Raw genomic sequence first — 54,041 nt, 5'->3', positions numbered from 1 at the left:
GCGTCTTCGAGGAAGTGGCCGAAGCGCAGGGTCCGCAACGGCTGCGCCCGCGCTGCGAGAACGGCCCGGTGGGCGATGGCGGGACCTGCAACAAGTCCAAGTTCATCGAAACCCTGCCCGGCGGCGTCTCCCACAGCATCCTGAACATCGACGATCAGGGGTCGGATCATACCTCGGTCTACGTGGTGCCCGAGGGACATTACTTCTTCATGGGTGACAACCGCGACAACTCGCTGGACAGCCGCGTGTCGAACCTGTCCGGGGGCGTCGGGTTCGTGCCATTCGAGAACCTGATCGGCCGGGCGGACCGGGTGATGTTCTCCTCTGCCGGACGGTCCATGCTGTTCTTCTGGACCTGGCGCAGCGATCGTTTCTTCAAGGCGGTTGACTGAGGCCCTGCGCATACCCCTCGGGGCGGCCCTGGCCGTCCTGATGCTGGCCGCTCAGCCCGCGCGGGCTGAGCGTTTCATCATACCATCTGGGAATATGAAGCCGACACTCTTGGTGGGCGACGTGATCAATACTGACGCCGTGGCGGGAGTGCCTGAGCGCGGCGCTGTGGTGATGTTTCGGCATCCGGTGACCCATGAGGCCCATGTTGCACGGCTGATCGGCCTGCCGGGGGAACGGGTCTGGATAAAGGATGGCATTCCCTATCTGAACGGCAATCCGGCCCTGCAGGAGCCTGTCGGGGACTTCGAAGAGGTCATGGAGGCGCAGAGGGCGCTGCGGCTTTTTCCACGTTGTGGCAATCGTCCGGTGGCCATCGGCGGGGTCTGTCTCAAGCAACGGCTTCGCGAGACTCTCCCCGATGGGCGGCACTACGACGTTCTGAACATTGCGGATCAAGGAATGGACAACACGGGTGAGTTCCGCATTCCTGATGGCCACGTGTTCGTAATGGGCGACAACCGGGATAACTCCAATGACAGCCGCGTGCCGCAGATCGCGGGCGGGCCGGGGCTTGTGCCGACAGACAAGGTGTTCGCGCGGGTCACGCGCATTCTCTACAATGCCGAGGGACATCTCGATCGGATCATGAAAGGCGTGGAATGAAGGTTTCTGCGGATCTCAAGGCTCTGGAAGAGCGGCTTGGCTATCGCTTTGAACGCCCGGACCTGTTGCGGCAGGCGGTGACGCATGGCTCCATGTCCGGTCCCGGACGGGATGATAATCAGCGGCTGGAATTCCTCGGGGACCGGGTTTTGGGCCTTGTCATGGCACAGGCGCTTCTGGAGCACGACATGTCGGCCAATGAGGGCCAGCTCGCCCCGCGCTTCAACGCGCTGGTGCGCAAGGAAGCCTGCGCTGACGTGGCGCGCGAGATCGACATCGGCGCGGCGTTGAAGCTGGGCCGCTCCGAGCAAAAGACCGGCGGACGGCGCAAGATGGCGCTGCTCGGCGATGCCATGGAGGCCGTGATTGCGGCGGTCTATCTCGATGGCGGGTTCGACGCCGCGCGGGCGCTGATTCTGCGGCTCTGGGGCAAACGGATCGACGAGGTCGAGGAAGACGCCAAGGACGCCAAGACCGCGTTGCAGGAATGGGCGCAGGGACGCGGCCTGCAACCGCCGCAATATGTCGAGATCGCCCGCAGCGGCCCGGATCACGCCCCAATCTTCACCATCGAGGTCCGGCTGCCAACGGGCGAGACCGCCGAGTCGACCGCCGGGAACAAGCGTCAGGCCGAGCAGTCAGCAGCCAAGGCGCTGCTCGACCGGCTCGGGTAACCCCCCTCCGGCTCATGCGAAGGCCTGAACCTTTGCCTCCGGCTGGCGGCCAAAGGCGGCGCGGGCCTTATCGAAGCGATCGGCAAAAGGGCTCGGGCGCGGAGCGCGGGCGGGTGCCGTCTGCTGCGGCTCTGCGGCGGAGCGGGCGGTGGCCTCGGGGCGCGGTTTGCGGGCCTTCTGGGGTTTGCGGCGCGGCTGCGGCTTGGCCTGTTCGGCCTTTGCCATTGCCTCTGCCTCTGCCCGGACGCGTTTGTGCAGCACGGTGATCTGGTCGAAGGCATCGTTGACCGCCATCAGCCGCCGCGTCGCCTCCAGCTCGGAACCGAACCAGACATCCGGGTGATAGGTTTTGACCAGTTTACGCCAGGCCGCGCGGATCGTTGCGAAATCATCGGTCGGCGAGACGCCGAGCCTCGTGTAGGGATTGTCGATTTGATCGCGGCGGGGCATGGGCGGCTCCAAAGGCACTTGATGCGTTGTTTCGTCCCGGTTCCAACGCCCTGCCCCCGCGAGACGTCCCGAACCCGTGAAATAAGGCATAACTTTGTCACGGATTTTACGGAAGCCACATTCTTGACAGAAAGTTAACGCGCGCGGCCTGTTCTCTGGCCTGGTTCCGCTGTAGCAGCAATCGGCAAGACGCGCGGAGGCAGCATGAGCGACAATCTGAGAGGCAGCCTTTGGATGATGCTGGCCATGTTGGGCTTTGGCATCGAGGACGCGTTCTTCAAGGCGGCAACCGGTACCGGCGGGGTGACCGCGGGGATGGGCACCGTGCAATTCGGTCTGATGGCGATGATGATCTATGCGATCTATGCCCGGCGGCAGGGCGTGCCGCTTTGGGATGCGGCCTATCTGCAGAAGGGATTGTTGATCCGGACAGGCTTCGAGATTTGCGGGCGTCTGTTCTTTGCTCTGAGCCTTGCCTATACGCCGCTGTCGACCACCTCCGCGATCCTGCAGGCGGCGCCGCTTGTGGTGATGCTGGCCGCCGGGCTGATCCTTGGCGAGAAGATCGGGCCACACCGATGGGCGGCGATGGCTGTGGGCTTTCTTGGCGTGCTGCTGATCATCCGCCCCTCCCCGTCCGGCATCGAGGCCAACGCTATTTTTGCGCTGCTCGGCATGATCGGCTTTGCCGGGCGCGACGTGGCCACACGCACCAGCCCGCCACACGTGCGGTCGGCGCAGCTTGGCGTTCTGGGCTTTGCCGTGGTGACCTTTGCCGGACTGGTCATTCTCGCGTTCGAGCCGGGCAAGCCCCAGCTCCCGACCGGACAGGCGGCGTTGCTGCTCTGTGGCACGGCGCTGGCGGGGATCGTCGGGTATACCGCGCTGACCTCCGCGATGCGCACCGGCGAGGTCTCTGTTGTTGCGCCGTTCCGGTATTCACGGCTGATCGTGGCGCTGATCCTTGCCTATGCGGTCTTTGGGGAACGGCCTGATACAATGACTTTGGCGGGGTCTGCGCTGATCGTCGTGGCAGGCACCTACTCGCTGATCCGGGACGGACGGCGCAGGCGGACATGAGCCGACAGGGCACGGCGAAGGCCCTTTGCGCCGGCGCGGAGTTTGCTGTAGAGGAAGCGCTTGACCCTGAGGATTCCCAATGACGACACGCGCCGGTTTCATCGCCCTGATCGGAGAGCCCAATGCGGGCAAATCCACCCTGACCAACCGGATGGTCGGGGCGAAAGTCTCCATCGTGACCCACAAGGTCCAGACCACCCGCGCCCGCATCCGCGGCGTGGCGATTGAAGGCGAGAGCCAGCTGGTGTTCGTCGACACGCCCGGCCTGTTTCAGCCCAAGCGGCGCCTTGACCGTGCCATGGTCGCGGCGGCCTGGGGTGGCGCTGCGGATGCGGATCTCGTGGTGCTGCTGATCGAAGCGCACCGCGGCATCTCCGAAGGCGTCAAACGCATTCTCGAAGGTCTGCACGAGATGCCCAAGGGCCGCAAGATTGCCCTTGCGATCAACAAGATCGACAAGGTTCAGCCCGACAAGCTGCTGTCGCTGACCGAGCAGATGAACGAGGCCTTCCCCTTCGTGAAGACCTTCATGATTTCTGCCGAAAAGGGGCGCGGCGTTCAGGATCTGCGCGCATGGCTCGCCGCCGAACTGCCCGAGGAGCCGTGGCTCTATCCCGAGGATCAGATCGCCGATCTGCCGCTGCGCATGATTGCCGCCGAAATCACCCGCGAAAAGCTGACCCTGCGCCTGCACCAGGAGCTGCCCTACCAGTTGACGGTCGAGACCGAAAGCTGGGAGGAACGCAAGGATGGCTCGGCCCGGATCGACCAGATCGTCTATGTCGCGCGCGATGGCCATAAGGGCATCATCCTCGGCAACAAGGGCGAGACGATCAAAGCCATCTCCAAGGCGGCGCGGGAGGAACTCGCGGAGTTTCTTGGCCGCAAGATCCATTTGTTCCTGCAGGTCAAGGTGCGGGCGAACTGGCTCGAAGAGAAAGAGCGCTATTCCGAGATGGGCCTCGATTTCCGCGACGGCAATGCCTGAACCCCGGCTTACTGCGCGGTTCTGGGTGGATGCCTACCTTGCGCGGCTGCGATTTGCGGATATTCCGGCCTTCGTTGTGGCCCATGGCGACGACACGGCTGGCGCGGTTCTGGTCAAACAATCGCCCCTCGACGGCAGCGCCACGGCCTTTATCCGCAGTTTCGATCTAATGAGCGGCGAACGCGTCTGGACCGAATTGGCCAGTGGGCCGGAGGCCGAAGTGGACGCCGCCATTGCGCGCCAGCGCGGGTTCGACCCGGATCTTTGGGTTATCGAGGTAGAGGATCGCCTCCGCCGGCATCTTCTGGATCAGGACGGGCTCGGCTGAGCCGGCGACCAATCCAGATCACACCCAGCCCGGACACCCAGAACAGCAGCGCCAGCGTCGGTATCCACATCAGCACCTTTGGCCAGCCGATCAGCGGCGGGTCGATAAAGAAATAGGGATGACGGCCGTCGATCTCGCCGCGCAACAGCGCGTAGGCCATATAGACACCCGGCCAGGCCAACCACCATGCCGCATGGGCATAGCGGAGGCGCGCGGTCTGGGCGAATCCGAGCCACCAGGCCGCCACGGCCAGCGGAATCGCGCTGTGCATGGCCTGATCGACATACCAGCGCAATCCGCTCAGATCACGCGCCAGCAAGACATGATAGACAATGGCCACAATCGCGGTCCACAGCGTGATCCCTGCGATCCAGGCTTGCCCAAGCCGCCCGGTCAGGGCGATTTTGGCAAAGAGGATGGCCACGAGAAGCGTGGTCAAAATCGTGAAGTAGCGGCCAATGCGCCATAGCTCGATCCATAGCGGTCGTTCCGGATGGCGCGTGAGGCCAACATTTACGTGGGTGATCAGCGCACAAAGCGCAGCAAAGGAAATCACGCCGGCGATCAGACGCGCTTGAAAAGAGTACTCTGGCATGACTGCAATCTTGGCCCCGAGACCGGCTTTGGCAAGTCACAACCTTGCCAGCGGTTCCCGCCCGGCCGATAGTCGCGGCATGGAATGGCGCGACACCGGAATCCTGCTCGGCACCCGCAAGCACGGCGAAAGTTCTCTGATTCTGGAGGTTTTCACCCCGGAGCGGGGGCGGCATTTCGGCGTGTTGAAAGGCGGCACATCGCGCAAGATGACGCCGCACCTGCAACCCGGGGCGCAACTGGACCTGACGTGGAAGGCGCGGCTGGAGGAGCACATGGGCGCCTTCTCTGCCGAACCGGAGCGCTCGCGCGCGCATCTGGCCATGGCGAACCGGGTGACGCTGGCCGGAATGAACGCGGTTCTGGCGCTCTTGTCGTTTGGCCTGCCGGAGCGGGAGGGGCATTTGCCGCTCTATCGCCGCACCGAAGCGCTGCTGGACCTGATGGCACAGCCGGATCTCTGGCCGCTGGCGTATCTGCGCTGGGAGCTGGCGCTGCTGGAGGAGTTGGGCTTTGGCCTTGATCTGACGCGTTGCGCGGCCACCGGCGCGCGCGAAGGTCTGATCTATGTCTCTCCAAAGAGCGGGCGCGCGGTGTCAGAGGGCGGCGCGGGGGATTGGGCCAACCGCATGTTGCCACTGCCGGAGGTCATGCTGGGGCGTGGGGCGGCCTCCGACGCTGAAATCGTGCTGGCGCTTGGTACCACCGGACATTTCCTTGAGCACCATCTCGCCGCCAGCCTTGGCGATGCCCCCCTGCCCGCTGCGCGGGCGGCGCTGATCGGCCTTCTGGCGCGACAAACGAAGCGGCATTGAAGAAAGGCTTTTCATGCCATCTTCCCCCGTCCCGCGATCCGGGCTAGGTAGGGTCAAATGATATGGACCCTGCCTAATATCCTCACGGTTTTGCGCCTGCTCGCCGCCCCCGGCGTTGCGGTAATGTTCCTGTATTTCCACCGCCCCTTCGCCGACTGGGCCGCGCTGCTGCTGTTCCTCAGTGCCTCGATCACCGATTGGTTCGACGGGCACCTTGCCCGCGCCTGGAAGCAGGAAACCAAGATGGGCACCATGCTCGATCCGATCGCGGACAAGGCGATGGTGGTCATCGCCCTGATGGTGATCGTAGGATATTCGTCGATGTCACCCTGGCTGGTGCTGCCCGCGACCTTCATCCTGTTCCGCGAAGTCTTTGTTTCCGGCCTGCGTGAGTACCTCGGTGACACCGCCGGGACGTTGAAAGTGACCAAACTCGCCAAGTGGAAGACCACCTTGCAGATGACAGCCATTGCCGTGCTGTTTGCCCAAGGTGTGTTCGAGCATTACCTTGGGATGAGCATTTTCGGTATGGACGAGACCATGGTGGGAGCTGTTCTGGACGGCGAGGTCGAGGATACGCTTGGTCTGCGCTGGAAATATGCCGGGATGCTGTGGACCGGGAATGTCGGGCTGGTGCTGCTTTGGATTGCCGCGGCGCTGACACTCGTCACCGGCTGGGATTACTTCCGCAAGGCCCAGCCCTTCCTGAAAGAGGAGCGCTGAGATGGATGTACTGTATTTTGCCTGGGTGCGCGAACGCATCGGCCTGCCGAAAGAGCGGATTGAGACGCAGGCGCAGACCGTGGCCGAGCTGGTGAGCGAACTCAAGAGCCGCGAAGAGCGCTATGAAGTGGCTTTCTCCGATCTATCGGCGCTGCGCGTGGCGGTGGATCAGGATCTGACCGATTTCGATGCCTCCATCGTCGGCGCGCGCGAGGTCGCCTTCTTTCCGCCGATGACCGGAGGCTGAGCCATGCGCGTGATCGTGCAGGACACGCCGTTCGATTTCGGACAAGAGGCCGAAGCCTTCGCCAGCGGACGCCATGACATGGGCGCGGTTGTGACCTTCACCGGCATCGTGCGCGATCTGGCCACCGGCGATCTCGACGCGATGGAAATCGAGCATTACCCGGGCATGACGCAGAAGGCGCTCGAAAAAATCGCGGCAGAGGCCTCCGAGCGCTGGAAGCTTGGCGATGTTCTGGTGATCCATCGCTATGGCCGGATGACGCCGGGCGACAAGATCATGATGGTCGCAACCGCAGCGCCGCACCGCAAGGATGCCTTCGATGCGGCGGAATTTCTGATGGACTACCTCAAGTCCCGTGCACCCTTCTGGAAGAAAGAGCACAGTGCTCAGGGGGCCGGATGGGTCGCCGCGAAGGACGAGGACGAGGCCGCGCTGGACCGCTGGTGAGGGCGCAGCAAAAACTTTCAAGGATTCATCGCGAATTTCATACAGGGAATTTGGCCCGGCTTGCTCCCCCGGCGCGTTGGTCATACTATTTGACCAATTCAGAGGTCCTCCATGCCATTTCGCCCCGTACAGCCCGAAAAGCTCTCGACAGCCGTGGTGCGCCAGATTGAGCAGCTGATCCTGCGCGGCATTTTGCGTCCCGGCGAGCGGCTCCCGGCGGAGCGGGCGCTCGCCGAGCAACTGGCCGTCTCCCGGCCAAGCCTGCGCGAAGCTGTCGCCGAGCTGCAGGCCCGCCGCCTGCTCACCAGCAAGGCAGGCGCCGGCATTTACGTGACGGAGGTCCTCGGCAGCGCCTTTTCCGAAGCGCTGATCCAGCTGTTCAAGGGGCATGACGAGGCGGTTTTCGACTACCTTTCGTTTCGGCGCGATATGGAGGGCCTGGCCGCCGAGCGCGCCGCGACCTACGGAACCGACGCCGATCTTGCGGTGATCCAGCAGCTTTTTGACAAAATGTGCGCCGCCCACGGAAAGCGCAATCCCGACGATGAGGCGCGGCTCGATGCCGACTTTCACCTCGCCATCATCGAGGCCAGCCACAATGTCATCATGCTGCACATGATGCGGTCAATGTATCAACTGCTGCGCGAGGGCGTTTTTTACAATCGCCGCATCATGTTCCGGCAGCGCACCACGCGAGAGGCACTTCTGGATCAGCACCGCAGCATCAACGACGCACTGCAGGCGCGGGATGCCCCCGGCGCACGGCAGGCCGTGGCGCAGCATCTGAGCTATGTGGAGGATGCCCTGTTCGCGGACCGAAAAGCCGAAGAGAATGAAGACGTCGCCCGCCAGCGACTCGAGCGAGAAAAAGCCCGGGGCTGACCCGGCACACCCCTGGAGGATACCCTATGGAAACGCGCGTTTGCCGCATCAAAGACGTTCACGACATCCAGGTCGAGACGATTCCTGTCGAATCCCCCGGCACCGGTGAGGTTATGGTTGCCGTCGGAGCGGGCGGGATCTGCGGCTCCGACCTGCACTATTTCCACGATTTCGGCTTTGGGCCGTATCGCATCCAGGGCTCGATGATCCTTGGCCATGAAGCCGCCGGAACGGTTATCGCGTTAGGCGAAGGCGTCGAGGGACTGGCCGTTGGCACCCGCGTGGCGATTAACCCTTCGCGTCCGTGCATGGTTTGCGACTACTGTCAGAAGGGGATGACGACCCACTGCCGCGACATGCGATTTCGGGGCTCTGCCATGCGGGTTCCGCATTACGAAGGGCTGTTCCGCGACAAGATCGTTGTGGAAGCCGAACAATGCGTTTCCGTCGGCGACGCCGAACTGAGCGCGGCGGCCTGCTCTGAGCCTTTGGCAGTGTGTCTTCACGCGCGCCATATGGCCGGGGATCTTCTGGGCCAGCGTGTGCTGGTGACGGGCGCCGGGCCGATTGGGGCGCTGTGTACCGCTGTCGCAGCACAGGCCGGTGCGGCGGAGATTGTGACGACGGATCTTCAGGACGTGCCCCTGGGCGTGGCCGAGCGCATGGGCGCCACAGAGGTCATCAACATGGGCCGGGACGCCGCCCGGATGGAACGGTTTTCTTCTGGCAAAGGCCATTTTGACGTGGTCTTCGAATGCTCCGGGGCGACCCCGGCGATCGTTTCGGCGATGGCCGCGATCCGCCCGCAGGGCCGCATCGTCCAGGTCGGCACCGGCGGACAGGCCGCAATTCCGCTCAGCTCGATCGTTGGCAAGGAACTGACATGGCAGGGCACGCAGCGCTTTCGGCATTTCGAATTCAACGAAGCGGTGCGCCTGATCCGAACCGGCGGAGTTGACGTAACCCACATGGTGACCGGTCAATTCCCGCTGGAAGACGCGATGCAGGCATTCGAAACCGCAGGCGACCGGGCCAGGGCGGTCAAAGTGCATCTCATGTTCGAAGGCGCCTGAGACCCGCGCGCCGAAGCGCTCTCAAGGCGATCTCTCCGACAGTGGACTGGCCGGGGAGATCAGCCCCATGTGTCAAGGGCCCGCCCCGGTCACCCGGCTTTGCGCAGATCCACGATCATCGCATCGATGTCGCCCCGGCGTTTGTCGAGCATCGCTCCGATCTCCGTCCGCTCGGTCAGCAGCATGTTCACCCCTTCAAGATAAAGGTTGTAGAACTTGCCGCTCTTTTGTCCGACGAAGAAGGTCACATCGAAAGGCGCTTCATTGCGCAGCGTCATGATCCCATTGACCTGAAACGCGTTTTTCACCGTCTGAGTGCCGGTTACCGCAATCGCGCCGCCGATGAACTCGCGGAAGCGCTTGCCATATTTGCGGGCGATATAGCCGGTAAACGCGTCGGTGAAGGCTTTCTTCTGAGACGCGCTGGCCCGGCGGCCATCCACGCCCAGCGCCGTGGCGGCGATGGTCGGAAGGTCCGCGTATTTCTTGAAGATGCGCTCGAACTCTTTGATCATGGCGCTCTCGGACTGACCGGAGGCAATCACTTTGTTGATGTCCGCGACCAGTTTGTCCACGAGCGACTCGGCCTGTGCCGACGTCGCCGCCATAGCCCCACCGGGCAGCACAGCGCTGGTTGTCAGGGCAGCAAGCCCGCCGAGGGTGAAGGCGCGGCGGCCAAAGTGCATGGGTCTCATTTAAAAACCTTCCGTATCAACAGCATCCGGATCGACAAAACTCGCGTCTTCCCCCGCATCTCCGCCAAGCTCGTAACGACGGTTTTGCAGGTAGATCAGCCGAAGCTGTGCATAGGAGTCGGCGCTTTCGTACATCAGCGAGTCGTAAGTGTCGGAGTAGGTAGCCCGCTGGCCAAGCTTGTCGAGATAGGTGGCCACGGTGCCGCTGTACTTCTCGGGCGCGGGGATCGTATAGCTCAGCGGATTGGTAAACAGATCGACCACGCGCCCCGCCGAGTCGCGCTCGGTCGACGGGCCAAGGATCGGCAATTCCTGATAGGCCCCTTCCGGAGCGCCCCAGACATAGAGCGTCTCGCCGAAATCGGTATCGTCTTCTTCGAGGCCAAGATCGGCGGCCACATCCGCCAGCCCGCCGAAGCCCAGCGTGGCATTGATCACGAACCGCACCGTGTTGGTTGTGGCCCGGCCCGGACGACCCTGCAGCACCTGATTTACGACATAACCGGGCGTGGCGAAGGTATCGGCAAAGTTCGAGATATTGCGCCGCACACCCTCCGGCACGCTCCGGACGTACGCCGCTCCGGCGCCATTGACCGAATTCTTGTCAAGCCGTTGATTGAAGGCATGAATTTTTCGGTTCGTCGCTTCGTGCGGATCGTGAATACCCTCTGGCGCTCCGCCGGGACCGGGCACCGAACAGGCGGCGACCATCATCAGGAGAAGACCAGTAAAAATCACACGGGCATAACGCATTTCAGGCAGCTTTCTTCAATTCTCTTGGGAAACCCCCCAAGGTTTCCTAAAAGCTTACATAAAATCTTTTCACGAGAGTCCCAACGGTGGCAATTCGTTTCAATGATCTTGTGACACAAAGGCGACATGACCCGAAAACCGCCCCACACACCACCGCAACCCCCTCAACGGACCAGAATAAGGCAGACTTCCGCTGATGCAGGCTGACACCTATCAAAAGGGCTTGGACGAATTGCGCGGTGTCCGGCGCCAAAGCCGGCCGTACTATTGGTTCGCCGCGATTTTCAGCTTTTTTGTCAATCTGTTGATGCTGACCGGGCCGCTTTACATGCTGCAGGTCTATGACCGGGTTCTGGGATCGCGGTCGGAGGCAACGTTGGTTGCCCTGTCGGTGTTGGTGGTCTTTCTTTACGCGATGATGGGCCTTCTCGATTACGTGCGGGGCCGGGTCATGGCGCGCGTGGCCGCGCGGTTTCAGGCCGCGCTCGACCTGCGTGTTTTTGATGCCGTCCTGCGCCGCTCTGCGGTTCAGAACGATGCGCTGGCGCAAAGCGGCGTGCGTGATCTGGAAACGGTACAGCGGTTCTTGGCGTCGCCCGTCACCATGAGCCTTTTCGACATGCCATGGTCGCCGGTTTTCATCGCTGCGATCATGATTTTCCATCCCTGGCTTGGATATCTCGCGCTCGCCGGTGGGGCTGTGTTGATTGTTGTGACCCTGATCAATCAGGTCACGACCCGCGCGCCGTCGCTGCGCACCAATATGGCGGTAATTCAGGCGGACCGCACCGCCGAACAGATCCGCTCCGAGGCGGAGATGGTCACGGCGCTCGGCATGCGGCGCGATGCATTCAAACGCTGGATCACAGCGCGGCGCGCCTCCTTGTCTGCGCAGATCGGCACTGCCGATCTGACCGGCACGTTTACCACCATCACCCGCACTTTCCGTCTTTTGCTACAGTCCGCGATGCTGGGTCTTGGGGCCTGGCTCGTCCTGCGCGGCGAGTTGACGCCGGGCGCGATGATCGCGGCCTCGATCCTGATGGGCCGGGCGCTGGCACCGATCGAATTGGCCATCGGACAATGGCAGCTTGTCCAGCAAGCGCGCAAGAGCTGGAAGAACCTTGCACAACTGCTCGGGGAAGTGCCGCCGGAAGCCCCGCGCACCGCCCTGCCCCGTCCCGCTGCCAAGCTTGAAACCCAAGCGTTGACCGTGGTTCCGCCGGGCGAGACACAGGCCTCCCTGCGCATGGTCAGCTTCACACTGCCCCCGGGCAAGGCGCTTGGCGTCATCGGCCCATCCGGCTCTGGCAAATCAACGCTGGCGCGGGCGGTTACCGGTGTCTGGCGCGCGGCGGGCGGTAAGATTCGTCTCGATGGCGCGACTCTGGATCAATACGGCGTGGACACCCTGGGCCAACATATCGGCTACCTGCCTCAGCGGGTCACGCTCTTCGACGGCACCATTGCGGAGAACATCGCCCGGCTGTCTCAAAACCCGGATTCGGAAAAGGTCGTCGCGGCCGCCCAGAAGGCCGATGCCCATGACATGATCCTGAAGCTGCCCAATGGCTATGATACGCAGGTCACCGCCGCGGGCGGACGGCTGTCCGGCGGGCAGATGCAGCGGATCGGGCTAGCGCGGGCGATGTATGGCGAGCCGGTGCTACTGGTGCTGGACGAGCCGAACTCCAACCTCGACAACGAGGGCTCAGAGGCGGTCAATCGCGCCATCCGCGCGTTCAAGGCCGAGGGAAAATCGGTGATGATCATGGCCCACCGCCCCGCCGCCATCAAGGAATGCGACCTGCTGCTGATGCTGGACGGCGGCAACAACGTCGCCTTTGGACCGCGTGACGAGGTCCTCAGGAAAGTCGTGCAAAACCATCAGCAGATCCAGCGCAGCGCCGGTCAGGGGGGCGTGCGATGAGCGATGACACGCCATTTCCGCTGCGCAGGCAGATGATTCTCGGGCTGCTGGCGTTGCTTGTGCTGGTGGGGGGCTTTGGCACATGGGCCGCGACCACGTCGATCTCCGGCGCTATCGTCGCACCCGGACAGATACAGGTCGATCAGAACCGGCAGGTCGTTCAGCATCCCGACGGCGGTGTCGTGGCCGACATTCTCGTGGACGAGGGTGATACGGTGGTGGCGGGTCAAAGCCTGCTGCGGCTGGATCCATCACGGATGCAATCGGAGCTGACCATCGTCGAAGGTCAGTATTACGAATTGGTGGCCCGCCGGGGGCGGCTGCAGGCAGAGCGGGATCAGGCGCAGGAAATCACTTTTGATCCGGCGCTGCTGGCGCGGGCGCGCGGTGACGCCGAGGTTGCGGACCTGGTCGAGGGCCAACGCAGGCTGTTCCGCGCCCGGGGCGAATCCATCGCCCGCCAGATAGAGCAATTGCGCAAACGCACCGATCAGATCGCAGATCAGGTGCGCGGCATCGACGCCCAGCAGGCCGCTTTGGGCGAACAACTGGCGTTGATCGGCGAAGAACTGAAAAATCAGCAGAAATTGCTGGCCGATGGGCTGACTCAAGCCAGCCGCGTTCTGTCTTTGCAGCGGGAGCAATCCCGACTGCTTGGCTCCGCGGGCGATCTGACTGCGCAAAAGGCGCAGGCCGAGGGTCGGATTACCGAGATCGACATCCAGATCCTGTCGCTCGAAACCCAACGCCGCGAAGAGGCCATCACCACGCTGCGCGATCTGCAATCGAACGAACGCGAATTGGCCGAGCAACGGCGCGCGCTGATCGAACGGCTCAGCCGGATGGAGATTACCGCTCCGGTGAGCGGCATCGTCTACGGCCTTACGGTTTTTGCACCGCGCTCTGTCATCCGCCCCGCCGATCCGGTGATGTACCTCGTGCCACAGGATCGGCCCCTGGTTATTTCGGTACGCGTGGAACCCATCCACATCGACCAGCTGTTCGTCGAACAGGACGTGGCGCTGCGTTTTGCCGCGCTGGATCAACGGACGACGCCGGAGCTGTTTGGGCGCGTGGTGCAGATCTCAGCGGACGCCTTTCAGGATGAAGCTTCGCGGCTGAGCTATTACCGCGCGGAAATTCAGCTCAATCCCGGAGAGATGGCCCGCCTGCCGGAGGGCACCGCGCTGATCCCCGGCATGCCGGTGGAGGCTTTCATCCGCACCGCCGACCGCACGCCGCTGGCCTATCTGATGAAACCTTTCACCGACTATTTCGCCAAAGCCTTCCGGGAGAGTTGAGCACCGCGCGCGCGCCGGTGCGGCCAGTGTGCGTATTTTTTCCAGGAAGACGCGCCAAGGTGTTTCCAATCCCGGGCGGGCGCTCTAGCGTCTGAGCAAAACCGGAGGATTTGCCATGAGCAACGCAATCGAAACCCGCCTGGCCGAGCTTGGTCTGACTCTACCCGACGCCCCGGCACCGGCGGCGAATTATGTGCCTTATGTGCTGACCGGGAACACGCTTTATGTCTCCGGCCAGATCAGCATGAAGGACGGCGCGCTTGTTTGCGGCAAGCTGGGCGATACCATGGACGTGGACGCCGGAGCGGCGGCGGCGCAAAGCTGCGCACTCAGCCTGCTCGCCCAGGTGCGCGCGGCCTGCGGCGGTGACTTGTCCAAGCTGAAGCGCGTGGTGAAGCTGACCGGCTTCGTCAACTCCACCGGCGACTTCACGGATCAGCCCAAGGTCATCAATGGCGCCTCTGACGCCTTTGTCGAGATCCTCGGAGACGCCGGGCGCCATGCGCGTTCTGCGGTGTCGGCGGCGTCGCTGCCGCTCGGCGTGGCGGTCGAGATCGAAGGCATCTTCGAGCTCGCCTGATGCCGGTTTTTCCACAGATATTCCTGGAACGGCCCATCGCCCATCGTGGATATCACGATGTCGCGGCGGGCCGCCCCGAGAACTCCCGGGCGGCTTTCGAGGCGGCGATTGCCGCGGGCTACGGCATTGAACTGGACCTTCAATTGTCCAAAGACGGTGTCCCGATGGTGTTTCATGACTACGATCTACAACGGTTGACCGGCGCGCGTGGGCCGGTGCAGCAGAAAACGGCGGCGGAGCTGGCCGCGATCCCCTTGTTGCATGGCGATGAGTGTATCCCGACCTTGCCTGATGTGCTTGCGCTTGTCGCAGGCCGCGCACCGCTGCTGATCGAGATCAAGGATCAGGATGGCGCGATGGGCGCTGGGATCGGCGCGCTGGAAGCGGCCACCGCGCAGGCGCTGGCGCATTATGATGGCCCGGTTGCCCTCATGTCCTTCAACCCGCATTCGGTGATTCGCATGGCCGGCCTCATGCCCGACACGCCGCGCGGGATCACCACCTGCACCTACCGGGCGGAGGACTGGCCGACCCTGCCGGAGGCGACGCGCGATCATCTGAGCGGCATTCCCGATTTCGACCGGGCCAGTGCCGATTTCATCTCGCATGACCATACGGATCTGACCACCCCGGTTGTCGCTGCCCTGAAAGCCAGGGGCGTACCGATTTTATGCTGGACGATCCGGACGCCGCAGGAAGAAGCGCAGGCAAGACTGATCGCGGACAATGTCACTTTTGAGGGTTACGTCGCTTGAACGGCTCCGGTCCGGCGCCAGATAGTGAGGCGATGACCGATTTAGACAAAGCCCCCCTGATCTCCGTCAACGTCCTGACCTCGCTGTCCGCGATCTCACCGGAAGACTGGGACAGCTGCGCCTGCCCGGAAGTGGCGGACGGCGGGCGCCCAAACGATCCATTTACCACCTACCGCTTTCTCAGGGCGCTGGAAGACAGCGGGTCGGTCGGCCCCGGGACTGGCTGGGAGCCGCGATATCTGAGCGTTGAGAAGGACGGAGCGCTGATCGCGGTGAGCCCGCTCTATGCCAAGGGACACAGTCAGGGCGAGTATATTTTCGACCATAACTGGGCGCACGCCTGGGAGCGTGCGGGCGGGCGTTATTATCCCAAACTGCAGATCGCCGTGCCCTTCACACCCGCCACCGGGCGGCGGTTTCTGACGAAACCCGGCGAGGATGCCACCGGGCTTGCGGCGCTGACTCAGGGGGCGATCGAGTTTGCGTCGCAAAACGACGTCTCGTCGTTGCACATCACGTTTTGCACCGAGGCCGAAGCCCTGGCCGGGGAGCAGATGGGCCTGCTGCGGCGCACCACGCAGCAATTCCATTGGGAGAATGACGGGTACGCGGATTTTGATGGGTTCCTCACCTCGCTGAGTTCGCGCAAACGCAAGACCATCCGCAAAGAGCGCCGCGTGGCCCAGGCGTTTGGTGGCACGATCCGGACACTGACGGGCGACGAGATCGAACCCGAGCATTGGGACGCATTCTGGCGGTTTTACCAGGACACCGGATCGCGGAAATGGGGCACGCCCTACCTGACACGCGCATTCTTCGAAATCGCGCATGAGACGCTGCGCGATGATATTGCTCTGGTTCTGTGCGAGCGCGACGGGGTTCCGGTGGCTGGCGCGCTGAATTTCATCGGGCGGGATGTGCTTTATGGTCGCTATTGGGGCTGTATCGAGGACTACCCCTGCCTGCATTTCGAGGCCTGTTATTATCAGGCCATCGACTTTGCCATCGCGCAGGGGATGTCGCGGGTCGAAGCCGGAGCGCAGGGCGAGCACAAGCTGGCGCGCGGATACCTGCCGAAGCAGACGCATTCGCTGCACTGGATATCGGACAAGGGGTTTTCCGACGCGGTTGCGCGCTATCTTGAAGAGGAACGGGCGGCAGTCGATGAGGATATCGAAATCCTGACTGCCTATGGCCCGTTTCGCAAGACGGTAGAGGAGGAGCAGCCATGACCGAAAAACTATCGGATACCGCAAGAAAAACGGTATTGGAGCCATTGTTGGAGACCGGCTGGAGCATGGTGGAGGGGCGCGACGCGATTCAAAAGACCTTCACGTTCGACGATTTCACCGAGGCCTTCGCCTGGATGACCCGGGCCGCGCTTTGGGCGGAGAAATGGGACCACCACCCCGAATGGTTCAACGTTTACAAGACCGTGGAGGTCACGCTCAGCACACATGACGTGGGTGGGCTGTCGTCTCTGGACGCCAAGCTGGCCCGCAAGCTCGACAGCCTGTAGGGCGGGGCTGTGCCCCGCACCTGCGCGTCAGTTCAGCAAGACGAAAACCGGGCCGGACGCCACCACAGCGTCCGGCCCGTTTTTTCTTCAGAGGGCCGCGAGCAGCGCTTCACCGCCGGAGGTCTCACAGACGCCGGGGTTCTCTTCGGCGTGCAGCACGGTGACTTTTCCGTCCTCGACCACCATCGCGTAACGCTTCGAACGGTCGATCAGCCCTGCGGGCGGTGCAGTGAAATCCATTCCCACCGCTTTGGTGAACTCGGCTTGCGGATCGCCCAGCATGGTGATGCCGGCCTTGGTTGCGCCGGTGCTCTCGCCCCAAGCCGCCATGACAAAGGGATCGTTGACCGAAAGACAGATCACCTCGTCCACGCCTTTCGCGGCGAAGGCATCGCGGGTGCGCATGAAGCTTGGCACATGCGCCGTGGTACAGGTGCCGGTGTAAGCGCCCGGCAAGGCGAAAATAACGACCTTGCGCCCCTTGGTCAGGCCATCGAGCGCGATTTGTTCGGGTCCCTCCGCGCCCATACGCGACAAAGTTGCCGAAGGCAGCGTATCACCGGTTTGAATCGTCATGGCTTTGATCTTCCTGCAATTGCGTTTTCCTGATCTGCGACTATAGGGTCCACACAGAAAAGGGAAAGCGGGAGAAGAAAAATGACGGGTGTCCTTGTTGTCGGAGGCGGACAGGCCGCTGCTTCTCTCGTCGCACGTTTGCGGTCCAAGGGATACGATGGCGCAGTGACCCTCTTGGGTGAGGAGCCTGCCCTGCCCTATCAGCGGCCCCCCCTGTCCAAGGCATATCTGCTTGGCGAGATGGAACTTGAGCGGCTCTACCTGCGCCCCGAGAGCTATTACGCAGATCAGTCGATCACCCTGCGTACCGGGGTGCGGGTCGATGGGATCGACCGCGCGGGCAAGACCGTGATGGCCGGTGACGAAAAGATTGCCTATGACGATCTGGTGCTGTGTACCGGGTCCACGCCGCGCCGTCTGCCTGCGGCCATTGGGGGCGCGCTGGAGGGCGTTTTCGAGGTGCGGACTTTGGCCGATGTCGACGCCATGGCCCCACGTTTCACGGCGGGCGCAAAGGTGCTGATCGTTGGCGGCGGCTATATCGGGCTGGAGGCGGCGGCGGTTGCGGCCAAGCTGGGTCTCACGGTCACCTTGGTCGAAGCGGCCGACCGGGTCTTGCAGCGCGTCGCCTCTGCGGAAACCTCGGCCTATTTCCGGGACCTGCACAAGAGCCACGGTGTCGACCTGCGCGAAGGCGTCGGACTTGCCCGTATCATGGGAGAGACCTCTGTCACCGGCGCGGAACTGGCCGATGGCACCATGCTCGACGTGGATTTCGTCATTGTCGGGGTGGGCATTCTGCCCGCCAGCGGACTGGCCGAGGGTGCGGGCCTCGACATCGACAACGGCATCAAGGTGGACGCGCAGGGGCGTACGTCCGATCCGCACATCTGGGCGGCGGGCGATTGCGCCAGCTTTCCGGGCCATGGCGCGCAAATGCGGCTCGAGTCGGTGGGGAATGCCATCGACATGGCGGAACTGGTCGCGGACAACATCATGGGCCAGGGCCGAAGCTATGAGGCCAAGCCCTGGTTCTGGTCCGATCAGTATGACGTCAAACTGCAAATCGCCGGGCTGAATACGGGGTATGATCAGGTCGTCGTGCGCGACGGCGGCGCGGGCGCCCTGTCGCATTGGTATTTCGCCGGAGCGCGCCTGCTGGCGCTGGATGCCATGAACGACAGCCGCGCATACATGGTTGGCAAACGCCTGATCGAGAGCGGCAAGAGCGCGCTGCCGGAGACCATCGCGGACCCGGATACGGATCTCAAGGCGTTGCTGAAGGCGTGAGGATCATCGCCGGAGAATTTCGCGGGCGCAGGTTGGCGGCAGTCGGCAAGGGCGATCCGGGGGCACATCTGCGCCCCACCACGGACCGGGTGCGCGAGGCGCTGTTCAACATGCTGGATGGCGGGCGCTTTGGAGCGCCGTTCGACGGCACGCGGGTGCTCGATCTGTTTGCCGGGACCGGCGCACTCGGCCTGGAGGCGCTGTCGCGCGGGGCCGATTTCGTGACCTTCGTCGAAAAGGGCCGCGCCGGGCAAAAGCTGATCCGGGAGAACCTGACCTTGCTCGGGTGTGCGGATCGGGCGCGGATGATCGGGGCCGACGCGCTGCGGCTGCCTGCGGCGGACGCCCCGGCGACCCTTGTTTTCCTCGATCCACCGTATGGCAAGGGATTGGGGGAGAAGGCGCTGGCCTCGGCGGCAGGCGCCGGTTGGATCTCGCCAGAGGCATTGATCGTCTGGGAAGAGAACACGCCGCAGATCGCTCCGGAAGGCCTCACGCTGCTGGAGCACCGCAAGTATGGCGACACGACCGTGACCCTGCTGTCGGCGGCGTAAAAGGGCGAACCGCTTGGCGCGCCCTTTGGATTTCGGAGGCAGGACGTGCGCTGCGACCCTCACCCCCGAGATGTCTGAGGTGAAAGCCGCTCAGCCTTCGGGTTGGCTGGCCGTCGCGGCCACCAGCCTGCGGACGTCTTCGACCAGTTGATCCGCCGGCAGGCCGCGCGCGTTCATTTCCTCGATCCATTCGGCAATGACTTCCTCGCCCTTGCTGCGAATTTCGGCGGTCGCCTCTTCCGAGAGCGTGGCAATCTCGTTGCCCGCCCCTGCCATAACGGCTTTGCCGTCAGCGTCGCCGGTGTCATGAGCCCGGCCCGCCCAAGCGCTCGTTTCCAACCCGGAGTTGGCGTCAATGATGGCGCGAAGGTCATCGGGCAGGCCTTCGTACACCTGCTTGTTCATCGCCCAGAGGAAGTAGAGATTGTAGAGCGACTTGTCCCCCGCGACATCCGTATGGCTGTCGGTCAGCTCGTCGAGTTTGAGCGAAGGGGACATCTCCCATGTGATCACACCGCCATCGACCACGCCCTTGGACAGCGCTTCGGGGAATTGCGGAACCGGCATGCCGATGGGCGTCGCGCCGAGTTTGTCGAGCAAAAGCGTCGCGGGGCGCGAGGGACCGCGCAGTTTCAGCCCTTGAAGATCGGTGGCCGTCTCGATCGCGGGGCCTTTCTTGTGCACAAGGCCGCGCCCATGCATATGCGCCGCAATCAGGTGGACATCCGCGAAGTCATCGACGAGGTGCTTTTGCGTGTACTCCCACGCGGCGCGTGACGCCTCCTCGGCGGATTTGGTGACCATGAACGGCAGTTCGAGCGCCTCTGCCTTGGGGAAGCGGCCCCCCTGATAGCCAGGAATAACCCAGCCGCCGTCGATCACACCATCAACGATCAGGTCGTATTGCTCCGGCGCGGAGCCGCCGAGCTGCATGAAGGGATAGATCTCGACCTTGATGCGGCCCTGCGACTCGGCTTCGACCTTTTCGGCCCAGGGTTCGATGAAATACTTTGGATTTGCCGAGTTCGGCGAAACGAAGTGCTGAAAACGCAGGGTGACCTCCTGCGCCATGGCCGCTGGGGCCATGAGACCGGCCATAAGCGCGAAGGCGGCGGTGCGGATCGGATTTGTCATCGGGGTCTCCTTTTTCATGGGACCGAGTGGTGCTGCGGTGCAGCGCGCCTGTTAGTTACGCAGGCGCGGACCTTGCTGCAAGTCACTCGCAAGAGGAATAGACCGGTATTTCGCGCCATAGGGTTGAGCGCAGGAAATTTTCTCCATTTTAGGGGAATTTTGGTCCGGATTTCCCCCAAGGCCGAACGGTGCTGGCATTTCGGCGCTGCAATGATACGGTCACATGCGAATATATGCATTCCGAAGGAGGAGCCATGACCGTCTTGAAACCAACCCGCCGCGAGATCCTGAGCATGGCAGCGGCCGCGCCCGCGCTGACCTTGCCGGTGGTGGCCCGCGCCGAGCTGACGGCCCCCGCCGCAGGCAACCCTTCACACTTCAGCTTCACGCTGGGCGAGGCAAAGCTGACCGTGGTGTCCGACGGGCGGCTGGAGGTTCCCGCAAACGGATTGGGGGTCAATGCCGATCCAGAGGCGGTGAAAGCGTTTCTGAGCGATTATTTCCTCTCGACCGAGACGAATTATTCACACACCAATCACATCGTGATCGAGCTGGGCGACGCGACGGTTCTGGTGGATGTCGGCTCCGGCTCGCGCTTCTTGCCGACCGCCGGGGAGCTGATGAAAAACCTGGAGAGCGCAGGGATCAGCCCGGCATCCATCACCCATGTTGTAATCACCCATGCGCATCCCGACCATATCTGGGGTGTCCGGGACGATTTTGACGAGGCAATCCTGCCGGATGCGGCGTATTTCCTTGGCCAGGTGGAGCGCGATTTCTGGATGCAGGACGGGCTCGCCGCGTCGATGCCGCCGGATATGCAACAGTTTGTCGTCGGGGCCGTCAATTCGATCAACGTGGAAGGCGCGGATTGGACGCTTCTGTCTCACGAACAGGAGGTCGCACCGGGCGTTCGCGTGATCGACACGCCGGGCCATACCCCTGGCCACCTTGCCGTGGTGGTCGAATCCGGTGGTCAGCAGCTGATCGCGCTGGGGGACTCAATGAACCACGCCTACATGAGCTTTGCGCAACCCGGCTGGTACAATAATTTTGACATGGACGGGGATCAGACCGTGACGACGCGCAAACGCCTTCTGGACATGGCGGCCACCGACAGAATGGCGGTGCTGGGCTATCACTTTCCGTTCCCCGGTGTCGGGCATGTGCGCAAGGCCGGCGACGCGTACCAGTTTGTCCCGGCGCTCTGGCAGTGGTGAGCGGCAAGTACATGGCGCGGATCAGGGGGGAGGCGATATCGCCTCCCTTTTTCAGTAGGTTGGGTGAAAGATGCCTGCTGGCGAGAGCGTGAAAATCTCAACGCCGTCGGCGGTGACACCGACCGAGTGCTCGAACTGCGCGGACAGCGACTTGTCCCGCGTCACAGCGGTCCAATCATCGGCGAGGACCTTGGTCTCGGGGCGGCCGAGATTGACCATGGGCTCGATCGTGAAGAACATGCCCTCTTCGAGCACCGGACCGGTGCCGGGACGCCCGTAGTGCAGCACATTCGGGGGCGCGTGGAAGACGCGGCCAAGGCCGTGGCCGCAAAAATCACGCACAACCGACATGCGGTTGGCCTCGACAAAGCTTTGAATCGCATGGCCGATGTCGCCGAACGTGTTGCCGGGCTTCACCGCGTCGATGCCGCGCATGAGGCTGTCATGAGTAACCTGGATCAGCCGCTCCGCCTTGCGCGGCAACTTGCCCGCGACGTACATGCGGGAGGTGTCACCGTACCAGCCATCGACGATCACGGTCACGTCGATGTTGAGAATATCGCCATCTTTCAGCGTTTTGCCGCCGGGAATACCGTGGCAGACCACGTGGTTCACCGAAATACAGCTGGCATGCTGATAGCCCTTGTAGCCGATGGTCGCCGAAACGGCACCGGCTTCTTCCACGCGGTTGCGGATGAAATCGTCAATGGCGCTCGTGCTCTGTCCGACGAAAACATGGGCTGACGCTTCATCGAGAATCTGCGCAGCCAGTGCCCCGGCCTTGTGCATCCCTGCAAAGTCCGCCTCTTGGTAAATCCGTATGCCATCGCGCGTCGTGCGCCCGCCGTGATCTATGTTCACGCCATGCTCCATCTCTTTATGCCTATACATTTAGCGGCTTTGGGCGGGATTTGCCAGCCTATGCGGCGACGCAGCATGAAACACGATGTTTTTGCGGAACAAACGGCACGTCCCGGGAGTAGAGTTGGAAATACCTACGGGAAAAGACCACGATGGACCAATTGCAGTCGCTGCTGAACACCGAAATCTACAACGGAAAATCCATTTCCGACCTATTGACGCTGGAGTTCATGGCTCAGCTTCTGGGAAATGTGGTCTCTGCGATCATCATCATCATACTGGGGTTCGTGATCGCCGGTTGGGTACGTCGGCGAATCCGCTCCATCGGGGAGAAGAACCCAAAACTGGACATCACGCTCTTTCATTTCCTCGGAAATACGGCGCGTTACATCGTCCTGATTTTTGCCACGCTCTTTGTTCTGAACACCTTCGGGGTGCAGACGACCTCGATCATCGCTGCGCTCGGTGCCGCCGGTCTGGCCATCGGTCTGGCGCTGCAGGGTACGCTGTCGAACGTAGCCGCCGGTGTCATGCTCATCGTGTTCCGACCGATTCGCATCGGAGATTTCGTCGAGGTCGCGGGAGAGATGGGCACGGTCAAGGATATCACGCTGAACACAACCGAGCTTGCCAGCCTGAGCAACGTTCAGGTCATCATCCCCAATTCCAACGTGTGGGGAAACACGATCGAAAATTACTCGGTCTATGATACCCGCCGCGCCGATTGGACATTCGGCGTCGGCTACGGCGTTAACCTTGCTCAGGCCGAGCGCGTCATTCGCGACACGATCACGGCGGACCCCCGAACCATGGCCGATCCCGAACCCTTCGTGCAGGTGAATAACCTCGGAGACAGCTCCGTCGATTTCCTTGCGCGCGCCTGGGTCAAGTCCGGCGATTACTTCCAGTATCAGGCGGACATGAAACGCGCCGTCAAGGAAGCATTGGACAAGGCTGGCGTAAACATTCCCTTCCCGACCCGGACACTGTTCATCGAGCGTGAAGACCAGGACGCGCCAGACGCAAAAGTCGATCCGATGCAGCCGGGGTCCGGTCTTGATGGGACCGATGACGAGGGCGGGCGCGACGTCGCCTGACGTCTTCGGACAGGGGTCTTTTCCTCCTCCGATCTTGCGCGTAAGGACCGGGGGCAAAGGAGCCGCCCCATGTCATTTGTCACCCTCGTTCGCCACGGTCAGGCCAATTCCAGCGCTCGCGACGAAGGCAGCTATGACCAGCTGAGCTCGCTTGGCTGGCAGCAGGCGGAATGGCTTGGCGGGTATTTTCGGCAGGCCGGAGAACGCTTTGCGCGGGTCTATTGCGGCACGCTGCGACGTCATGTCGAAACAGCGCAGGCCATCGCCCCGGATTGCGATATGGAGACCGTGCAGGACGCAAGGCTCAATGAGATGGCGTATTTCGACCTCGCCACGGCGCTCGAAACGCAGCACGGACTTGCCATGCCGCAGGATCGCGAAGGGTTCATCGCACATCTTCCCGTGCTTCTGACCCATTGGAAAGAGGACAAGATCGAAAATCCTCCGGAGCGGTTTTCCGATTTCGAAGCGCGTGTTGGCGACGCGATTGCGGAGATCGCGGCCGGCGAGGGTCGCGCCCTCGTGGTGACCTCCGGCGGCCTGATCGGCATGGCCATGCGCATCGTCATGCGGCTCGACGTGCCCGCCATGGCGCACGCCTGCCTTGCCATCGAGAACAGCTCGCTGCACCGGATTCAGACGCTGCCCACGGGTCTGGCGCTGACCCAGTTCAACGCCTTGCCGCATCTCGACACGCCCGAGCGCCAGCACGCCAGAAGCCACCTTTAACCCCGCGGGGGGCTGCGTTAGCCTGCGGCGAACTCTGAGAGGACCTGGCATGACACACCTGTGGATTCGCGCCGAAAGCCGCCCGAACGAAGAGCGCGTGGGGATCACGCCAGAGGGGGTCAAAGCCCTGAAAGACAAGGGCTTTCACGTCACCATCGAGCAGAGCGCGACGCGGGCGGTGCCGATGGCAGGCTTTGTCGAAGCGGGCGCCGAGACCGCGCCGGAAGGCACCTGGCCCGATGCGCCCCGCGATGCGATCATCTATGGCCTGAAAGAACTACCGGAAGACGGCACGCCCCTGCCCCACCGACACATCATGTTCGGCCACGCCTACAAGGGGCAGAGCAGCGGGGCGCGGTTGTTGAAGCGGTTCGCCGAAGGGGGCGGCACACTCTACGATCTGGAATACCTGCTCAATGAGGACGGGCGCCGCGTGGCCGCGTTTGGCTATTGGGCGGGCTATGCTGGCGCTGCGGTGTCGGTTCTGGCTTGGGCGGCGCAGGCGAAGGGCGGCGTTTGCCCGCCGGTAAACACATGGGCCAATTCGGAGGCCATGCTGGCTGATTTGCGGGCGGCTCTGGATGGCGACAAACCGTCGGGAGCGCTGGTGATCGGGGCCTTGGGCCGCGTTGGAACCGGTGCGACGGACCTTTGCAAATCCTTGGATATTTCCGTGACGCAATGGGACATGGCCGAGACGGCGCATGGCGGCCCGTTCCCGGAAGTGCTTGAGCACGCACTCTTTTTCAACTGCATTCTCGCTTCTCCGGGGTGCCCGGTGTTTGTGCCTGCCTCGGCGACGCAGGCCCCGCGCGCCCTGCGCGTGATCGGGGACATCGCCTGTGATCCGCAGTCGGATTTCTCGCCGGTGAAAGTGTACAACAAAGAAACTGACTGGCAGGCGCCGGTGGTGCGCGTGGCAGACGACCCGGTGCTGGACGTGATGGCGATCGACAACCTTCCGTCCCTGTTACCCCTTGAATCTTCACTGGATTTCGCCGGGCAGATGCTGCCCTGGCTGCAAACACTGGACCGGATCGACGCGGGCGTCTGGGGCCGGGCGAAAGCGATTTACGACGAACACAAACCGGAGGGCAAAGCATGACAATCCATTGGTGTGGCACAGGGCTGTCGACGGTGCCAGGGTTGCGGCGGCTGATCGAGGCGGGCCAGGATGTCTGCGTTTGGAACCGCACGGTCCCCAAGGCGCAGGAGGCCGTGGGTGATCTTACTGAAAACATTCACGCTTTTTCCCTTGAGGCGCTGAGCGGCGCGGTGAAGGCGGGCGATGTGGTCGTCTCCATGTTGCCGGGTGACTGGCATGTGTCGCTGGCCGAGATGGCAATCGAGAAAGGCGCGAATTTCGTCTCCTCCAGCTACATCTCGCCGGAGATGCGGGCGCTGGATGGCAAGGCGAAGGAGGCGGGCGTGCGGCTGGTCAACGAGATCGGCCTGGACCCGGGTATCGACCATTTGATGGCCCACCATCTTGTCGCGGACTACAAGGCGTCAAAAGCCTATGCTTCTGATAACACTGTAAGTTTTTTGAGCTATTGCGGCGGCGTCCCCAAGGTTCCGAACGCCTTCCGCTACAAGTTCAGCTGGGCTCCGGTGGGGGTTTTGAAGGCGCTGAAATCGCCGTCTCGGTCGATCAAGCACTTCTCTGAATTGAATGTTTCGCGGCCTTGGGATGCCTTGGGGCGGTATGATGCGCCTTTGGCGGTGCCGGAGACGTTCGAGGTCTATCCGAACCGCGACAGCCTGCCCTTTATGGAGGAGTATGGCTTTGAAAAGACTTGGAAAGTCCGGGATTTCGTGCGCGGCACCCTGCGGCTGAACGGCTGGGCGGAGGCTTGGAAGGATATCTTTGCCGAGGCGCCCGGGGCAAGCGATGAGAGATTGCAGGAAATCGCCGATAAGCTGTTGAAAGAAAACGCTTATGATGAAGGCGAGCCGGACCGCGTGGTGCTTTGCGTTGATCTCAACGTCGAGCGGGAGGGCGCGCCGGTCTGGCACAAGACCTATGTGATGGACGCCTGGGGCGATGCCCGTGGCACCGCCATGGCGCGGCTGGTCTCGGTTCCGGTTTCCCTTGCGATTCAATCGGTTATCAACCGTGAAATCCCGCCGGGCGTGAGCGCCGCACCCTCCGATCCGAAGCTGGTCGAACGTTATTTGGACGAGGTGCAGACCCTCGCGCAGCACCTGATGGTGGTGGACCACCTGGCGCGTTAACCTGCCAGATTTCGCACCCCCGTAAACGCAGCGCGCGGTCCGGTTAACGCCGGCCGCGCGGGGCGCGCCCCCCATATTTTGGGGGCCGGGCCGCCATCGCCCACAACGCTGTTACAATTGTTAACCCTTTCGCGGGCCCCATTAACCGGCAAATGGTACGATTCCCGGCGCGTTTTGTACCAAACGAAGAAACCGACTATAAGATAAACGGCCAATCCGGCCGCGCTGGCCATGACGTGGCGTCAGATCAGGTTAACCGGGCGCTTTTCCACGCGTCCGGGCCGCCCCGCTCACCAAAGCGGAGCCTGCGGGATGCGGCCGGTCTGTCCGCTGTGGCGATGGTTCGCCTCGGTGCGCGGCGCGATGCCCATGTCTTCGAGCCGGTCGTGGGGGAGATCGTCGAGTTTCACCGCGTCGCTCAACGCGCGGCGCTCGGCCCGAAACAGACGGAGCAAGCCGATGAGTGTCTGGCTCAGGGTGCTGCGGGTCAGGGTCAGGATGCCCTCCATGGGATGTCTCCGGGTTTATCGTTGCGATGTCTCCACTTTGCCGACCCACCGTCACAGCGGCATAAGTTCGCGGCTGCGTCCGCGCCCCTGCCATGCAGTACTTGCGTCAAAACATCATCATAGAGCGCAAAATCGACACATTCGCCAACGGGATGGCCATTGCCGCAGCTTGTTCTTCATCTCTCAGAACCGGTTCGCGCCGAGCTTGATGGTGCCGCACTGGACGGGCTCAGTCGCCGGGCGCAGGGGCTCTTGGCCTATCTCGCCTGACAACCCGGACTTCGGGCGGAGCGCGGCGCGGTGGCGGATCTGCTGTGGTCGGACCGGAGCGAGGCGCGGGCGCGCGGGCGTCCTTGCGGCAGGAGTTGTCCTTGCTGCGTAAATCGCTGGGCGATGTGATCGCGGCGGACCGCGATACCGCATTTCTGGGTCCATGATCCGGCGGAAAACCGGCGGGCGCTGGCGCTGCTTGATGCGGCGGTGGCGAAGGACCCGGAGTGGCCCCTAAGGCGCATTGGGCCTATCGGATGCTGTTTGCTACGCTGTGGATGGCGGGCGAACGGGACCGGGCCATCGAAGCCGGGCAAAAGTGGCTGGAGGCGCATCCCGGGCTTTCGGCGGGTACGCTTGTTGAAGGCCTGCCCTCGTGGGAGCACGATCCGGAGTATTTGCAGGTGTTCCGCGACTTCGAGACGCTGATCCCCCGCAAAAACCGGGGCGGGCGGCTCGGCGTAGGCGCCGCCCTAGACCGGCAGTTTCGGCGCCGGTTTGTCGAGCACCAGATCCGCATCGGAGAATCGGAAGGGCGCGCGCACGCCGGGGATGCCATCGGGTGCGATCTGCAGCCCGCGCGCCATGACCTGCGGATCGGCGAAGACCTCGGACATGTCGTTGATCGGCCCGGCGGGAATGCCGCGGCTTTCGCAACCTGCGAGCAGATCGGCCTTGGTCCAGGTGCGGGTGGCGGTCATGAGCCGGTCGATCATCGCCTCGCGGTTCTGCACGCGGTCGGCATTGGCGCGGTAGGCCGGATCGGTGGCCATGTCATCGAGGCCAAGCAGGGCGCAGAGGCGCTGATACTGGGCATCGTTGCCGGTGGCGATGATGATGAAGCCGTCCGAACAGTCAAATACCTGATAGGGCGTGAGGTTGGGGTGGTAGTTGCCGGTGCGCCCCGGCGGGGTGCCGGTGGAGAGGTAGTTCATCCCCTGGTTGGCGGTCGCGGAGACGGCGCAATCCAGCAGCGCCATGTCAACGTGCTGGCCCCGGCCCGTGCGCGCGCGTTGGTGCAGCGCGGCGAGGATGCCGGTGACGGAATAAAGCCCGGTGAAGAGATCCGTGACGGCGACGCCCGCGCGCTGCGGCTGGCCGTCGGGATCGCCGGTGATCGACATCAGGCCGGACATGCCCTGAATGATGTAATCGTAACCGGCACGGTGGGCATAGGGACCGTCCTGCCCGAAGCCGGTGATGGAGCAGTAGATCAGGCGGGGATTGACGGCGGCGAGGCTGTCATAGTCGAGCCCGTATTTCCTCAGACCGCCGACCTTGAAGTTTTCGATCAGGATGTCGGCATCGGCGATGAGCGCGCGCATCCGCGCCTGCCCGTCCCCGGAGGTCAGATCGACCACCTCGGAGCGTTTGCCGCGATTGCAGGAGTGGAAGTAGGCAGCGGAGCGGTCGCCGTCATGCTCGATGAAGGGCGGGCCCCAGTGGCGGGTGTCGTCGCCCTGCGCCGCCTCGATCTTGAGCACGTCCGCGCCAAGGTCCGCGAGCGTCTGGCCAGCCCAGGGGCCAGCCAGAATGCGCGCGAGTTCAATGACTTTCAGGCCTTCCAGCGGGCCGCGCGGGGCGGCCTTTTGCGTGCTCATTCGCCGAGTTTCTCGTCGAGAATGGCGGAGAAATCGGCGTAGCTCATGTTCGAGTACTTCTCGCCATTGATCACGAAGGTCGGGGTCGAGGTGATTTCATGGGCGGTGGCGTTGGCCTGATACCAGCTGACGAGGCTCTGCAGCTTTTCAGCATCGTTCATGCAGACATCAAGGTCGTCCTTGCTGATCCCTGCGAGGCGACCGATCTTGCGCAGCTCGTCGGCGATGGCGGCGTCGCCCCCGGCGCGCACCCACTCGGCCTGACCTTTGAACATCAGGTCGGTGATGCCGAAGAATTTCGATTCGCCGCCGCAGCGGGCAATCAGCGAGGCCCACATGCCATATTTGTCGAAGTAGACTTCGCGGAAGGTGAACTTGGCCTTGCCGGTGTCGACGTAGTTCTTCTTGAGCTGCGGGATCAGGTTGGCATGCGCATTGGCACAGTGCGGACACGTGAAGGAGGCATATTCGATGATCTCGATCGGGGCATCGGCCTCGCCCATGGTCATTTCGGTGATGCCGTATTCAGCAGATGTGCCGGAGGCGTCGCCCACGGTTTCGGCCTGTGCCGCCATGGCGTTCACGTTGCCGGACTGCGTGGTCCACCAGTAGCCGCCAGCGGCAAGGGCAATCAGGACAGCGACAATGGCTATGATGCGGTTCATTCGGAGCCTCTTTCGTATTTCGTACAGGACCGTAGGGACGGTGTTGCGAACCGCACTCAGCGGCGTTCGCTCTTGGATAGGACGTTTGCCCCCAGACGTTCAAGCGCTGCGCGCAGACCCGCGTCGCCGATCTCGGTCGTGGCGGTGCGGGCGCGGGTGACTTGTTCCGGCGAAGGCTTTGGCTTTTCGGTCGGTTTTGGCCGGTGGTTGAAATCCGCCTGCCCCTCTGCAAAGCCGACGGCGGCGGTCTGTGTGATGCGCACGCGGGTGACGGCATTATAGCCGTAGACCGCATTGATCCGGGCGCGGATCTGTTCTTTCTGCATCTCCAGCATGGGCGCCATGGCCCCCGTGGTCAGCAGGGTAAGCGTCGCCCCAAACCCTTGCCTTCCATAAGAAATCTCTACGGGGCGCGACATGGCGGCGGCCTCCGGCCCGGCGATCTCCGCCCAGTGGGTGAGCACGCGCGACTGGGCAAAGCCCCGGCTTTCCGAGGCCTGGCGGATGTTGCCTTGCAAAAGCTTTGCCGTGTGGGCAAAGCCGAAGGTGGATGTCTTGCGTCTGGTCATGGTTTGACTCTCCCGGCAGAGGCCTATTGTAGTGCCGCGCGGGGGGCGCGTCAGCCCCGGAATTTACGCTTCCTTAAGGAGATCAAACTTGCGTGAGAGCGCCCGTCCTGCGGACTTGCTTGAGTGGTACGACCGCCATGCGCGCAGCCTGCCCTGGCGCGTGCCGCCCGCCGCGCGTGCCGCAGGTGTGCTGCCCGACCCGTATCGCGTCTGGCTGTCGGAGGTCATGTTGCAGCAGACCACCGTGGCCGCCGTGAAGTCCTATTTCGAGGCGTTCACCGCGCGGTGGCCAAGGGTCGAGGATCTGGCCAACGCCGAGGATGGCGATGTCATGGCGGCCTGGGCGGGCCTTGGGTACTATGCGCGGGCGCGCAACCTGCTGAAATGCGCGCGGGCGGTGCGGGACGAGCATGGCGGGGTGTTTCCGGCGGATCATGCGGCGCTTCTGGCCCTGCCCGGCATCGGGCGCTACACGGCGGCGGCGGTTTCGGCGATTGCCTTTGACTTGCCCGAAGTGGTGGTCGACGGCAACGTCGAGCGGGTCATGGCGCGGTTGTTCGATGAACACACGCCATTGCCGGGCGCGAAGGGCGTATTGACCGAATATGCGGCGGGTCTGACCCCCAAGGCGCGTCCCGGCGATTATGCGCAGGCGGTCATGGACCTCGGGGCGACGATCTGCACACCGAAGCGGCCTGCCTGTGGGCTGTGCCCGTGGCGGCGCTCCTGTGCGGCCTGGGAGGCCGGAACGGCGGCGGAACTTCCGAAGAAGGCACCGAAGAAGAAAAAGCCGGTGCGGTTCGGCATTGCCTATCTGGCGCGGCGGGTCGATGGGGCGGTGCTGCTGGAGCGGCGGCCGGACAGCGGACTGCTCGGCGGGATGCTGGGCTGGCCGGGGTCCGAGTGGATCGAAGGCACGCCCGACGAGGCCGCGCCGATTCGGGCGGAATGGAAGACGGTGGATGGCGAGGCGCGGCACACGTTCACGCACTTCCATCTGCGGCTGGTGGTGAAAACCGCGCTGGTGCCGATGGACCGGCAGCCGGAGCGCGGGGAGTTCGTCGAACAGGACGCGTTTTCGCCGGGCGATCTGCCGACCGTGATGCGCAAGGCCTTCGATCTGTCGCGGTAAGCGCGGGTGTTCTGCGCTGACGCGCCTTGTCCCCCGCCTCTCTGACAACGCTTGCAAACGCGCCGCGCTTCCAGCAAAACCCCGTGAAACAGCCTATCCGAAGGGTAAACCCATGCGCCTGTCCCGTTACTTCCTGCCGGTTCTCAAGGAAACGCCCGCCGAGGCGCAGATCGTCAGCCACCGCTACATGCTGCGCGCCGGCATGATCAAGCAGGCGAGCGCGGGGATCTATTCCTGGCTGCCTCTGGGCTACAAGGTCCTGAAGAACATCGAGACGATCGTGCACGAAGAGCAGCAGCGCGCGGGTCATATCCCGCTTCTGATGCCGACGCTGCAATCCGCCGACCTGTGGCGCGAGAGCGGGCGCTATGACGCCTATGGCGAGGAGATGCTGCGCATCACCGACCGCCACGGGCGTGACATGCTCTATGGTCCCACGAACGAAGAGCTGATCACCGATATTTTCCGCTCGAACGTGTCGTCCTACAAGGACCTGCCGCTGACGCTGTATCACATCCAGTGGAAATTCCGCGATGAGATCCGCCCGCGTTTCGGCGTGATGCGGGGCCGCGAGTTTCTGATGAAAGACGGCTACAATTTCGATCTGACAAAGGAAGACGCGCTGCACGCTTACAACCGCCACCTGGTCAGCTATCTGCGGACCTATGAGCGCATGGGCCTGCAGGCGATTCCGATGCGCGCCGACGGCGGGCCGATCGGCGGCGATTACACCCATGAATTCCTTGTGCTGGCCGAAACCGGCGAGAGCGAGGTGTTCTATGACAGCGAGATCACCGATCTGAAGTTTGGCGATCGCCAGATTGATTACGATTCGGTGGAGCAGTGTCAGGCGGTTCTGGAAGAGTTCACCTCGCGCTATGCGCGGACGGATGAGACCCACGACGCGGCGGTCTTTGACAAAGTGCCCGAAGCGCGCCGCCGCACGGCGCGGGGCATCGAGGTCGGGCAGATCTTCTACTTCGGCACGAAGTATTCGGAGGCCATGGGCGCGCTGGTTCAGGATTCCGAGGGCAACAAGGTGCCGGTACACATGGGCTCGCACGGGATCGGCGTGTCGCGTCTTCTGGGGGCGATCATCGAAGCCTCGCACGACGAAAAGGGCATCATCTGGCCCGAGGGCGTGACGCCGTTCCACTGCGGGATCGTCAACCTCAAACAGGGCGATGAGGCCGCCGACGAGGCCTGCGAGGCGCTTTACACATCGCTGACGGCGCTGGGTCTTGAGCCGCTGTATGACGACCGGAAAGAGCGCGCGGGCGGCAAGTTCGCGACCATGGACCTGATCGGCCTGCCGTGGCGGATCACCGTCGGGCCGCGTGGCCTGAAGAACGGTGTGGTCGAGCTGACCTGCCGCCGCACCGGGGAGAGCGAAGAGCTGCCGCCGGTGGATGCGGTGGCCAGGATCGCCAAGATCTATGGCAGGGTCGTGCTCTGAGCGCACCTAGGAACACCCGATGAGAAACGGCCCCGGATCCAATCCGGGGCCGTCTTGGTGAGCGCAGCGCCCTACCCGCGCAACGCCGGAAGGCCGACGCCCGTCGAGTCGAAACCGCCGTCCGCCGCCACCACCTGACCTGTGACATACGACGCCTTCTCGGAGGCAAGAAAACAGATCACTTCGGCCAGTTCCCGCTCGGAGCCGTAGCGGTTGAGGGGGATGGCGTCGTGATAGGCGTCGATGATGTCCTGCGTGTGCACGGCCATGGCAAGTTTTGTGCGGACCGGCCCGGGGCAGACGCAGTTGGCGCGCACGCCGAATTCACCGAGTTCCGCCGCATATTGCTTGGTCAGGTGAATCACGGCGGCCTTTGACGTGCCGTATGCGACGCGCAGGGTCGAGGCGCGCAGGCCGGAGATCGACGCGATGTTGACGATGGCACCGCGGGTTTCCTTGAGCGCATCGGCGGCGGCCTGCGAGCAGAGGAAGACACCGTCGAGGTTGGTCTCCATGACCCGGCGCCACATATCGAACGTGCAATCGGCGATGGGACCGAATTCCGCGACGCCCGCGTTGTTGACCAAAGCATCGATGCGGCCTGACCAGTCGAGGGTCTGCGAGATCAAACGGTTGACCTCTTGCGGGTTGGACACGTCATGCGGCAGGGCGAGGACCCTCTCGCGGCTCTCGGCCACCGGTGTCAGTTCGGAGGCGTCGCGGTCAACCATGACCACCTGCCAGCCCTGTTCGAGCAAGAGGTCGGTTGTGGCGAGGCCGATGCCACGGGCCGCGCCGGTGACGATTGCGCATTTGCGGGTCATTTTTGCAGGTCCTTTCCGGGGTTTGGCGCCTTTTTGGCATGGGCCGCGCCGCTTGGGAAGGGTGCGGGGCACAGCCCCGCCCTACGATGGACCTGCGCCCTATGCCTTCATCAGGTCCGGCAGCTCCCCGGTGAGGCCCGCCGCCTCGCGGATGAAACCGCGACGCAGCGACGGCGCGCTCCCGACGAGCGCCATGCCAATGTCACGACCAAGCCGGAGCACGGGATTGTCGTTGGAAAACAGACGGTTGAAGATATCCGTCGCCGCCGCGAGCGAGGCGGTGTCCCAGCGCCGCCAGCTTTGGTAGCGGCTCAGCACCTGCGGGCTGGCAAAGTCTTCGCCCCGCCTCTGGGCGTGTGTGATCACATGCGCGAGCGCCGCGACGTCGCGCAGGCCGGCATTGAGGCCCTGCCCCGCGATCGGGTGCATGCCGTGCGCCGCGTCCCCGACCAACGCCACGCGCCCGGCCACGAAGGCATTGGCGAGCGTGAGACCGAGGGGGTAGGTGTAGCGGCCCCCGGCAAGGCGGATCTCTCCGAGGAAATCGCCGAAACGCGGCCGCAGAACATCGAGGTATTGCGCCTCGGGCAGCGCGTTGATGGCGCGGGCCTGCGCGTCGCGCTCACTCCAGACGATGCTGCTGCGGTTGCCGGTCAGCGGCAGGATGGCCAGCGGCCCCGCAGGCAGGAACAACTGATGCGCGACGCCGCCATGGGGCAGGTCGTGCGCGATTGCGCAGACCAGCGCGGTTTGCCCGTATTGCCAGCCGGTGCGTTTGATCCCGGCGCGGGCGCAGGTGCCGCTGCTGCGGCCATCGGCGCCAACGATCAACCGGGCGGTGAGGCTCTCGCCGGAGGCCAGCGTGACGGTGGCGCGGGCCGCGTCCGTCTCCTGCGCAATGACGGTCTCGCCGGCGCGGTGGGTGATCATCGGCGCATCCGCCATCGCCGCAAGCAAGGCACGGCGCAGGTAGCGGTCCTCGACCATGAAGCCCATCGGGCCTTCCTCGATCTCGGCGCTGTCGAAGTGCAACCCGAGGAAGACCTCCGCCTCGCCGACCCGGCCATCGGAGACTTTGATCTCGCGCATTGGCTGGGCGTTGTCCTGAAGCGCAGTCCAGAGGCCAAGGGCGTCCAGCATCCGTTGCGAGGACAGGGCCAAGGCATAGGAGCGCCCGTCGAATGTGCCCGCCTCGCGGGTGCGGACCGGCAGGGCGTCGATGACGATGGAGCGCAGCCCGGCTTGGGCGGCGGCGAGGGCGAGGGCGGGGCCGTTGAGGCCGCCGCCGATGATGATCAGATCGCTGTCCATGGGGCTGAATATGCGCCCGCGTGCGGGATTGTCCATGCGCTCCGCTGCCGCTACCGTCCGGAGCAACGAAAGGGAGCGGAAATGAGCGACTATTCCAGCATGAGCGCAGCGGATCTGGGCCGGAGAATCGGCGAGGGCGCGATAGATCCGGTGGCACTGACCGAGCATTTTCTGAATGCGATCCGGGCGCATCCCATGGGGACGCGAATCTATGCGCGGCTGACACCGGAGCGGGCGCGGGCCGAGGCGCGCGCGGCGCGGGCGCGCGCCAGAGCGGGCCAGCGCCTGTCGCCGCTGGACGGTGTGCCGATAAGCTGGAAAGATCTGTTCGACACCGGAGGCGTGGTGACGGAGGCGGGCTCGCACCTGCTGCGCGGACGGATTCCGGTCCGTGATGCGGCGGTTCTGCGCACGGCGACGGCGCTCGGGCTGGTGTGCCTTGGCAAGACGCATATGTCCGAACTGGCGTTTTCCGGACTGGGGCTGAACCCGGTGACGCAGACTGCGCCTTGCGTGCATGATCCGGATGCGGTGGCGGGGGGGTCGTCCTCCGGCGCAGCGGCATCGGTCGCTTTTGGCCTTGCGGCGGCGGCGGTCGGGTCGGACACCGGCGGGTCGGTGCGCATTCCGTCGGTGTGGAATGATCTGGTCGGACTGAAGACCACGTCCGGCAGGCTAAGCCTGCGCGGCGTGGTGCCATTGGCGGCAAAATTCGACACCGTGGGACCGCTGTGCAAGTCGGTGGAAGACGCGGCGCTGATGCTGGCGGCGTTGGAGGGGAGCAAGGCCGCGGATCTTGGCGGAACCGAAAGCCTCAAGGGGCGGCGCTTTGCAGCCTTGCAAACCATCGTCATGGACGATCTGCGCGACGCGCCCTCCAGGGCCTATGCCGAAGCACTGGACCGGCTGCGGGGCGCGGGGGCCGAGATCGTGCCCTTCGAATTCCCGGATCTTGCCGGGCCAATGGGCGATGCGGGCATTCTTTATACCACCGAGGCCTGGGCAACCTGGGGTGCGGCGATCGAGGCCGATCCGCATCTGATGTTCGCCCCGATCCGGGAGCGGTTTGCCGCAGGGGCCGGGCACAAGGGCAGCGACTATGTCGCGGCATGGCAACGACTCGACGCGGTTCGCGACGCGTGGCAGACGGCCACGGCAGGCTTCGACGCCGTGCTGTGCCCCACCGCGCCCAACATCGCGCCAAAGGTGGATAAGCTTATGGAGCAGGGCGATTATTACGCCACCGAAAACCTGATCACGCTGCGCAACACGCGGGTCGGCAACCTGATGGGCGGCTGCGCCATCACCCTGCCCACCGGCACGCCCGGCTGCGGGATCAGCCTGATGGGCGCCCCCATGGCGGAAGAGCGGCTGCTGCGGGTGGCAGCGGCTGCCGAAAGGGCGCTGTCCCGCTGACGTCTTTGGTCCGGAAAATACCTCGGGGGAGTCGCCGAAGGCGGCGGGGGCAGCGCCCCCATACAAAATTTTGTTCCGGCAAAATTTTCTTGCCTCGGGGGTGACGCAAACGTCACCCTGAACAGAAGAAATCCGACCGCAACATTTTTGCGACATTCCCGCCACAGACCCGCCGCAGCCCGCCAAGATTCTGGACAGCGCCCCTCTGAAACCCGTATCCTGATGCAAAGCGGGGCGACAATGATCCCGCACCCCGAGGCAGTACAAAGCGAAACCAATGTTCCCCGAGCGGTTCTCGAACCTACCGGCCTATGCGTTCCCGCGTTTGCGGGCACTTTTGGACGTGCACGAGGCAGGCGGCCCCGTGCGCCACATGTCCATTGGCGAGCCGAAACACCCGTTTCCGGCGTGGATTTCCGACATCATCGCGGAACACGCCGCCGATTTCGGACGCTATCCGCCGAACGAGGGCACGCCGGAGTTGCGCGGCGCGATTGCGGGCTGGGTCAGTCGACGGTTTGGCGTCGATCTCGCCCCCGACACGCAGATCATGAGCGTCAACGGCACGCGCGAAGCGCTGTACAACGCCGGAATGGCGCTGTGTCCGGAGACCAAGGGAGGCGCGCGGCCCGCGGTGCTGATGCCCAACCCGTTTTACCAAGTCTACATGATTTCGGCGATTTCGGTGGGGGCGGAGCCGGTTTTCGTGCCGGCCACCGCCGAGAGCGGCCATCTGCCGGACTTCGGCGCGGTGGCGGAAGACGTGCTGGCGCGCACCGTGTTGGTCTATATCTGCTCGCCCGCGAACCCGCAGGGCGTGGTAGCCGATGAGGCCTATTGGGAGGCGCTGATCGCGCTGGCCGAACGGCATGATTTCCAGATCATGGCCGACGAGTGTTACTCCGAAATTTACCGCGACACCCCACCGCCGGGCATCCTGAGCGTGGCGCAGCGCGTGGGGGCGCATCCCGAGCGGGTCGTGACCTTCCATTCGCTGTCCAAGCGCTCCTCCCTGCCCGGCCTGCGGTCCGGATTCGTGGCGGGCGGTCCCGAGAGCATCAAGCGCATGAAACAGCTGCGCGCCTACTCCGGCGCGCCGATCCCCCTGCCCTTGCAGGCGGCGAGCGCCGCGCTCTGGGACGACGAGGCGCATGTGGCGCAGAACCGGGCGCTCTACCAGGCGAAATACGATCTGGCCGACCGTATCTTTGGCACTGTGCCCGGGTACATGCCGCCGCAGGCCGGCATGTTCCTGTGGCTTCCGGTCGAAGATGGCGAGGCGGCAACACTGCGGCTTTGGAAAGAAACCGGCGTCCGGGTTCTGCCGGGGGAGTACCTTTCGAAAGACACCGCATCCGGCAACCCCGGAACGGGATATATCCGCGTGGCCATCGTGGCCCCTCATGACGAGACCGAAGCCGGTCTGACGTTGATCAGGGACTGTCTGTATGGCGCAAGCGGCTAAGACCAAGAAAAAAACGAGGCGAGGCATGGCAAGTTATCAGTCCCGGGGGCGCGACCCCCTGTTCGACACCGACACGGCACTGACGCTGGAAAAGCGGGGGCGAGAACTGCTCGGGCTTGCGCTGGTGGCGCTCGGGCTGATGGCGGCCGCGATGATCGCCTCCTATACGCCCGAAGATCCGTCCTTCATGACGGCCACCGATGCCCCGGTGCAAAACTGGATGGGTCGGATCGGCGCGTCCATTGCCGCGCCGCTGTTCATGGTGATCGGCTGGGGCTGTTGGGCGATTGCCGCCTGCTTCCTTGTCTGGGGCGGGCGGCTGGCGCTGCACCGCGATGACGTGGGCGCGCTGTCGCGACTGGTGTTTGCCCCCATCTGGATTGCTCTTTGCTCGGTCTATGCCTCGGGCCTGACAGAGAGCGCCGGTTGGAGCCATAATTTCGGTCTTGGCGGTCTGTTCGGCGATATGATGATGGGCTCTTTGCTGAACCTCCTGCCTCTCGATGCCGGTCTTGGGCTGAAACTCATGCAGCTCATCCTCGGAGCGGTGATCGTGGTGTTCGGCGCTTTCGTGCTTGGCTTTACCCGTGTCGAGGTCCGGACCATCGGCCGCTTCCTGCTGCTCGGTGTGGTGATGACCTATGCCCATATCATGGCCCTTCTGGGCAAGGGTGCGGGTGGTGCCATGGGTGCGGCGCAGAAGCTGCAGGCTGCCAATGCAGAACGCCGCGCGCGACGCCAGGCGGAGGCTGCGGAAGCCGCCGAATGGGCCGCCGCACAGGAGGCCATTGCCGAGCCGACGGTCACCGCCGCACCGCGCGTGCGCCGCGCCGAGCCTGCGCTGTATGAAGACGCTGACGGGGATTTCGTCGTGGACGATGACGACGATATGCCGATGCCGCCCCGAGAGAAGGCCGGGTTCCTGTCGCGCATGCCCTCGCTGATCAAGCGCAATGACGCTCCCGAGACCATGCCGGAGCCCGAGATGGTCGAGCATGTGATGGATCATGACGTGGACGCGCCGGGCGAAGACCGGGTCAAGGCGAAGATCGCCGATGTGATCCGTGCGCGCCGTGGCACCAACCCCGCCGTGGCCAGGGCACCCGCCGCCGATCCGAGCAAGCCGCTGACCAAGGGACGCGGGTTTGGCCCCAAGCCGTTGATCTTCAACCCCAGTGTAAAGGCCGGATCGCTGCCGCCGGAGCCGCCGTTGACCGCCGCCGCCGCGCGCCCCACGCGGGCCGAGCCGCCGCTGACCGCCACGCGGATGCCGGCCGCGCCCGCCGCTGCCCCGGTGATGGCCGCTGTCCCCCCCTCCCCTGCCGTGGAAGACAGCCACGATGCGCCGTTCGAGGCCGAAGCATGGGACACGGAGGACGCAGTCCAGAGCTATGCCGCCGTGGACGAGGACGCCAATGGCGCGGCCTATGGCGAGATGCGCGACTTCGACGATTACGGCGACACGGGTGACGATCTGGACGAGGCGGTGATGTTGGACGACACCGCCCCCGCCGCCGCCCCTGCCCCGCAGTTCCTGCGCCGTGAAGCACCCACCCCGGAGCCGAAAAAGGTGGTGCAGCAGCCGGTGCGCAAGCCGATGGTCCCGTCCAAGCGCGCGCAGGCCGAGGCCCAGCCGCAGCTGAAATTCGATGACCAGGGCGTCGATTACGAGCTGCCACCGCTGAACCTGCTGATGTCGCCGGACCGCATCGAGCGCTATGTTCTGTCGGACGAGGCGCTGGAAGAAAACGCGCGGATGCTGGAATCCGTTCTCGACGATTACGGTGTGAAGGGCGAGATCGTTTCGGTGCGCCCCGGCCCCGTTGTGACCATGTACGAGCTGGAGCCTGCGCCGGGCCTCAAGGCCTCCCGCGTGATCGGTCTGGCGGATGATATCGCGCGCAGCATGTCGGCCCTGTCGGCGCGGGTGTCGACCGTGCCGGGCCGCTCCGTGATCGGTATTGAACTGCCCAATGACAACCGCGAGATGGTCTCCTTCCGCGAGATCCTCGCGGGCCGCGACTATGGCGATGGCAAGCACGGCCTGCCGCTGGCGCTTGGCAAGGATATCGGCGGCGAGCCGGTGGTGGCCAACCTGGCCAAGATGCCTCACCTGCTGATCGCGGGGACGACTGGGTCCGGTAAGTCGGTGGCGATCAACACGATGATCCTGTCGCTGCTCTACAAACTGTCGCCGAGCGATCTGCGCATGGTGATGATCGACCCCAAGATGCTGGAACTGTCCGTATATGACGGTATTCCGCACCTGCTGTCGCCGGTTGTGACCGACCCGAAGAAGGCCGTTGTGGCGCTGAAATGGGTCGTGGGCGAGATGGAAGACCGCTACCGCAAGATGTCCAAGATGGGCGTGCGCAACATCGACGGCTATAATGGCCGCGTGGCCGATGCGCTGTCGAAGGGCGAGATGTTCAGCCGCACGGTGCAGACCGGATTCGATGACGAGACCGGCGAGCCCGTGTTCGAGACCGAGGAATTCGAGCCCAAAAAGATGCCCTATATCGTCGTGATCGTCGACGAGATGGCCGACCTGATGATGGTCGCGGGCAAGGAGATCGAAGCCTGCATCCAGCGTCTGGCACAGATGGCGCGGGCCTCCGGCATTCACCTGATCATGGCGACGCAGCGTCCGTCCGTGGATGTGATCACCGGCACGATCAAGGCGAACTTCCCGACGCGGATTTCCTTCCAGGTGACGTCGAAGATCGACTCGCGGACGATCCTTGGCGAGATGGGCGCAGAGCAGCTTCTGGGCATGGGCGACATGCTGTATATGGCGGGCGGGGCCAAGATCACCCGCTGTCACGGGCCGTTTGTATCGGACGAGGAAGTCGAAGAAATCGTCAATCATCTCAAGGCCTTTGGTCCGCCGGAATATGTGTCTGGGGTGGTCCAGGGACCGGACGACGAAAAGGCGGAGAACATCGACGCGGTGCTCGGCCTGAACACCGGCGGCAACACCAGCGGCGAGGATGCGCTTTATGATCAGGCAGTTGCCATCGTGATCAAGGACCGCAAGTGCTCGACCTCCTATATCCAGCGCAAGCTTGGCATCGGCTACAACAAGGCGGCACGCCTCGTGGAGCAGATGGAGGACGAGATGGTGGTCTCCTCGGCCAACCATGTCGGCAAGCGTGAGATTCTGGTGCCGGAGCAGGCGTGACGGCCTGCCCCCTGCCCTGCCTGAGAATACGTAAAACTGAAGACGTTAGCAGATTGAAAGGAAATAGATCGTAGGGTCGCCGAGCCGGGAGGTGAGGTCGCGCCGATGGGTTTTCCATGCGTATCGAGGCCGGGCCGCCGCCTTTGGCAAACCGATATTCCATCCGGAGGACCCCCGATGATTACTCGCCGTACACTGCTGACCACGACACTAGCGGTCGCCGCACTGCCCGCCTTTGCCATTGAAAACACCGTTGGCACCCGTGAGGAAGCCATGGCCATGGCAAAGCGGGCTCACGATTTCTACAATGAGAATGGGCGCGAAGCGGCCATCGCCGCCTTCATGGACCCCGCAGACACGCGCTTCCGCGACCGCGATCTCTACGTCTGGTCCATGGCTTTTGACGGCATGATGCTCGCCCATGGTGCGACGGCAGCCCTCGCTGGCAAGAACCTGATCACTATGCGTGACGTGGACGGCATCCCGTTGACGGCAAACGCGGTCAAGGTCGCACAGGAAAGCGGAACCGGCTGGATCGACTACAAATGGCGCCACCCCGAGACTGGTGAAGTCCTCGCAAAATCGGCCTATGTCATGAAAGTCAATGACGACGCTTTTGTCAGCGTAGGCATCTACCTCCCCTGAATCCATTTTGCGTGACTATCCAGAGGTGGCTCTATGCTGTACCCCATTCGAAATCTCCCGATCGTCGTCAAAGGTGTGATAGGCAGCTTGCTGGCCATCTCTGGACTTGTCTACATTATCTACATGGCTTTCGCCGAGCTGGATGACTCGGCGAACCGTATGCACGAGGTCAGCTCGAAGATGCTGCCCGAATTGAACTATGGTGCGCAGATGGTCTCGGCGACAAGCCAGATGCACCTCGAACTTCTGCAGCTGATTACCTATGCCAACAGTAGCGTCGGCGCGGATGTGATGCAGCGCCACATCGACCAGACCGTTGCCGCGGGCCAAGCGTTCAGGGATCTGCTCGGCGCCATGACAGGCCCCGAGAAAGAGACGCTGGAACAACTGGCTGCGGAGTATTTCATGCAGGTTGAGCAGGCCATTACATTTGTGACGGTCGACGCCTCAATGGCTGCAATGTTTCTTTCCGGAACGCGCGAATCCTACCAGCAGATTGACGGTATCATCTCTGGCATTATGGAACAGGCGAGTGCAACGACCGGGAACAGGGTCGATGACATGGCCACCGAGGCGACCGCGGTGATCGAAACGTTCAGCCCCCTGGCCATCGCGGCCATCGGCGGCGGCCTGTTCATCACCATCCTGATCCAGCTTTCCATCGCACGCCCGGTCCGGCGCATGACGGCAGCCATGACTGCGGTGACCGAAGCGCGGTTTGACGTGAAGGTGCCATGCCAGGGATTGACCAACGAACTCGGACGCATGGCGGCAGCGTTGAGCGTGTTTCGCGACGCGGCACAGGAGCGCGAAGCCCGCGCGGTCGCCTTTGAACGGTTGCAGCAGACGCTGGGCAAGTCCTTGCAGAGCGCACATCGCGGCGAGTTTGACGTGCGCATCGAAGAAAACTTCGAATTTGCCGAGCTTCAGGAAATTGCCCGGGCGGTCAATCGTCTGGTAGCGGGTCTGGAACATGCCTTCACCGAGGTCGGCGCCGTCCTGCACGCGCTTGCCAATGCCGACCTGACGCGCCGGATGGAGGGACAGTTCGAAGGCGCCTTCGAAATCCTGCAAAATGACGTGGCAACGACCTGTGACACCCTGTCCTCCCTTGTCGGCACCATCCGCGATACCTCCTCCCAGGCAAAGAGCGCATCGCGGGAGATTGCCGACGGCAGCCAGACACTGTCCGGTCAAAGCGATCGGCAAGCGGCATCCCTTGAAGAGGCATCTGCGGCCTTGCAGGGTATGAGCGATCTGATGAAGAACAGCGCGAAAAATGCCGACGATGCCGCCGGGTTCTCGCGCGAGGCGAAACAAAGCGCACATCGGGGCCGCAAAGTCGCGGAATCGGCGGTTGAAGCGATGTCCAACGTAAAGAGCAGTTCCAACAAGATCGCGGAAATCGCCTCCGCCATCGACTCGATCGCCTTCAATACCAACCTGCTGGCGCTCAACGCTGCGGTCGAGGCCGCCCGCGCCGGTGCAGCTGGCAAAGGTTTCTCCATCGTGGCGGGGGAAGTCCGGTCACTTGCTCAGATGACGAGCGATGCAGCGGCAAACATCACGACCTTGGTGAGCGAAAGCGGACCCTTGATTGAGTTGGGCGTGACGAACGTCGGAGAGACCAATTCGGAGCTGAACATGATTGCCGGACATGTCGAACGACTGGCCAGCCTGATCGAAGAACTGTCACAATCGGTCAAGGAACAGGCGACGAATTCGGATGAAATCACCGCTGCGGTTCGGGACATGGAGAGTATCACCATCAACAACGCCGCGATGGCCGACACCAGTTCGCAGGCCGCCACAAGGCTGGCTGTTCTGGTCGATACGCTGGACGATCTTGTCGGGCGGTTCAACGCCAAGTCCAGCGACCGTCCTCAGCAAGCCTTGGCAAGCTAAGCCCGGTCGCGCCCGCCTGCCTGTGTGATATCGCACCGGCTTCCCGATACCAATTGGCGGCTCGGGCGGCGGGCAGGACAAACAGCGCTCGCACCCGCGTGGTCCGCGCTCCAGGCCAGTGATCCGGGTGCGGCCATCGCGTGGCCGTCCCCTGCGCGCCTCCCGCACCTCACAACGGCAAACCCCGCTATTCTCGGTGCGTACTGAGGCCGGTGCAGCTTCCTCTCTGGCCAAATCCCAAAACCGTCGCCATAGCTTGACGCATGGAACTTTGGATCATCGCCACGCTCTCGGCGGCCACCTTTCAGACCGTGCGCTTCATGCTGCAAAAACTGCTGGCCGGTGGAACCCTTTCGGCCCCGGGCAGCACCTTTGCGCGCTTTGCCTATGCCGCGCCTGCCGCATTTCTGGTGACCGCGGCCTATCTCTATTACTCTGACCAGGCGCTGCCGGTGCTCAGCGTGCGCTTTTGGGGCTGGGCCGCTTTTGGCGGGCTGGGGCAGATTCTCGCCACTGTGCTGGTTGTCCTGACCTTTGCGGAACGCAACTTTGCAGTCGGCATTACCCTGAAGAAAACGGAAGTTCTGCAAACAGCGCTCCTCGGGGTGATCCTGCTGGGCGAGATGATATCCTTGGGTGGATGGTTGGCCATCGCGATCGGTCTGGCGGGTGTTCTGATGCTGTCCCAGACGCCGGGATCTGCGGAGGCTTTGTGGAAGGGCCTGCGCAGCCGGGCAGTGCTGCTTGGCGTCAGCTCCGGCTTCTTCTTTGCCATCGCGGGTGTCGGCTATCGCGCCGCAACGCTTGCCGTGCCCTCGGAAGACCCGGTTCTGCGCGCCGCGATGGCCCTGACCTGCGTGACCGCCATGCAGGCACTCGCCATGGCGCTCTGGCTGCGGTATCGCGAGCCGGGCCAGATCACCAAAGCCTGGCGCGCCCGCAAGACAGCGCTTTGGCTCGGCCTCACGTCCATGGCCGGCACACTGTCATGGTTCACCGCCTTCACCTTGCAAACCGCCGCCTATGTCTATGCGCTTGGGCAAGTCGAGTTGATCCTGTCGCTTGCCGCCTCTGTCCTGTTTTTCCGGGAGACGGTCACGCGCCGCGAGTTCGGCGGCATTGCCCTGCTGACCCTCTCGATCCTCGCGCTCATCCTTGTCACCTGATCCCCGGCCAGGATTTCCGCTCCAGATGTCTCTGCTCTGCGGTCCGGATGCGCCGTGACGCAGCGTTTCACCGTGACACATCCCGGCACATGATGTGTTCTGCGCCCAGCCACGGCCAATGGGAGGTCCGCCATGTCCACGTATCCGCATATGCTCGCCCCGCTCGATCTCGGGTTCACCAGCCTGAAGAACCGGGTGGTCATGGGCTCAATGCACACCAATCTTGAAGAGACCGGCGACTGGAACCGCGTCGCGGAGTTCTACGCAACCCGCGCCCGGGGTGATGTCGGCCTGATGGTCACGGGCGGCATGGCGCCGAACCGCGAAGGCGGGGTAAGGCCGGGAGCCGCCGGGCTTTTCTCTGACGAAGACATTGCCAATCACAGGGTGGTCACCGACCGCGTGCACGAAGCGGGCGGCAAGATCGCCATGCAGATCCTGCACGCCGGTCGCTATGCCTATAGCCCGGAGTGCGTGGCGCCCTCTGCGGTCAAATCGCCGATTTCGCCGTTTCCTCCGAAGGAGCTTGACGAGGCGGGCATCGAGAAGCAGATTTCCGACATGGTCACCGCCGCAACCCGCGCGAAAGATGCCGGGTATGACGGCGTCGAGGTTATGGGCTCGGAGGGCTATTTCCTCAACCAGTTCATCGTCAAGCACACCAACAAGCGGACCGACCGCTGGGGCGGTTCCTATGAGAACCGCATTCGTCTGCCGATCGAGGTTGTTCGCCGGGTGCGCGCAGCCGTCGGGCCGGAGTTCATCGTGATCTATCGGTTGTCGATGATCGACCTGGTGCCCGATGGCTCCACCTTTGACGAAGTGATCCAATTGGCGCAGGAGATCGAGAAAGCCGGGGCGACGATCATCAACACGGGAATCGGCTGGCACGAGGCCCGCGTGCCGACCATCGCCACCTCCGTGCCGCGCGCGGCTTTTGCATGGGTCACGAAAAAGCTGATGGGCCACGTGGGCATCCCGGTGATCACCTCGAACCGCATCAACACGCCGGAGGTGGCCGAAGAGGTCCTGTCGACTGGATGCGCCGACATGGTTTCGCTCGCGCGGCCGTTCCTTGCCGATCCGGATTTCGTGTCCAAGGCCGCAACGGGCAAGGCGGCGCAGATCGCGCCGTGCATCGCCTGCAATCAAGCCTGTCTCGACCACACTTTCGCGGGCAAGGTGTCGAGCTGTCTGGTCAATCCAAAGGCTTGTTACGAGACGGAAATCATCGTTGAAAAAGCCGCCGCGTCCAAGCGCATTGCCATTGTCGGCGCCGGGCCTGCGGGTCTGTCCACGGCGATCACCGCCGCCGGGCGCGGGCATCAGGTGACGCTGTTCGACAAGGACGAGGCGCTTGGCGGGCAGCTCAACATGGCGCGCAAGGTGCCGGGCAAGGAAGAGTTTGACGGGCTGGTCGATTGGTTCGCGACCATGGTGCAGGCGCAGGGGGTCACACTGAAGCTCGGAACGGAGGCGGACGCCGAGGCCCTGAAGGGGTTTGACGAGGTGATCATCGCCACCGGCGTCACGCCCCGCGATCCGCAGATCCCCGGTCAGGATCACGCCAAGGTTCTTGGCTATGTCGATGTGCTCAAAGGTGGGGCCGAGGTCGGTCCGCGCGTCGCGGTGATCGGCGCCGGGGGCATTGGCTTTGACGTTTCGGAATTTCTCGTCACCGGGGAGAGCCCGACCGAAAACCTGCCCGATTGGCTGCGCGAGTGGGGTGTGACGGACCCGTCCGAGCACCGCTCCGGCCTGTCGCCCGATGGGCCGCAGCCGGACAAGCCGATGCGCCGTGTGACCCTGTTGCAGCGCAAATCGGAGCGTCCCGGAAAGCGGCTTGGCAAGACCACCGGCTGGATTCACCGCGCCGGTCTGCAGATGAAGGGCGTCGAGATGAAGGCGGGCGTGAATTACGAGCGCATCGACGATGAGGGCCTACACATTTCTTATGGTGAAGCGCGCGAGCGGCCCGAGGTGATCGCCTGTGATACGGTTGTGCTCTGTGCCGGGCAGCTGTCAAACCGCACGTTGGCGGATGATCTCGATGCGGCCGGCATCCCCTGCCACGTCATCGGCGGGGCCGATGTCGCAGCGGAACTTGACGCCAAGCGGGCCATTGATCAGGGGGTGCGGCTCGCCGCGAGGCTGTGACCTGTGCGATCGGCGGGCGCGCTGCGGCGGCCCGCCGATTGTGCCTTGTGATGGAACAAGAGGCCGCCCTGTGGTGTTGGTCTTCCAAATCACGCAAGTGAAAGGAGACATACCATGCCGAGCATCGACTCTGCGAAGATCCTCATCATCTCGACCGACGGTTTCGAGCAATCCGAACTGGAATTCCCGCGCGATCAACTGCGCGCCAAGGGCGCCACGGTGCACGTGGCCACGCTTGACGGCAAGGCCATCACCGGCTGGGAAGGCAACAGTTGGGGCCGCGAGGCCGAGGCCGACCTCAAGATCGCCGACGCCAAGCATTCCGATTACGACGCCCTCGTCATTCCGGGCGGCCAGATCAACCCTGACCTGCTGCGCGTAGAAGACAGCGTGCTGACGCTGGTCAAGGATTTCGAAACATCCGGCAAGGTGATCGCCGCCGTATGCCATGCCCCTTGGGTGTTGGTGGAGGCCGGTGTTGCCAAGGGCCGCACCATGACATCCTATCCGTCGGTCAAGACGGATGTGATCAACGCCGGTGCCAACTGGGTCGATCAGGAGGTCGCGACGGACAAAGGCGTAATCACCTCGCGCAATCCGGGTGATCTGAAGGCTTTCGTCAGCAAGATCGTCGAGGAAGTGGAAGAAGGTGTGCATCAGCGCGACGCGGCGTGAACGCCGACGCCTGAATTGATCAAGCGACAGAACGGCGCGCCCACTCCGGGCGCGCCGCTTTCGTGTGCTGAGCCGTTATTCGACAGTAATGGTGATCTGCTCGGACATCACCGGGGTGCTGTGCGGGACGTGCCCGGCATCGCCCAACACGAGCTGCAGCGTATGCGGGCCAGGTGCGAGATCGAGCGTGACTTCGGTTTGGCCGCCGCCGAAATGGCGGTGATGCTCATCCGAGGGCAGACCATACATCATCTCTTCCATGCCATCTTCGCCCTTGCCGAAGGCCGGCCGGTCGATGAGCAGGTGATGGTGGCCGGTGTTTTCCTTTTCCGTACCGGCCGGAGCGACGCCCATGCCGGACAGGCCAAAGACAACCGTGACCGGCGACGAGACGGTGTCGCCATTCCCCAGATTGACGAAGTAGACCGCCGCGTTCTCCGGCGCCGGAGTCTCTCCGCCCTGCTGTGCCGGGGCCGCGGACGCCGCGAAAACCAGCGCGGTCGCCGCGATCATTGCACGAATCGACATGACAATTCCTCCTTTTTGGTTGTGCGCAAATCCTAGCACGATCCTGACGAAACCAAGCCTCGGCGGGGGGCAGCGGCGCGCTCTTGCCGACATCGTGACCGCGCGCCTGCCCGTTTCCTGCCTTGAAACAAGGGCTGCATTACCCCGCAATTGTCCCGCGGATGCCCAAGTTCAGCCTCACTTGAACGGCAAAACGGCAGGACACAGAATGCAGAAAGAGAGCCGCGCATGGACCGACTCACGGAAATGGAAGCCTTCGCCACGGTTGTGGATCAGGGAGGTTTTACCGACGCCGCGAAAAAGATGGGGATTTCGAAATCCGCCGTGTCCAAGCACGTCTCGTCGCTGGAGGCCCGTCTTGGTGCGCGCTTGCTCAATCGCACGACGCGCCGGGTCTCGCCCACCGAGATCGGGCTGGCCTATTACGACCGGGCACGCCGTGTGTTGAATGACGCCGGAGAGGCCGACGCGCTGGTCACGTCGATGCAATCGGCCCCCTCCGGGCTGCTGCGGATTTCCGTGGCGACGGATTTCGGGGTGAACCATTTGTCGCCCGTTCTGGGCGATTTCCTCGCCGAATTTCCGGATATCACCGTGAACATGGTGCTCAACAACCGCTACGTCGAGTTGATCTCGGAAGGCTTTGACATGGCGATCCGCATCGGGGAGCTGGAAGACAGCACCCTGCGCGCCCGCAAGCTGACCGAAACGACCAAGCGCATGATCGCCTCGCCGAAATATTTCGAGCAATTCGGCCGTCCGCAGCGGATCGACGATCTGAACGAACACAAGCTTCTGCACTATTCCAACCAGTCGTCGGGCAATGTGTGGAAAATCACCGCGCCGTCCGGCGAAAAGCGCCAGGTGCGCACCGCTGGCTGGCTGACCGTCAATGACGGGCAGTCGCTGCTCAATGCCTGCACTGCCGGGCTCGGCATCGCCTACCTGCCCTCCTACCTCTATCACGACGCCATGGCGCAAGGTCTGGTCGAGGAGGTGATCCCCGATCTGCCGATCGAGACTCAGGGCATCTATGCCGTCTACCCGCCGGGCCGCTTCACCCAGCCGAAGGTCCGCGCGTTTATCGACTTTCTCGTGCATGCCTTTGCCGAGAAGGGTCCGAACGGCTGGTAAGCCCGGACCCCTTGGACATGCGAAAAGCCCCGGGATCTCTCGGGGCTTTTGCGTTGCGCTCTGTGTGGAAGGGACCGGCCGGCGGTCATGGGCGCTGTGTCAGCGCAGCTTGGCCAGTTCCGGATCAATGTAGAACATCCTGTTCGGCAGAGCGGTCGCCTCCAGTTCGCCGAGCACAACCGTCGTCTGGTTGCCATCACCATCGGTGATGATCCACTGGCGCAGCTGCACCGGGTTGCCGGTGAACTTCAGTTGAATGGTGCCATATTCGGGCCGCTTCGGATCCTGCGCGGTCACGGTGGTCGCGGTGCCATCATAACTGTGCCCCGTCACCATGCCCGCGCGCGTCAGATCAACAGTCCGGTCGAGAATGATCGACAGCGGCGTCTGGCTCAGCGGATAGGTCTCTGGCTGGGCGTTCAACTTACGGTCCAGAATATAGACCGCCCCCGCAGAGGCGAGCACCAATGCCCGCTCCGGCGGATTGTAGTCAAACCGCACCTTGCCCGGCCGCTTGATCGCAATGGTGCCGGTGGAAATCGTGCCATCGGCGTTGATCTGCGTAAATGAGCCTTGCACGGCCTTGAGGGTGTTGAGGTACCGCGAGATCTGGCCAAGGGAGAGTTGCTGCGCCTGTGCGGGCAGCGCGGCCAGCGTGCCAATGGCCAAAAGGCCTGCGGTGAAAGCTCTGCGGATCATCTGTATTCCTTCCTGCTCGGACTGCACTCTACTTGGCACTTCGACACGGGTTATGCGATAGCGCCGCCCGTGTAAGACGATATCGGCGGCAAACCTCCGCCAATCAAGGGGAAGCGCCCGGGTTTTGGAGTAAGCCAGTCGCACGAAGGCGCGATCTTCAGGCGCAGTCAGGGCTTGTCGGCTTCCCGGAAACGCGACATCAGGCGGCCCACGGTGAAGGAGGTACGCGGCGCATAGATATAGGCGGTGCGCTCCTCCGACGGCGGCCGGGCCCGCATCCGAACGACGCCAAAAAGCACCAGCGCCACATGGCCGATCGCGATCAGCGCGAACAGCGCCGGAGGGCCATAGCTCTGGATCAGCGCGGACGCGACCCAGGGCGCGGCGATGGCGCCGACCGCGTACCAGAACATCAGCGCGGCAGAGAGTTCGACCCGTTCGTGGGTCTGCGCAAAATCATGCGCATGGGCGGCCGAGACCGAGTAGATCGGGAAGGTGAACAGACCGAAAATCGCGGCCGTGGCCATGACACCCGCCGTAGGCAGGCCCTGCACGGTTGCGGTGAGCAGACAGCTTGCGATCGCAGCGACGGAGAGCCAGATCAGCACGATCCGGCGATCGAACTTGTCCGCAAGCCATCCCACCGGCAGTTGCGAGATCGCACCGCCAGCAACATAAGCCGCGAGAAACAGGGCGATCTGGGACGTGGCCAGGCCCACTTCGGAGCCATAGACCGGACCGACCATGCGAAAGGATGCGCCGGAGAGCGCCGAGACCAGAACCCCGGCCACAGCCAGCGGCGAGCGGTCCCAGGCAAGGCGCGGGTTGAGACGCGGCGCGGCAGGCACCGCCGGTTGATCGAGCCGCGTGAGCGTGAGTGGCAGAAGCGAGGCCGCACAAAGCACCGCGAGCACCGTGTAGGAGGCGTAATGCGCCGGTTCCAGCACCGAGATCATCAGCTGCGCCACGAGAGAGGCACTCATGTCGGCGACCCGGTAGGCGCCCATGGCGCGCCCCCGGGTTTCGTTGGTGACCTTCGATTGCAGCCAGGCCTCGACAACGGTGTAGCAGCCGGCGATGCACATCCCCTGCGCGATCCGCAATCCGGCCCAAGCATAGGCGCTGTTGGTCAGACTGTGCCCGAGAATGCCGATGATGCCGAGCGCGGTGAACGCGGCAAAGCCCCGCGAATGACCGACAGAGCCCATGAGGCGCGGCGCCCACCAACACCCCAGAAAGAAGCCAAGGAAATGCGCGGAGCCGAGCAGGCCGATCTGCATTGTGCTGAAGCCCAGCGCGAACCCCGAGAGCGCATCCAGCGGGCCAAGGCCCCCGGAAGAGAGCTGCAGCAGGATGACCGAGAGGAAAAGGGCGGCGAAGGACACAATGAGGCGCATCCCTTGGTAAAAGCAGGCTTCCCGCAGGTTGTCACGGCAAGATGCGACCCGGCGTGTCGTTTTGTGGGGCGCGCGGGGCTCTGCGCGATTCAGCTTTACTTAACCACGGTGCGCGATGCTGGATATATGGTTGCGTATCAAAGAGTGCGGGTGCCGGGTGGCACGGTTTTCTTCACGGTCTGCCTTGCGCGGGCGGGATCCAGACTGCTGATTGATGAAATCGACACGCTGCGATGGTCTGTGGGGCGCACGCTCGGCGAACAGCCGGTAACCGTATTGGCCTGGGTGGTTTTACCGGACCGCATGCACACGATCTGGCGACTGCCGGAGGGCGATTGCAGGTATTCGCGCCGCTGGGGGGCGATAAAGGGGCGGTTCAGCCGGGCCCTGCAAAAGGCAGCGGGTGCGGGGCACAGCCCCGCCCTACGAGACCCACGGCCTGGAGACGCGGGCATCTGGCAGAGACGCTTCTGGGAGCATCACATCCGCAGCGCCGAAGATCTGCGTGTTCATCTGGAGTACTGCCGGTTGGCACCCGTCGAGGCCGGGCTTGTCAGCCACGCCGAGGATTGGCCGTTTACCCATCTGCACCGCGAAAAGGCGCGATTGGCACGATGCCCATCGGCCGGCAAGGCACGAACCGGATAAGAGAACCGGGTGCTGCGCGTTGGGCCATCTTCTCTTTTGCCAAACACCCAACGTTCACTCGGCGTATCGGCGTTTCGCCGGGGCGCCGCTTTAAGGACCGGGACCGCCGGAGTTCCGCGAGACCGCCACTGCAGTTCTGCCTATCCCCCAAGCGCAACGGCCTGTAGGGCGGGGCTTTGCCCCGCACCCTCGGCCTGAAGCCCGGCACCATCGCACCACCAGCCCTTCGGCGGCAGCATCCGCGCCCGCAGGCGCTCCAGACGCCACAGATCGCGGCCCGGAGGATGCGCGGGATCGAGGCTCCAGCGCGTCTCGATCCCCGCCGCGCCGCCACGGTCCGGCGTCAGCAACAACCCCAAAGGCTGGCACACCCCCGCGCCCGCGCCGGTTTCGGCAGCGAGGTGCAAGCGGCGCACGGGTGTCATGGCCGGCGGCTCGGGCAATTCCGCCACGACCAGCGGCACCGCACCGCTGCGCAGCACTTCCTCCACACACCACAGCAGATCCGTCACGCTGCGCGGATCGACGAAGGTGATGCGTCCCGGATCAATCAGCGGCGCCACGCCGTCCGGGTTCAGTCCGTTCGCGCCCCCCATGCCCCCTGCCCCGCTGCGTTGCGGGGCAATCCAGAACACACCGCCGGTCATCTGGCGCGCAATCCACAGGGCCATGGTCCGCCGTGCGCGGCCGCACACCTCGTGCACCCGCGCATAAGGCAGGCGCACCTCGTCCCAGAACGTCAGCGCGGGGGGCGGACGATGCGGGCGTCGGGCGAGCAAGGGATCAACGGGTCTCATGCAGGTAAGGTATATGTTCTTATTTTGTTCTCCAAGAGATTCGGTGCATCCCGCCCCCTGCTCTTGGCATTCGCGGCGTCGGAGCTATGGTCGCGCAAACGCGATAGACAGGAGAGACGCCATGAAAATGAACCCGCTCGGCCGTACCGGCATCGAGGTTTCCGAACTATGCCTTGGCACCATGACCTATGGCCGCCACACTGCGGAGGCCGAGGCGCACCGGCAGATGGACATGGCGCTGGATGCGGGGATCAACTTCATCGACTGTGCCGAGATGTATCCGGTCAACCCCATCGAGGCCGAAACCGTGGGCGACAGCGAGCGTGTGCTCGGGACCTGGTTCGAAAAGACCGGACGGCGCAAGGATTACGTTCTGGCCACCAAGATCACCGGTGCCGGCAACGCCAAGGTTCGCGACGGGGCACCGATCACCGGCGCTCTCATTCCGCAGACCGTGGAGGCCTCGCTGCAGCGGCTCAAGACCGATTACATCGACCTCTATCAACTGCACTGGCCGAACCGGGGCAGCTATTGTTTCCGGCAGAACTGGCGGTACGATCCTTCCAGCCAGAACCGTGAAGACACCATGCAGCATATGGCCGACGTGCTGGGCGCGATGCAGCGCGAAGTGGAAAAGGGCCGGGTCCGGGCCTTTGGCCTGTCGAACGAGAGCGCCTGGGGCACCGCGATGTGGCTCAAGGTGGCCGAAGAGGTAGGTGGGCCGCGCGTCGCTTCGATCCAGAACGAATACTCGTTGGTGTGCCGGTTGGCGGACACCGATCTGGCGGAACTGATGGTCAACGAGGATGTCGGTCTGTTGCCGTTCTCGCCCCTCGGCGCGGGGCTGCTGACCGGAAAGTATCAGGGCGGGGCGGTTCCGGACGGCTCTCGCATGGCCATCAACGGCGATCTTGGCGGGCGCAAGACGCCGCGCGTGTTCGACGCGGTGCAGGCATATCTCGACATTGCAAAGGATTTTGGCGTCGATCCCGTGCACATGGCGTTGGCATGGTCGGCGCAGCGGCCCTTCGTCACCTCCTCGATTTTTGGCGCGACTCATGTGCCCCAGCTGGAGCAGCTGCTTGGCGCGGCAGAGCTGCGACTCTCGGACGAGATCAAGGAGGCCATCGACACGGCGCATAAGGCGCATCCGATGCCGTATTGAGGCGCAAAGGTCCGGGCAGGCCGTCCTGCTGTTCTGCCCGGACCGTTGCGCATGGGTGGCGGACCTGTTGCAGGCCGGACCTGGCATCGCCGTGCCGTTAAATCCTTATGGCCCTCCTCGCGCCCATGCGGTAATCAGCG

At 63.6% G+C, this 54,041-nt stretch carries 55 protein-coding genes (1 of these 55 running past the window's edge); 38 read left to right on the top strand and 17 right to left on the bottom strand.

The window, feature by feature from the left end:
* The 3 genes in view from lepB (ACN2XU_RS00800) to rnc are tightly spaced (at most 40 nt apart) and all read left to right on the top strand, a layout consistent with a single transcriptional unit that may run on beyond the window.
* Positions 1–392, top strand: partial view of a signal peptidase I gene (gene lepB, locus ACN2XU_RS00800; RefSeq protein ID WP_419408475.1) — the 3' portion only. The gene continues 445 nt to the left of window position 1, outside the view; the window shows 392 of its 837 coding nt (coding positions 446–837); its start codon lies beyond the left edge, outside the window; it ends in the stop codon at positions 390–392.
* Between the two features lie 40 nt (positions 393–432).
* Positions 433–1,056: a signal peptidase I gene (gene lepB, locus ACN2XU_RS00795; protein ID WP_419408820.1), complete on the top strand. Its 624-nt coding sequence runs from the start codon at positions 433–435 to the stop codon at positions 1,054–1,056.
* Positions 1,053–1,730, top strand: coding sequence for a ribonuclease III (gene rnc, locus ACN2XU_RS00790; protein ID WP_419408474.1), 678 nt, complete (start codon positions 1,053–1,055; stop codon positions 1,728–1,730). The genes lepB (ACN2XU_RS00795) and rnc overlap by 4 nt, the downstream gene beginning before the upstream one ends.
* 12 nt (positions 1,731–1,742) lie before the next feature.
* Here the strand turns inward: rnc and ACN2XU_RS00785 are convergent, their stop codons facing one another.
* Complete coding sequence (locus tag ACN2XU_RS00785; protein WP_419408473.1) at positions 1,743–2,180, bottom strand: J domain-containing protein; 438 nt, start codon at positions 2,178–2,180, stop codon at positions 1,743–1,745.
* A gap of 204 nt (positions 2,181–2,384) precedes the next feature.
* Between ACN2XU_RS00785 and ACN2XU_RS00780 the strand changes: the two genes are divergently transcribed.
* From ACN2XU_RS00780 to ACN2XU_RS00770, 3 genes are all read left to right on the top strand, one after another.
* Complete coding sequence (locus ACN2XU_RS00780) at positions 2,385–3,260, top strand: DMT family transporter (protein ID WP_419408472.1); 876 nt, start codon at positions 2,385–2,387, stop codon at positions 3,258–3,260.
* Positions 3,261–3,339: 79 nt separating this feature from the next.
* A complete protein-coding gene (era, locus tag ACN2XU_RS00775; protein WP_419408471.1) occupies positions 3,340–4,248 on the top strand; it encodes a GTPase Era in 909 nt (302 codons plus the stop codon).
* The gene (locus ACN2XU_RS00770) at positions 4,241–4,576 is read left to right on the top strand and encodes a DUF1491 family protein (protein WP_419408470.1); all 336 of its coding nucleotides are present in this window, start codon (positions 4,241–4,243) and stop codon (positions 4,574–4,576) included. The genes era and ACN2XU_RS00770 overlap by 8 nt, the downstream gene beginning before the upstream one ends.
* Here ACN2XU_RS00770 and ACN2XU_RS00765 read toward each other — a convergent pair.
* Positions 4,518–5,171 carry a Pr6Pr family membrane protein gene (locus ACN2XU_RS00765; protein ID WP_419408469.1) on the bottom strand — a complete coding sequence of 218 codons (654 nt, stop codon included), beginning with the start codon at positions 5,169–5,171 and terminating at the stop codon, positions 4,518–4,520. The two genes, ACN2XU_RS00770 and ACN2XU_RS00765, sit on opposite strands and share 59 nt — an antisense overlap.
* A 79-nt stretch (positions 5,172–5,250) precedes the next feature.
* On the opposite strand from ACN2XU_RS00765, the gene recO reads away from it, so the two are divergent.
* The 6 genes from recO (at position 5,251) to ACN2XU_RS00735 (ending at position 9,357) form a co-directional block, all read left to right on the top strand.
* Positions 5,251–5,985, top strand: a complete 735-nt coding sequence (gene recO / locus ACN2XU_RS00760; RefSeq protein WP_419408819.1) for a DNA repair protein RecO — start codon at positions 5,251–5,253, stop codon at positions 5,983–5,985.
* Between the two features lie 57 nt (positions 5,986–6,042).
* Positions 6,043–6,708, top strand: a complete 666-nt coding sequence (gene pgsA, locus ACN2XU_RS00755) for a CDP-diacylglycerol--glycerol-3-phosphate 3-phosphatidyltransferase (protein ID WP_419408468.1) — start codon at positions 6,043–6,045, stop codon at positions 6,706–6,708.
* A 1-nt stretch (position 6,709) separates the two neighbouring features.
* A complete protein-coding gene (gene moaD, locus ACN2XU_RS00750; RefSeq protein WP_419408467.1) occupies positions 6,710–6,955 on the top strand; it encodes a molybdopterin converting factor subunit 1 in 246 nt (81 codons plus the stop codon).
* Positions 6,956–6,958: 3 nt separating this feature from the next.
* On the top strand, positions 6,959–7,402 hold the full coding sequence (locus tag ACN2XU_RS00745; protein ID WP_419408466.1) for a molybdenum cofactor biosynthesis protein MoaE: 444 nt from the start codon (positions 6,959–6,961) through the stop codon (positions 7,400–7,402).
* Positions 7,403–7,513: 111 nt separating this feature from the next.
* On the top strand, positions 7,514–8,284 hold the full coding sequence (locus ACN2XU_RS00740) for an FCD domain-containing protein (protein ID WP_419408465.1): 771 nt from the start codon (positions 7,514–7,516) through the stop codon (positions 8,282–8,284).
* Between the two features lie 26 nt (positions 8,285–8,310).
* Positions 8,311–9,357, top strand: coding sequence for an L-idonate 5-dehydrogenase (locus ACN2XU_RS00735; protein ID WP_419408464.1), 1,047 nt, complete (start codon positions 8,311–8,313; stop codon positions 9,355–9,357).
* Positions 9,358–9,446: 89 nt separating this feature from the next.
* Here ACN2XU_RS00735 and ACN2XU_RS00730 read toward each other — a convergent pair whose 3' ends face one another.
* Complete coding sequence (locus ACN2XU_RS00730; protein ID WP_419408818.1) at positions 9,447–10,043, bottom strand: MlaC/ttg2D family ABC transporter substrate-binding protein; 597 nt, start codon at positions 10,041–10,043, stop codon at positions 9,447–9,449.
* 9 nt (positions 10,044–10,052) lie between these two features.
* Positions 10,053–10,805: an MlaA family lipoprotein gene (locus ACN2XU_RS00725; protein ID WP_419408463.1), complete on the bottom strand. Its 753-nt coding sequence runs from the start codon at positions 10,803–10,805 to the stop codon at positions 10,053–10,055.
* Positions 10,806–11,001: 196 nt separating this feature from the next.
* Between ACN2XU_RS00725 and ACN2XU_RS00720 the strand changes: the two genes are divergently transcribed.
* The 6 genes from ACN2XU_RS00720 to ACN2XU_RS00695 all read left to right on the top strand — a co-directional run bounded on the left by ACN2XU_RS00720 (position 11,002) and on the right by ACN2XU_RS00695 (position 16,890).
* Entirely contained in the window at positions 11,002–12,735 is a 1,734-nt protein-coding gene (locus ACN2XU_RS00720) for a type I secretion system permease/ATPase (protein ID WP_419408462.1), read from the top strand.
* Positions 12,732–14,036, top strand: coding sequence for an HlyD family type I secretion periplasmic adaptor subunit (locus tag ACN2XU_RS00715; RefSeq protein ID WP_419408461.1), 1,305 nt, complete (start codon positions 12,732–12,734; stop codon positions 14,034–14,036). Before ACN2XU_RS00720 ends, ACN2XU_RS00715 begins: the two co-directional genes overlap by 4 nt.
* 115 nt (positions 14,037–14,151) lie before the next feature.
* Positions 14,152–14,616 (top strand): RidA family protein, encoded by a 465-nt coding sequence (locus tag ACN2XU_RS00710; RefSeq protein WP_419408460.1) that lies wholly within the window; start codon positions 14,152–14,154, stop codon positions 14,614–14,616.
* Positions 14,616–15,371 (top strand): glycerophosphodiester phosphodiesterase family protein, encoded by a 756-nt coding sequence (locus ACN2XU_RS00705; protein ID WP_419408459.1) that lies wholly within the window; start codon positions 14,616–14,618, stop codon positions 15,369–15,371. Before ACN2XU_RS00710 ends, ACN2XU_RS00705 begins: the two co-directional genes overlap by 1 nt.
* A 32-nt stretch (positions 15,372–15,403) precedes the next feature.
* Positions 15,404–16,603 (top strand): GNAT family N-acetyltransferase, encoded by a 1,200-nt coding sequence (locus tag ACN2XU_RS00700; RefSeq protein WP_419408458.1) that lies wholly within the window; start codon positions 15,404–15,406, stop codon positions 16,601–16,603.
* Entirely contained in the window at positions 16,600–16,890 is a 291-nt protein-coding gene (locus ACN2XU_RS00695; protein ID WP_419408457.1) for a 4a-hydroxytetrahydrobiopterin dehydratase, read from the top strand. The genes ACN2XU_RS00700 and ACN2XU_RS00695 overlap by 4 nt, the downstream gene beginning before the upstream one ends.
* Positions 16,891–16,977: 87 nt before the next feature.
* On the opposite strand, the gene ACN2XU_RS00690 is transcribed toward ACN2XU_RS00695, so the two are convergent.
* The gene (locus tag ACN2XU_RS00690) at positions 16,978–17,466 is read right to left on the bottom strand and encodes a peroxiredoxin (RefSeq protein ID WP_419408456.1); all 489 of its coding nucleotides are present in this window, start codon (positions 17,464–17,466) and stop codon (positions 16,978–16,980) included.
* 81 nt (positions 17,467–17,547) lie between these two features.
* Between ACN2XU_RS00690 and ACN2XU_RS00685 the strand changes: the two genes are divergently transcribed.
* Positions 17,548–18,756: an NAD(P)/FAD-dependent oxidoreductase gene (locus ACN2XU_RS00685; protein ID WP_419408455.1), complete on the top strand. Its 1,209-nt coding sequence runs from the start codon at positions 17,548–17,550 to the stop codon at positions 18,754–18,756.
* A complete protein-coding gene (rsmD, locus tag ACN2XU_RS00680; protein ID WP_419408454.1) occupies positions 18,753–19,310 on the top strand; it encodes a 16S rRNA (guanine(966)-N(2))-methyltransferase RsmD in 558 nt (185 codons plus the stop codon). The genes ACN2XU_RS00685 and rsmD overlap by 4 nt, the downstream gene beginning before the upstream one ends.
* Positions 19,311–19,400: 90 nt before the next feature.
* On the opposite strand, the gene ACN2XU_RS00675 is transcribed toward rsmD, so the two are convergent.
* Positions 19,401–20,444 (bottom strand): TRAP transporter substrate-binding protein, encoded by a 1,044-nt coding sequence (locus ACN2XU_RS00675; protein WP_419408453.1) that lies wholly within the window; start codon positions 20,442–20,444, stop codon positions 19,401–19,403.
* 254 nt (positions 20,445–20,698) lie between these two features.
* Here ACN2XU_RS00675 and ACN2XU_RS00670 point away from each other — a divergent pair, with 254 nt between their 5' ends.
* Positions 20,699–21,664: an MBL fold metallo-hydrolase gene (locus ACN2XU_RS00670; protein ID WP_419408452.1), complete on the top strand. Its 966-nt coding sequence runs from the start codon at positions 20,699–20,701 to the stop codon at positions 21,662–21,664.
* A gap of 51 nt (positions 21,665–21,715) precedes the next feature.
* On the opposite strand, the gene map is transcribed toward ACN2XU_RS00670, so the two are convergent.
* Positions 21,716–22,525 (bottom strand): type I methionyl aminopeptidase, encoded by an 810-nt coding sequence (gene map, locus ACN2XU_RS00665; RefSeq protein WP_419408451.1) that lies wholly within the window; start codon positions 22,523–22,525, stop codon positions 21,716–21,718.
* Between the two features lie 152 nt (positions 22,526–22,677).
* On the opposite strand from map, the gene ACN2XU_RS00660 reads away from it, so the two are divergent.
* The 4 genes from ACN2XU_RS00660 to ACN2XU_RS00645 all read left to right on the top strand — a co-directional run bounded on the left by ACN2XU_RS00660 (position 22,678) and on the right by ACN2XU_RS00645 (position 26,586).
* A complete protein-coding gene (locus ACN2XU_RS00660) occupies positions 22,678–23,622 on the top strand; it encodes a mechanosensitive ion channel family protein (protein ID WP_419408450.1) in 945 nt (314 codons plus the stop codon).
* Between the two features lie 69 nt (positions 23,623–23,691).
* A complete protein-coding gene (locus ACN2XU_RS00655) occupies positions 23,692–24,351 on the top strand; it encodes a histidine phosphatase family protein (RefSeq protein ID WP_419408449.1) in 660 nt (219 codons plus the stop codon).
* 49 nt (positions 24,352–24,400) lie between these two features.
* Positions 24,401–25,456 (top strand): saccharopine dehydrogenase, encoded by a 1,056-nt coding sequence (locus ACN2XU_RS00650; protein WP_419408448.1) that lies wholly within the window; start codon positions 24,401–24,403, stop codon positions 25,454–25,456.
* Positions 25,453–26,586: a saccharopine dehydrogenase family protein gene (locus ACN2XU_RS00645; RefSeq protein WP_419408447.1), complete on the top strand. Its 1,134-nt coding sequence runs from the start codon at positions 25,453–25,455 to the stop codon at positions 26,584–26,586. Before ACN2XU_RS00650 ends, ACN2XU_RS00645 begins: the two co-directional genes overlap by 4 nt.
* A gap of 290 nt (positions 26,587–26,876) precedes the next feature.
* Here the strand turns inward: ACN2XU_RS00645 and ACN2XU_RS00640 are convergent, their stop codons facing one another.
* From ACN2XU_RS00640 to ACN2XU_RS00625, 4 genes are all read right to left on the bottom strand, one after another.
* On the bottom strand, positions 26,877–27,095 hold the full coding sequence (locus tag ACN2XU_RS00640; protein ID WP_419408446.1) for a hypothetical protein: 219 nt from the start codon (positions 27,093–27,095) through the stop codon (positions 26,877–26,879).
* 743 nt (positions 27,096–27,838) lie between these two features.
* Positions 27,839–28,966 carry a CaiB/BaiF CoA transferase family protein gene (locus ACN2XU_RS00635; RefSeq protein ID WP_419408445.1) on the bottom strand — a complete coding sequence of 376 codons (1,128 nt, stop codon included), beginning with the start codon at positions 28,964–28,966 and terminating at the stop codon, positions 27,839–27,841.
* Positions 28,963–29,631: a DsbA family protein gene (locus ACN2XU_RS00630; protein ID WP_419408444.1), complete on the bottom strand. Its 669-nt coding sequence runs from the start codon at positions 29,629–29,631 to the stop codon at positions 28,963–28,965. Before ACN2XU_RS00630 ends, ACN2XU_RS00635 begins: the two co-directional genes overlap by 4 nt.
* Before the next feature lie 56 nt (positions 29,632–29,687).
* Positions 29,688–30,200, bottom strand: coding sequence for a DUF721 domain-containing protein (locus ACN2XU_RS00625; RefSeq protein WP_419408443.1), 513 nt, complete (start codon positions 30,198–30,200; stop codon positions 29,688–29,690).
* Positions 30,201–30,288: 88 nt separating this feature from the next.
* Here ACN2XU_RS00625 and mutY point away from each other — a divergent pair, with 88 nt between their 5' ends.
* Positions 30,289–31,332 carry an A/G-specific adenine glycosylase gene (gene mutY / locus ACN2XU_RS00620; protein WP_419408442.1) on the top strand — a complete coding sequence of 348 codons (1,044 nt, stop codon included), beginning with the start codon at positions 30,289–30,291 and terminating at the stop codon, positions 31,330–31,332.
* 112 nt (positions 31,333–31,444) lie between these two features.
* Positions 31,445–32,788, top strand: a complete 1,344-nt coding sequence (proS, locus tag ACN2XU_RS00615; RefSeq protein ID WP_419408441.1) for a proline--tRNA ligase — start codon at positions 31,445–31,447, stop codon at positions 32,786–32,788.
* A gap of 71 nt (positions 32,789–32,859) precedes the next feature.
* Here the strand turns inward: proS and ACN2XU_RS00610 are convergent, their stop codons facing one another.
* On the bottom strand, positions 32,860–33,612 hold the full coding sequence (locus ACN2XU_RS00610; protein ID WP_419408440.1) for an SDR family NAD(P)-dependent oxidoreductase: 753 nt from the start codon (positions 33,610–33,612) through the stop codon (positions 32,860–32,862).
* Between the two features lie 99 nt (positions 33,613–33,711).
* Positions 33,712–34,959, bottom strand: a complete 1,248-nt coding sequence (locus ACN2XU_RS00605; protein ID WP_419408439.1) for a UbiH/UbiF/VisC/COQ6 family ubiquinone biosynthesis hydroxylase — start codon at positions 34,957–34,959, stop codon at positions 33,712–33,714.
* 45 nt (positions 34,960–35,004) lie between these two features.
* Between ACN2XU_RS00605 and ACN2XU_RS00600 the strand changes: the two genes are divergently transcribed.
* The 8 genes from ACN2XU_RS00600 (at position 35,005) to ACN2XU_RS00565 (ending at position 47,533) form a co-directional block, all read left to right on the top strand.
* Positions 35,005–36,339: an amidase gene (locus ACN2XU_RS00600; protein ID WP_419408438.1), complete on the top strand. Its 1,335-nt coding sequence runs from the start codon at positions 35,005–35,007 to the stop codon at positions 36,337–36,339.
* Positions 36,340–36,616: 277 nt separating this feature from the next.
* Positions 36,617–37,804 carry an aminotransferase class I/II-fold pyridoxal phosphate-dependent enzyme gene (locus ACN2XU_RS00595; protein WP_419408437.1) on the top strand — a complete coding sequence of 396 codons (1,188 nt, stop codon included), beginning with the start codon at positions 36,617–36,619 and terminating at the stop codon, positions 37,802–37,804.
* Between the two features lie 25 nt (positions 37,805–37,829).
* On the top strand, positions 37,830–40,985 hold the full coding sequence (locus tag ACN2XU_RS00590) for a DNA translocase FtsK (protein WP_419408436.1): 3,156 nt from the start codon (positions 37,830–37,832) through the stop codon (positions 40,983–40,985).
* 177 nt (positions 40,986–41,162) lie between these two features.
* Positions 41,163–41,630: a cache domain-containing protein gene (locus ACN2XU_RS00585; protein ID WP_419408435.1), complete on the top strand. Its 468-nt coding sequence runs from the start codon at positions 41,163–41,165 to the stop codon at positions 41,628–41,630.
* 33 nt (positions 41,631–41,663) lie between these two features.
* Complete coding sequence (locus ACN2XU_RS00580) at positions 41,664–43,535, top strand: methyl-accepting chemotaxis protein (protein ID WP_419408434.1); 1,872 nt, start codon at positions 41,664–41,666, stop codon at positions 43,533–43,535.
* Between the two features lie 263 nt (positions 43,536–43,798).
* Entirely contained in the window at positions 43,799–44,701 is a 903-nt protein-coding gene (locus ACN2XU_RS00575) for an EamA family transporter (RefSeq protein WP_419408433.1), read from the top strand.
* A 132-nt stretch (positions 44,702–44,833) separates the two neighbouring features.
* A complete protein-coding gene (locus ACN2XU_RS00570) occupies positions 44,834–46,858 on the top strand; it encodes an FAD-dependent oxidoreductase (RefSeq protein ID WP_419408432.1) in 2,025 nt (674 codons plus the stop codon).
* A 114-nt stretch (positions 46,859–46,972) separates the two neighbouring features.
* Positions 46,973–47,533 carry a type 1 glutamine amidotransferase domain-containing protein gene (locus ACN2XU_RS00565; protein ID WP_419408431.1) on the top strand — a complete coding sequence of 187 codons (561 nt, stop codon included), beginning with the start codon at positions 46,973–46,975 and terminating at the stop codon, positions 47,531–47,533.
* 75 nt (positions 47,534–47,608) lie between these two features.
* Here the strand turns inward: ACN2XU_RS00565 and ACN2XU_RS00560 are convergent, their stop codons facing one another.
* On the bottom strand, positions 47,609–48,061 hold the full coding sequence (locus ACN2XU_RS00560) for a DUF4399 domain-containing protein (RefSeq protein WP_419408430.1): 453 nt from the start codon (positions 48,059–48,061) through the stop codon (positions 47,609–47,611).
* Positions 48,062–48,289: 228 nt separating this feature from the next.
* Between ACN2XU_RS00560 and ACN2XU_RS00555 the strand changes: the two genes are divergently transcribed.
* On the top strand, positions 48,290–49,195 hold the full coding sequence (locus ACN2XU_RS00555; protein ID WP_419408429.1) for a LysR family transcriptional regulator: 906 nt from the start codon (positions 48,290–48,292) through the stop codon (positions 49,193–49,195).
* A gap of 99 nt (positions 49,196–49,294) precedes the next feature.
* On the opposite strand, the gene ACN2XU_RS00550 is transcribed toward ACN2XU_RS00555, so the two are convergent.
* Both ACN2XU_RS00550 and ACN2XU_RS00545 read right to left on the bottom strand, forming a co-directional pair.
* Positions 49,295–49,894, bottom strand: a complete 600-nt coding sequence (locus tag ACN2XU_RS00550) for a LolA family protein (RefSeq protein WP_419408428.1) — start codon at positions 49,892–49,894, stop codon at positions 49,295–49,297.
* 167 nt (positions 49,895–50,061) lie between these two features.
* A complete protein-coding gene (locus tag ACN2XU_RS00545; protein ID WP_419408817.1) occupies positions 50,062–51,243 on the bottom strand; it encodes an MFS transporter in 1,182 nt (393 codons plus the stop codon).
* Here ACN2XU_RS00545 and ACN2XU_RS00540 point away from each other — a divergent pair.
* Positions 51,145–51,939: an REP-associated tyrosine transposase gene (locus tag ACN2XU_RS00540; RefSeq protein WP_419408427.1), complete on the top strand. Its 795-nt coding sequence runs from the start codon at positions 51,145–51,147 to the stop codon at positions 51,937–51,939. The genes ACN2XU_RS00545 and ACN2XU_RS00540 overlap by 99 nt on opposite strands.
* A 140-nt stretch (positions 51,940–52,079) precedes the next feature.
* Here ACN2XU_RS00540 and ACN2XU_RS00535 read toward each other — a convergent pair whose 3' ends face one another.
* On the bottom strand, positions 52,080–52,736 hold the full coding sequence (locus ACN2XU_RS00535; RefSeq protein ID WP_419408426.1) for an ImuA family protein: 657 nt from the start codon (positions 52,734–52,736) through the stop codon (positions 52,080–52,082).
* Positions 52,737–52,857: 121 nt separating this feature from the next.
* Between ACN2XU_RS00535 and ACN2XU_RS00530 the strand changes: the two genes are divergently transcribed.
* Positions 52,858–53,901 (top strand): aldo/keto reductase, encoded by a 1,044-nt coding sequence (locus ACN2XU_RS00530; protein ID WP_419408425.1) that lies wholly within the window; start codon positions 52,858–52,860, stop codon positions 53,899–53,901.
* The last annotated feature ends 140 nt before the right edge of the window (positions 53,902–54,041 follow it).

Origin of the sequence: Pacificoceanicola niger (genome assembly GCF_048553275.1) — a bacterium.
GTDB lineage: Bacteria > Pseudomonadota > Alphaproteobacteria > Rhodobacterales > Rhodobacteraceae > Pacificoceanicola.
This window is presented reverse-complemented; position numbering and strand designations above follow the sequence as displayed.

What these genes read in the sequence shown, in the direction of transcription:
- lepB (WP_419408820.1), top strand. Translation starts at nt 433, where the DNA reads ATGCTGGCCGCTCAGCCCGCGCGGGCTGAGCGTTTCATCATACCATCT.
- rnc (WP_419408474.1), top strand. Translation starts at nt 1,053, where the DNA reads ATGAAGGTTTCTGCGGATCTCAAGGCTCTGGAAGAGCGGCTTGGCTAT.
- ACN2XU_RS00785 (WP_419408473.1), bottom strand. Translation starts at nt 2,180, where the DNA reads ATGCCCCGCCGCGATCAAATCGACAATCCCTACACGAGGCTCGGCGTC.
- ACN2XU_RS00780 (WP_419408472.1), top strand. Translation starts at nt 2,385, where the DNA reads ATGAGCGACAATCTGAGAGGCAGCCTTTGGATGATGCTGGCCATGTTG.
- era (WP_419408471.1), top strand. Translation starts at nt 3,340, where the DNA reads ATGACGACACGCGCCGGTTTCATCGCCCTGATCGGAGAGCCCAATGCG.
- ACN2XU_RS00770 (WP_419408470.1), top strand. Translation starts at nt 4,241, where the DNA reads ATGCCTGAACCCCGGCTTACTGCGCGGTTCTGGGTGGATGCCTACCTT.
- ACN2XU_RS00765 (WP_419408469.1), bottom strand. Translation starts at nt 5,171, where the DNA reads ATGCCAGAGTACTCTTTTCAAGCGCGTCTGATCGCCGGCGTGATTTCC.
- recO (WP_419408819.1), top strand. Translation starts at nt 5,251, where the DNA reads ATGGAATGGCGCGACACCGGAATCCTGCTCGGCACCCGCAAGCACGGC.
- pgsA (WP_419408468.1), top strand. Translation starts at nt 6,043, where the DNA reads ATGATATGGACCCTGCCTAATATCCTCACGGTTTTGCGCCTGCTCGCC.
- moaD (WP_419408467.1), top strand. Translation starts at nt 6,710, where the DNA reads ATGGATGTACTGTATTTTGCCTGGGTGCGCGAACGCATCGGCCTGCCG.
- ACN2XU_RS00745 (WP_419408466.1), top strand. Translation starts at nt 6,959, where the DNA reads ATGCGCGTGATCGTGCAGGACACGCCGTTCGATTTCGGACAAGAGGCC.
- ACN2XU_RS00740 (WP_419408465.1), top strand. Translation starts at nt 7,514, where the DNA reads ATGCCATTTCGCCCCGTACAGCCCGAAAAGCTCTCGACAGCCGTGGTG.
- ACN2XU_RS00735 (WP_419408464.1), top strand. Translation starts at nt 8,311, where the DNA reads ATGGAAACGCGCGTTTGCCGCATCAAAGACGTTCACGACATCCAGGTC.
- ACN2XU_RS00730 (WP_419408818.1), bottom strand. Translation starts at nt 10,043, where the DNA reads ATGCACTTTGGCCGCCGCGCCTTCACCCTCGGCGGGCTTGCTGCCCTG.
- ACN2XU_RS00725 (WP_419408463.1), bottom strand. Translation starts at nt 10,805, where the DNA reads ATGCGTTATGCCCGTGTGATTTTTACTGGTCTTCTCCTGATGATGGTC.
- ACN2XU_RS00720 (WP_419408462.1), top strand. Translation starts at nt 11,002, where the DNA reads ATGCAGGCTGACACCTATCAAAAGGGCTTGGACGAATTGCGCGGTGTC.
- ACN2XU_RS00715 (WP_419408461.1), top strand. Translation starts at nt 12,732, where the DNA reads ATGAGCGATGACACGCCATTTCCGCTGCGCAGGCAGATGATTCTCGGG.
- ACN2XU_RS00710 (WP_419408460.1), top strand. Translation starts at nt 14,152, where the DNA reads ATGAGCAACGCAATCGAAACCCGCCTGGCCGAGCTTGGTCTGACTCTA.
- ACN2XU_RS00705 (WP_419408459.1), top strand. Translation starts at nt 14,616, where the DNA reads ATGCCGGTTTTTCCACAGATATTCCTGGAACGGCCCATCGCCCATCGT.
- ACN2XU_RS00700 (WP_419408458.1), top strand. Translation starts at nt 15,404, where the DNA reads ATGACCGATTTAGACAAAGCCCCCCTGATCTCCGTCAACGTCCTGACC.
- ACN2XU_RS00695 (WP_419408457.1), top strand. Translation starts at nt 16,600, where the DNA reads ATGACCGAAAAACTATCGGATACCGCAAGAAAAACGGTATTGGAGCCA.
- ACN2XU_RS00690 (WP_419408456.1), bottom strand. Translation starts at nt 17,466, where the DNA reads ATGACGATTCAAACCGGTGATACGCTGCCTTCGGCAACTTTGTCGCGT.
- ACN2XU_RS00685 (WP_419408455.1), top strand. Translation starts at nt 17,548, where the DNA reads ATGACGGGTGTCCTTGTTGTCGGAGGCGGACAGGCCGCTGCTTCTCTC.
- ACN2XU_RS00675 (WP_419408453.1), bottom strand. Translation starts at nt 20,444, where the DNA reads ATGACAAATCCGATCCGCACCGCCGCCTTCGCGCTTATGGCCGGTCTC.
- ACN2XU_RS00670 (WP_419408452.1), top strand. Translation starts at nt 20,699, where the DNA reads ATGACCGTCTTGAAACCAACCCGCCGCGAGATCCTGAGCATGGCAGCG.
- ACN2XU_RS00660 (WP_419408450.1), top strand. Translation starts at nt 22,678, where the DNA reads ATGGACCAATTGCAGTCGCTGCTGAACACCGAAATCTACAACGGAAAA.
- ACN2XU_RS00655 (WP_419408449.1), top strand. Translation starts at nt 23,692, where the DNA reads ATGTCATTTGTCACCCTCGTTCGCCACGGTCAGGCCAATTCCAGCGCT.
- ACN2XU_RS00650 (WP_419408448.1), top strand. Translation starts at nt 24,401, where the DNA reads ATGACACACCTGTGGATTCGCGCCGAAAGCCGCCCGAACGAAGAGCGC.
- ACN2XU_RS00645 (WP_419408447.1), top strand. Translation starts at nt 25,453, where the DNA reads ATGACAATCCATTGGTGTGGCACAGGGCTGTCGACGGTGCCAGGGTTG.
- ACN2XU_RS00640 (WP_419408446.1), bottom strand. Translation starts at nt 27,095, where the DNA reads ATGGAGGGCATCCTGACCCTGACCCGCAGCACCCTGAGCCAGACACTC.
- ACN2XU_RS00635 (WP_419408445.1), bottom strand. Translation starts at nt 28,966, where the DNA reads ATGAGCACGCAAAAGGCCGCCCCGCGCGGCCCGCTGGAAGGCCTGAAA.
- ACN2XU_RS00630 (WP_419408444.1), bottom strand. Translation starts at nt 29,631, where the DNA reads ATGAACCGCATCATAGCCATTGTCGCTGTCCTGATTGCCCTTGCCGCT.
- ACN2XU_RS00625 (WP_419408443.1), bottom strand. Translation starts at nt 30,200, where the DNA reads ATGACCAGACGCAAGACATCCACCTTCGGCTTTGCCCACACGGCAAAG.
- proS (WP_419408441.1), top strand. Translation starts at nt 31,445, where the DNA reads ATGCGCCTGTCCCGTTACTTCCTGCCGGTTCTCAAGGAAACGCCCGCC.
- ACN2XU_RS00610 (WP_419408440.1), bottom strand. Translation starts at nt 33,612, where the DNA reads ATGACCCGCAAATGCGCAATCGTCACCGGCGCGGCCCGTGGCATCGGC.
- ACN2XU_RS00605 (WP_419408439.1), bottom strand. Translation starts at nt 34,959, where the DNA reads ATGGACAATCCCGCACGCGGGCGCATATTCAGCCCCATGGACAGCGAT.
- ACN2XU_RS00600 (WP_419408438.1), top strand. Translation starts at nt 35,005, where the DNA reads ATGAGCGACTATTCCAGCATGAGCGCAGCGGATCTGGGCCGGAGAATC.
- ACN2XU_RS00595 (WP_419408437.1), top strand. Translation starts at nt 36,617, where the DNA reads ATGTTCCCCGAGCGGTTCTCGAACCTACCGGCCTATGCGTTCCCGCGT.
- ACN2XU_RS00590 (WP_419408436.1), top strand. Translation starts at nt 37,830, where the DNA reads ATGGCAAGTTATCAGTCCCGGGGGCGCGACCCCCTGTTCGACACCGAC.
- ACN2XU_RS00585 (WP_419408435.1), top strand. Translation starts at nt 41,163, where the DNA reads ATGATTACTCGCCGTACACTGCTGACCACGACACTAGCGGTCGCCGCA.
- ACN2XU_RS00580 (WP_419408434.1), top strand. Translation starts at nt 41,664, where the DNA reads ATGCTGTACCCCATTCGAAATCTCCCGATCGTCGTCAAAGGTGTGATA.
- ACN2XU_RS00575 (WP_419408433.1), top strand. Translation starts at nt 43,799, where the DNA reads ATGGAACTTTGGATCATCGCCACGCTCTCGGCGGCCACCTTTCAGACC.
- ACN2XU_RS00570 (WP_419408432.1), top strand. Translation starts at nt 44,834, where the DNA reads ATGTCCACGTATCCGCATATGCTCGCCCCGCTCGATCTCGGGTTCACC.
- ACN2XU_RS00565 (WP_419408431.1), top strand. Translation starts at nt 46,973, where the DNA reads ATGCCGAGCATCGACTCTGCGAAGATCCTCATCATCTCGACCGACGGT.
- ACN2XU_RS00560 (WP_419408430.1), bottom strand. Translation starts at nt 48,061, where the DNA reads ATGTCGATTCGTGCAATGATCGCGGCGACCGCGCTGGTTTTCGCGGCG.
- ACN2XU_RS00555 (WP_419408429.1), top strand. Translation starts at nt 48,290, where the DNA reads ATGGACCGACTCACGGAAATGGAAGCCTTCGCCACGGTTGTGGATCAG.
- ACN2XU_RS00550 (WP_419408428.1), bottom strand. Translation starts at nt 49,894, where the DNA reads ATGATCCGCAGAGCTTTCACCGCAGGCCTTTTGGCCATTGGCACGCTG.
- ACN2XU_RS00540 (WP_419408427.1), top strand. Translation starts at nt 51,145, where the DNA reads ATGCGCGGAGCCGAGCAGGCCGATCTGCATTGTGCTGAAGCCCAGCGC.
- ACN2XU_RS00535 (WP_419408426.1), bottom strand. Translation starts at nt 52,736, where the DNA reads ATGAGACCCGTTGATCCCTTGCTCGCCCGACGCCCGCATCGTCCGCCC.
- ACN2XU_RS00530 (WP_419408425.1), top strand. Translation starts at nt 52,858, where the DNA reads ATGAAAATGAACCCGCTCGGCCGTACCGGCATCGAGGTTTCCGAACTA.